Raw genomic sequence first — 57,671 nt, forward strand, 5'->3', positions numbered from 1 at the left:
GCCGACCACGTCGTGGACCTCGGTCCGGGCGCCGGGACGGACGGCGGGCGGATCTGCTACTCCGGGGACGTGCCGGGGCTGCGCGCCTCCGGAACGCTGACCGGACGCTACCTGGGGCACCGGGCCCGGCTGCGCGAGACGGTGCGCACACCGCGCGGCACCCTGGCCGTCGAGGGTGCGAACCGGCACAACCTGCGGGACGTCAGCGTGGAGATACCGCTGGGGGTGCTGACCGTCGTCACCGGCGTCGCGGGCTCCGGCAAGAGTTCGCTGGTCCACGGGTACGTCGCCGGGCGCGACGGCGTGGCCGTCGCCGACCAGACGCCGATCCGCGGCTCACGCCGCTCCAACCCGGCCACCTACACCGGGCTGCTGGGCCCGATCCGTACCGCCTTCGCCAAGGCCAACGGCGTCAAGGCGGCACTGTTCAGCGCCAACTCCGAGGGCGCCTGCCCGCACTGCAACGGCATCGGGCTGGTCTACACCGACCTCGCGATGATGGCGGGGGTGGCGTCGGTGTGCGAGGCGTGCGAGGGCAAACGCTTCACGCCGAAGGTGCTCACGTACAAACTGCGCGGCAAGGACATCAGCGAGGTGCTGGCGATGTCCGTCGCCCAGGCACGGGACTTCTTCCCCTCCGGGCCGACGCAGGCCCTCCTCGGGCGGCTGGCCGGTGTGGGGCTGGGCTACCTGCGCCTGGGCCAGCCGCTCAACACCCTCTCCGGCGGCGAACGGCAGCGCCTCAAGCTGGCCATCCACATGAATGAGAAGGCGACCACGTACGTTCTGGACGAGCCCACCACCGGCCTGCACATGGCCGATGTCGACCAGTTGCTCGCCCTGCTCGACCGGCTGGTGGACGACGGCAACTCGGTGATCGTCATCGAGCACCACCAGGCGGTGATGGCGCACGCGGACTGGATCGTGGACCTCGGCCCGGGGGCCGGACACGACGGCGGACAGGTCGTCTTCACCGGCACGCCCGCCGAGCTGGTCGCAGACAGTGACACGCTGACGGCGCGGCACCTGCGGGAGTACGTCGGCCAGGCTCGGCCTGACGAGCAGAGGCGCGCCGGGCGCTGAGGGCCGGTGAGTGGGGCCGGGGCCGCGGCGGCCCGCCGGCCGAGGACCCGAGGGCACGCCTCGGGTCCCCGGACCGGCCTGGTCCACCATCCGGCGCCGTATGCCCGGCACGCCCGCCGTTCGTGGCGGGCGCGCCGGGCACGCGGCAGGCGACCGGTGCCGCTTCACCAGGCGACGGGCAGGTCCTCCAGGCTGAACTGCCGTGTCTGCGAGGCCCGGAAGCGGATCTCCTCCGGCGGCACCGCGAGCCGCAGCCCGGGAAACCTCTGCAACAGCGCCGTGTAGACGGCGGCCATCTCCCTCTTGACCAGCGGGGCGGCGACGCAGTGGTGGATGCCGTACCCGAAGGCCATGTGCGGTGCGGCCTGCCGGGTGATGTCGAAGCGGTCGGCCTCGTCCCCGCCCTGTGCGCGGTTGACGGCGAACAGGGAGCAGGCCACCCGCTCACCGGCCTTGATCACCTGGTCCCCGACGGTCACGTCCTCCAGGGCGGTCCGGGGCGCCACGGTGTGGATGACGGTGACGTAGCGCAGCAGCTCCTCCACGGCCCGGTCGATCAGCTCCGGCCGCTCCCGGAGCAGCGCGAGCTGGTCGGGGTGGTCGAGCAGCACCAGCGTGCCCAGCCCCAGCATGCTGGAGACCTGGAGGAACCCGTCCGAGACGAAGGTCGCGCCGATGCCCGCCAGCTCCTCGTCGCTGATGTCCGCGCCGTGCGCGCGCACCACCGAGCCGAACAGGCCGTCGCCGGGGTCGCGGCGGTGCCGGTTCGCGAGCGTGACCATGTACGCCCAGTACGCCTTCCCGGTGGCCGTCTGCTGCTCCGGCGACCCGGCGTCGTTCTGCGAGATGTCCAGGTAGCGCGCCAGTTCCGCCCGGTCGTCCCGGGGAATGCCCAGCAGTTCGCAGGTGATCAGGCCCGCCATGGGCCAGGCGAAGTGCCGCATGAAGTCGGCGGGCTGCCCGACCCGTTCCATGGTGGTCAGGCACTCCGCCACGATCTGGTGCAGGCGCGGCTCCAGCCTGCGGGTCCGGCGGGCCGTGAACTCCGGCGCCACCATCTTGCGCAGCCGGGTGTGGTCGGGTGGGTCGCACGTCAGCAGGTTCCCCGGCAGGACCGGGGTGCCCGTCCCGTCCTCGCCTTCGGGCAGCGCGGAGCTGAACCGCGTCAGGTCGCCCAGCACCTCCCGTACCTCGGCCTCCCCGGTGGCGAGCCACTTCACCCGGCCGTTGGGCCCGAAGTCGATGTCCGCGTCCCTCAGCGGCGCCTCCCGTGTCTGCCGCCGGAGTTCGGGGACCGGGTCGAACCGGTCCCGGCGCAGGTGTACAGGCATTTCCTGGGGCTGGGTCATCCTGACATCCCTTCTCGGTCGTCGGCTGCGGTGGCGGAAGGCGTCCGTGCGGGCGCCGTGGCCGGGCAGGCGTGTGCCCTGGAATGTGCCGGACGGGAGCCGGGCCGCTGCCGCGCGGAACTCCGGCGGCAACGGGGCGGCAGCGGCCGCTCACCGCGAAAACGGCGCCGGCCCCCGAAGAGGGGTGGCCGGGGACCGGCGCCGGGTCCTTTCCTCGTACCCGTCCTTTCCACGCCCGCGTTTCCCGCCTTGCGCCGGGGGGAGGACGGATTCCGATACGCCGGACTGCGCACACCTTCCTCTCCGAAAGACCGCGGCGACCATGACGAGCCGATATCTCCACGGCCCACCGGCCGGCCGCCGAAGCGGAAACAACGGAGCTTCACGTAAAGGGTCGGAATAAGGCTCCCGGGAATTCACGAAGCGGTTCCAGATATTGATGAACCGATTCACCTCACTGTGCTGGCCGCCGAAGTACCGGTCAAACGCGTTCAGTTGGACGGGTGGGCGGGCGTCGGGCCTGTCCAACCGGAGGGTTGCCCGGGTTGGACACCGCCGGTAGAAGCTGCCGCCCGCGTCGGTCGCGCCACAGTGTCGACCCGCGGACGTCCTTCCCGTACGGCATGTGCAAGCGGACTGGCCAGCGGGCATATCTCCTCCGCAAGGTGCAGGAAAGGTCAAGGCCGGTCGGCAAAGTCCCTTACGTGATCTGCGTCCGTCGATTCCGCTCGGTTGCCGGCCTCCGGTCCAGGGGAGCCGGATGGTGGCGCGGCTGCCCATGACGACCTTCCGCACCGCGAGGCAGGAGGAGGGTGCATGCGCCTGGACCGCGACCGCAGGTGGCTGCTGTTCGCGCTGCTCCCGGGCGTCCCCATAGCCGCCGGTGATCTCGTAATGGGTACGCCGCACAGCCTGGCCGGGCTGCTGATGATCTCTACGCTGCTGGCCGCCACCCGGCTCGACGGCCCCTGTACCGGATCCGTCGCCCTGTACGTGGTGCTGCTGGCCGCCGGTGTCGCGGTGTGGGAGGGCGAGCTCGGCGAACGGGACGTGCTGATACGCCTGACCGTGCTCGCGCTGGGCGGCGCGTACGGCACCTGGAGCGCCGCCCGGCGGGTGGCCCACGAAGGTGAGCTGACCGAGACCTCGTCCGTCGCCCAGCGCGCCATCCTCCAGCCCACCACCTTCCGGCTCGGCGGTGTGACCGTGTGCGCCCGCTACCGCTCCGCCTCGCCGCAGGCCCTGCTCGGCGGAGATCTGTACGCCTTCGCGCACACCGCCGCCGGCCTGCGCCTGCTGATCGGCGACGTGCGGGGCAACGGCCTGCGGGCCGTACGCCTGTCGGCCGCCGTGATCAGCTTCTTCCGCGACAGTGCCTACACCCGCACCGACCTGCCCGCCGTGCTGGACGCCACCGACCGGCGCCTGGCCGCGCTGCTCGGCGCGGAGGACTTCGTCACCGCCCTGGCCGCCGAGTTCCGCACCACCGGCCGGCCCGCCGTCACCCGGGTCGGCCTGGCCAACTGCGGCCACCACCCGCCCCTGCTCCTGCCCGCCGGCGCCCCGCCCCGCCTGCTCGCTCCGGCCGAACCGACCACCCCGCTGGGGCTGCACCCCGCGCCGGTCGTCGAGGACGTCATCCTCGGCCCCGGCGACCGCCTGCTGTTCTACACCGACGGCCTGGCCGAGGCCCGCAGCGCCGAGGGTGACATGGTCGATCTCGCCGGCCTGCGGTCCGCCTGCTCGCGGGCGGCGCTGGACGACGCCGCCGACGCGGTGCAGGAGGCCCTGCTCCGTCACACGGACGGCGCCCTCGCCGACGACGTGGCGTTCATCCTGGTCGAGTCCTGCCCGCCGGCGCGCTCACCGGACGTCCGGGCCGGGTGACCCGCGTCTCACCTGCGCGGCGCCGCTTGTCTATGCAACTCGTTGCATAGCAGGATCGGGGCATGGCGCTCGAACACGCGATCCTCGTCTCCCTGCTGGAGAAGCCGGGCTCCGGCTATGAGCTGGCCCGGCGGTTCGAGCGGTCCATCGGCTACTTCTGGACCGCCACCCACCAGCAGATCTACCGCGTCCTCAAGCGCATGGAGACCGACGGCTGGGTCGACGTCCGCGAGGTGCCGCAGCAGGGGCGGCCGGACAAGAAGGAGTACTCCGTCGCCGTCCTCGGGCGGAGCGCCCTCTCCTCCTGGCTGCACGAGCCGATCGAGCCGGAGAGCGTACGGCACGACCTCGCCGTCAAGATCCGCGGCGCGGCCTTCGACGACCCGGCCGCGCTGATCCACGAGGTCGAACGGCACCACCAGGTGCACACCGACCGGCTCGCGCACTACCTGGCGGGGGAGCGGCGCGACTTCACCGGCCCCGAGGCGCCCGCCGCCCTCGACGCCGGGCAGCAGCTCCAGCACGCCGTGCTGCGCGGCGGCATCGCGTACGAGCGCATGACGATCACCTGGCTGGAGGACGTGCTCGACACGCTCCATGCCTTGAAGCCCGAGCGGACCTGAGCCCGAGCGGCTCTGATCCCCGGCACCGCACCACCACGCCGAGCCGGCCGTCCGCCCGACGCGGCCGGTCCGGGCCCGCGACCCCGCCCTCTCTTCCCACCCACCCTCGAACCGAAAGGCGGACCCCATGGCCGACCCGCTGCTCTTCAACCCGCGCACCTACGACCCGGCGCACTTCGACCCGGAGACCCGCAGGCTGCTGCGTGCCACCGTCGACTGGTTCGAGGACCGCGGCAAGCGTCGGCTGATCGAGGACTACCGCTCCCGCGCCTGGCTGGCCGACTTCCTCGCGTTCGCGGGCAAGGAGGGGCTGTTCGCCACCTTCCTCACCCCGGCCTCCGCCGCCGGGGCTCCCGAGGAGCAGGCGTCCGGGCCGTCGGACAAGCGCTGGGACACCGCCCGGATCGCCGCCCTCAACGAGATCTTCGGCTTCTACGGGCTCGACTACTGGTACGCCTGGCAGGTCACCATCCTCGGCCTCGGCCCGGTCTGGCAGAGCGACAACGCCGCCGCCCGCGCCCGCGCCGCCGAACTCCTGGCGGAGGGCGAGGTGTTCGCCTTCGGCCTGTCCGAGAAGACGCACGGCGCCGACATCTACAACACCGACATGCTGCTGGAGCCCGACGGCGACGGCGGCTTCCTCGCCAGCGGCGCCAAGTACTACATCGGCAACGGCAACGCCGCCGGACTCGTCTCCGTCTTCGGCCGCCGCACCGATGTCGAGGGCCCCGACGGCTACGTCTTCTTCGCCGCCGACAGCCGCCACCCGGCGTACCACCTGGTGAAGAACGTCGTCGACTCCTCGAAGTACGTCAGCGAGTTCCGCCTGGAGAACTACCCGGTCGGGCCGGACGACGTCCTGCACACCGGCCGCGCCGCCTTCGACGCCGCGCTCAACACCGTCAACGTCGGCAAGTTCAACCTCTGCACCGCCTCGATCGGCATCTGCGAGCACGCGATGTACGAGGCCGTCACCCACGCCCGCAACCGCATCCTGTACGGCCGCCCGGTCACCGCCTTCCCGCACGTGCGCCGCGAGCTGACCGACGCCTACGTCCGCCTGGTCGGGATGAAGCTGTTCAGCGACCGCGCCGTCGACTACTTCCGCTCCGCCGGTCCCGACGACCGCCGCTACCTGCTCTTCAACCCCATGACGAAGATGAAGGTGACCACCGAGGGCGAGAAGGTCATCGACCTGATGTGGGACGTCATCGCGGCCAAGGGCTTCGAGAAGGACACCTACTTCGCACAGGCCGCCACCGAGATCCGCGGCCTGCCGAAGCTGGAGGGCACCGTCCACGTCAACCTCGCGCTGATCCTCAAGTTCATGGCCAACCACCTGCTGAACCCGGCCGAGTACGCGCCTGCCCCGACCCGCCTCGACGCGGCCGACGACGCCTTCCTCTTCCGCCAGGGCCCGGCCCGCGGCCTGGGAGCCGTACGGTTCCACGACTGGCGCGCCGCCTACGACGCGTACGCCGAGGTGCCCAACGTCGCCCGCTTCCGGGAGCAGGCGGACGCGCTGTGCGCGTTCGTCACCACCGCCGCCCCCGACGAGGAGCAGAGCCGCGACCTCGACCTGCTGCTCGCCGTCGGCCAGCTGTTCGCCCTGGTCGTCCACGGCCAGCTCATCCTGGAGCAGGCCCGCCTGACGGACCTCGACGCGGACGTCCTGGACGAACTGTTCGCCGTCCTCGTACGCGACTTCTCCGCGCACGCCGTCGAACTGCACGGCAAGGACTCGGCCACCGACGCCCAGCAGACCTGGGCCCTGTCCGCGGTCCGCCGCCCGGTCGTCGACGAAGCCCGCTCCGCGCGGGTCTGGGAGCGCGTCGAGGCGCTGTCGGGGGCGTACGAGATGGCGCCGTAGCGGAAGGTCCGTGCGGACGCGAGGTGATCCACGGTCACCCGTCGCAGGACATCGGGAGGATTCAGGAACTGGTCCCTCCAGTGCGACTTTTGGCCAGATGCCCCTCGCGTCCCGCACATCACGCCCCGGCACGCCATGCTCAGTGCAACCGGGCCGGCCGTACGGGCGCCCGTCGAGCAAGGGGGAACCACCGTGACACTGAAGAAGCGCGCGAGACTCGCCGCGGCCATCGCCGCACCGCTCCTCCTGACAGGCGCCACGCTCACCGTCACCGCGCCGGCCGCCAGCGCCGCGCCCACCGGTGCGGACGCGTGTACCCACCCCGGCTGGTCGAACAAGTCCTCCGGCAAGGGCACCGCGAAGGGCGACAGCGTCAAGGTCCGCACCGGCCCCAACAAGGAGTGCGGCGTGGTCGCCACGGTCGGCACCGCGCGCACGCTGTTCTACCACTGCTGGGTGAAGAACTCCGCCGGCAACAAGTGGACGCACGTACGGATCGACGGCCTCAACGTCGACGGCTGGGTCTACAACAAGAACCTCGACGACGGGGGCTCCGACCACCCGGACAACAAGTGCTGACCTGAGGCACTACTCGTAACACCTGTACCGCCTGTACCACCCGCACGACCTCAGGAGCGGGCCCACCGTCACCACGGGCCCGCTCCCCGGGTTGTGCGCGCCTTCGGGGCTGCGGCCGCCCCGTCGGCATCGCCTCTCGAACCATTGCGCGGATGATTGGATGATCGGGCCGCGTGACCTGATCGAACTGCGCTGACGGGCAGGCAAAATCGATCGCTGGACGATCGATAGAAGTCTTTCGTGAAGGTTTCATTGATGAGTGAACTTTCGGCTTCGCCTGCGCGTGTGGTGTCCGTAAGCTGCCAGCAGTCCGCCGCAGACCCGGTCGTGCGGACCACGCCGCGTAGTCCCCGAGGAGTTGGCCGCCATGAACACCCGGTGTCCCGAACTGAGGGAGGGCTGCCGGGTGATCTGCCCGGTGGGCGAGATCGACCTGGCCACGGCGCCGGCGTTCCGGGACCAGCTCAGAGGGAACGATGCTGCACTCCCGGCCTTCGTCGTCGCCGACCTGCGGCAGGTGTCCTTCATCGACAGCAGCGGACTGCAGGAGCTGATGAAGGCCCAGTCACGCTGCGAGGCGGCCGGCGGCTGGGTGCGGATCGTCTACGACCACGAGGCCGTCGACCTGCTGCTCCGGCTGACCGGCTACGCCGAACAGTTTCCCCGCTACACCAGCGTCGAGGACGCCCGGGACGACCGGGCGCCGGAGGCCGCGAACGGGTGAGCCGGTGACGGAGGTGCCGGTGACGGGTGAGCCGGTGCCGTCGGCACCGCCCGGAGCTCAGGCCCCGGGCCCGGCGCTCACCGGGTGCGGAGGCGGCCAGGCGGGACGGTGGTGCACGGGCAGGCTGGCCAGCGCCTGGGTCACGGTGGGGAAGACGGCCAGCACCTCCTTGCTGCCGGTGTGCTCCAGCATCCACAGCACCCGGCGCCCCACACAGGCGAGCAGGAGGCGGCCGCGGCGGCGGCTGAGCAGCCAGTGCAGCCCGAGCAGACAGTTCAGGCCGCGAGAGTTGCAGTAGACCAGCGCCGAGCAGTCCAGGACCACGTAGCGGTAACCAGCGTCGACGTGGCCGCCCATCGTCGTACGGAAGAACTGCTCCCCGGTGTGGTCCAGAGCTCCGCTGACGCGTACCACCGCACACGCGTCACAGTCGGCGACCATGTTGACCAGCAACCCGTCAGCGTGCGGCATGTCGCACCTCCGAGCGCGTTCGCACCAACACCCATGGGGCCGGGCCGACCACGCTATCCGTACGCAGGCACGGGTACCAGGCGGGTCCGGCCCGGAGGCGGCGAGTTGCGCCACCTCCGAGAGAAAGGCCCGCGGCCCGGATGCCGGACGCGGACCGGACTCCTTCCGTTCCAGTGGTCGTCGCAAACACCCTTCAGCTGCTGTGCGGCCGGGTGGACCCGGACGCGGCCCGCCGGCGGCGCACGGCGAGGCGGCGGGCACCGCTGCCCGCCGAACGGCCGCTTCCCGCCGTCCCCGCCGGGCGGGCGGCGACGGTGCCGGTGGCGGGCAGCAAGACGAACGGCCATGACATCGGCACGAGTTGGAGCACGCGGTACACGCAGCGCGGCGGCTGGCGCAGGTAGGTCTCCCCGCCGTGCGCGGCCACCCGGGACCGCACCTCGCACAGCCACTGCAATCCGCTGCAGTCGAAGAAGGTGACCTGGCTCAGGTCCAGCACCACCGTGCGGACGGACCGCGAGGACACCTGGGACAGGGCCGGGCCCAGGCGTCGGGCGAGCTCCAGATCCAGGTCGCCGCGGACCGACAGCAGCAGCGTCTCCCCGTCCCGCCGCGCACGCCAGCAGGGTCCGTCGCTCTTCGGGTACGAGCCGGTCGGCCGCCTGCGCGGCCCGCCGTCGTAGCGCCACCAGCGGGCGCCGGTACGGGCGAGGCGGCGGGGAACGGCGCGGCCACGGAAGCAGCGTGCGATACCGGACACAGGCGTCTCCTCCGTCGGTGGACGAGTCCCGGCCCGTAGGGAGGTGGCCGGGCAGTCGTGGCCGAGCGGGTGGGCGGTCCGATGCCGTGCGGGGCGTTCGCCGACCCGCCCGTCGGCTTCAACCGGTCTGATGCCCCCGATTCCGCCGGGACAAGCACGCGCCGGGGGAGCGTCCCACCGGAGGCACGCGGCCCCCGGACACCTGAACGGCCACCCCGTCACTGTACGAGGCCGGCCGCCGGCCGGGGCCGCGGCGCTCGCGGCCCGGACGGACGGCCGGTGTGCACGGCCGGGACGGCCGGCGTGCGCGGTCCGGGCGGGCGGCGGCGTTCGCAGACGGTGGTCACGCCACCGTACGACCCGTACTACGGCGGAACCGTGCGTGGCTGTCACCCGAACGGGGCATGGGTGGTACAGACCAGCCGCCGCGATCCGGCCACCGAGGCGTAACCGCAGGGGGCCGACTGGCCCTTGGGGGGAGTGAGCCGAAGGTTGTGTACCCGCCCTCGCGCCCGCGTCCGGACGACGCGGGCCGAGTACCTCTTGCCCCACGCCCACGAATCCGTCTTCTGGGCCCGTCGGCTGACCGCCGCCTTCCTGGCCCGGGACGGCACCGCCGCACCCTGCCCGGCCGATCCGGCGGACGCCTTCCTGATCGTCACCGAACTGGTCGCCAACGTCACCCGCCACACCCGCAGCAGCTGCCGGCTGCGCCTGTGCGTCCAGGACGGCACCCTGACGGTCGAGGTGAGCGACGACTGCCCCGACCGGCCCCGGCTCCGCCCGGCCGGTGACGGCGACGAGAGCGGCCGCGGCCTGCTGATCGTGCACGCCCTCGCGCACACCCTCGACGTCCTCGACGGCCCGACGGGCGGCAAGACGATCCGGGCCACCCTGGGCGCCGGATGAGCGCCGGCCGGGCGTCGGGGAGTTCGTGTCGCGACGTCTCAGGAGGAGGCGAACGCGGCTTCCAGGCGCGGAACGTAGTCGACGAGGTCCCGCGCCCAGCACCCGTGGGTATGGCCGCCGTTGCAGTCGCTGCCCCAGCCGGACCCGTTGCCGTAATTCACGTAGTGGTACGGCAGACCGAGGGCGTCCAGCCGGTCCTTGGCGTGCCGGGCGGCCGCTTCCACCCAGAACTCCGCGTCGGCGGGGCTGCCGTCGCCGTTGCCGGTGTACATCGCGATGCCCGTGTCGCGCAGCGCCGCCATGTGGGCGGTGGGATCGGCGGCGTTCCACCGCCAGTCGGCGTTGAACACCGGATACGGCGAGCCGAACACCGCGTCACTGGACACCGCGGGCCCGAAGTCCAGACCGCAGGCGGAGCCCGCGCCGGCACCGCACAGCGGAGCACCGATGTTGGTCAGGGTGGCGACCACGGCGGCGCGGATGACCCCCGCGTCCACCGACAGGTCGTTCGCACCGGAGAACGTCGCGACCTGACCGAACAGACCGGGATGCCGCTGGGCGTAGTGCAGCGCGCCGAAGCCGCCCATCGAGATGCCGCCGACGGCACGGCCCTTCCGGTCCGCGACCGTGCGCAGGTTCGCGTCGACGAACGGAAGCACCTGACCGATGTGGAAGTTCTCCCAGTTCTGCGCGCCGGCCGCGGTCTTCTGGTCGAGCCAGTTGGCGTACCAGCCACGCCGGCCGCCGTCCGGAACGACCGTGATCATCGACTGCGCCGCGGTGAGCGCGGGGTAGGCGAGAGCCGGGTTGCCGGGGTCGTCGGAGGCGCCGTGCAGGAAGTAGAACACCGGGTACCGCTTGGCCGGATCGGCCGCGTAGTCGCGGGGCAGCAGGATGCGGACGCGGTGCTCGCCGGCGACCTCGGCCGTCTTGACGGTGATGACGAAGTTGGTGGCGGTGCCGGTCGCGGGCGCGGTCTGGGCCAGACCGAAGGCGTCGTGCAGCTGAGGGGGCGCGGAGGCGTCGGCCGGAGCGGCGCCCTGCGCGGGCGGTACGGCCCGCGCGGCGGGCGCGCCCAGAAACAGCAGGGCCGACGCCAGGGCGACGGTCGCCCACGAACGCGTGCGAAGCAGGGCGAATGCCATCGGGCCGCTTCCTCTCGGTTGCGTGGGAACGCAAAGGCAAGGCCGCCGGGGCGCGGCCGGACAGGCCGAGTGTGACCCAAGTGGCGAACGGTGAAGGGGGTTTCCAGAAAATCCTTCCGATTTCGGGTGCGTCCCTGTGCTGTCCGCACGGCGGCCCCGGTACGGCGCGGCCGTCCGACGGCCCGGTACGGCGAACAGGCCACCCGCCGACCAACGAAGATCACCATGAGTGCAGAATGACCGATGTGCCGATAACGAACACCCCGCAGAGGGCGACGGTCGACGACGCCCGACTGGTCAGCAGTACCCTGGCCCGCGCTTTTGACGACGACCCGATGATGCGCTGGTTCTTCCCCGACGACTCGTCCCGCGAGACCGGACTGACCCGTTACTTCACCACGCTGTTCACCCGGCAGTACGCCCACCACGGCGTGTGCGAACGCACCGGCGCGGCGGCCGCCTTCTGGGTACCGCCGGAGGGTCAGGCGAAGGCCGTCCCCGACGCGGAGACCGTCCAGGAACTCCAGGACATCCTCGGCGACCGCGCCCCGCTGTTCCGCGACACCGTGATGGCAGCGGCCGAGCACGCACCCCAGGAACCGCACTGGTACCTCGCGGTGATCGGCGCCGACCCCGCCGCCCAGGGCCAGGGACACGGAGCCGCGCTGCTGCGCTCGGGCCTGGCCCAGGCCGACGCGGCGGGCCTGCCCGTCTACCTGGAGTCCTCCAAACCGTCCAACGTCCCCGTCTACGAACACTTCGGTTTCGTCGTACGCGGAGAAATGGAACTCCCGGGCGGCGGCCCGAAGCTGTGGGCCATGCGGCGCGACCCCCGCACCCCTGAGAGCGTCTGAACACCGAAGGACGCGCTACGGACGGGAGCCGTGACCGCACGGCGGGCGTGACACGGGAAACCCGCAACGCCTGCGGTCGGTTACGGCACCCCCGGACCCGAACCAGAAGAAGCTGGAGCGTTACGGCCGGCGCGCCCATTTCCCCCAGCGTCCTACCGGTTTCCGGCGAGTGAACATGACGGAACCCGAAGTCTGTCAGGGCGGTGGCGGACGGAATGTGTATGCGAAGCGGTCGAAGTCGAGAGTCCAGGCGTACTGGGCGAGGAACGCCTGCGAGAGCAGGCCGTTGATCGTGATGCCGCCGAAACGGGACCAAGGCGCCGTTCTGGCCGGGGTGATGGACAGGAGGCGGCCGGACTGTTCCAGCGGTCCCAGGCGCAAGGGGTGGGCGGCCAGGGTGTCGATGCGACGGTCCCCGGCGCGATCACGTAGATCAGGGCGCCCCGGCAGGGGCAGGAGAGCGGCAGGTCGGGGGATGGGGCGCGTGCTCATATTGGAACCAGGCGAGCATGATGCCCTCGGTGACCTAAATGCGGGCGGCGTCTGCGTTCCAGGAGCGGTGAAGACCTCGATGTCCGCGCGGCCGATCCCTTAGCGTTGCCAGGAGCCGATATCGGCGGCGTCCTCGCCGGTCGACGCAGCTGTCTGCTACGCCTTCCCGTCCGGCCTTGCCGAAATCGGCTCCTCGCAGTGCTGCCTACTGGAAACCCTTATCGGCGCGCCCTCCGAGCCGCTGTGCGACCCGTTCGGCGGCCTGCTGACCCGTGAGCACGGCGCCGTTCATGGTTCCGGCCCACTCGCCCGCGGTTTCCACCCCGGCCCAGTGGACGCGCCCGTGAGGCTCCGTGAGGGCGCTGCCGTAACTGACGGATGCATAGGGGGCTACAGCAGGGTTCGGCCCTCCCGGGGCGAACGGTTCGGATTCCGCCCCCCAGCAGTGGTCCAGGTAGCCGATGGGGGTGCTCGCCTGGGCGCCGTACAGCTCGACGAGCTGGTCGATCACCCGGCGACGTCGATCGGCCGAGCGGAAACCGTCGAAGACGCGAGGGTCGCAAAAGGCCATCAGGACACCTGGTCCGCTGTCGCCGGGTGAAACGTCGAAGGTGATGAACACGGTCCCGGTGTCGGTCAGTGCCTCCCCCGAAAGCCCGCTGCTCCGCCAGAAGGGCTTCTCATAGGCGACGAACGCCTTGCTCAGCGTGCCCAGACGCCAGGTCTTCGTGAGCCCTTCGGCCTTTTCAGGCAGGGCAGGTTGGAAAACGATGTCGGCGCGGTGTGAGGGGGCGGCAGTGACGATGGCGTACTTGGCGTTGATCACTTTCGAGTCGGTGCTCACCGTGACGCCGCTGTCGTCCTGGCTGATTCGGCGAACAGGGGCACCCACGACCACCCTGTCGCCGAGTTGCTCGGCGAGCCTCATGGCGATCTCTTGAGTGGTTTCGGTGATTCGCTCCTCTTGCTGACCGCCCTCGACGCTGAGCATGTGCTCTACACCCCCTGCAGCGCGAATGTAGCGCAACGCGTGCAGCAGAGAGACGTCCCCCGGGCTGCAGCCCCACTGCACCTTGGTGAGGATGGACATCAGCGCACGAGTGCTCGTTGTCGCTTGCTGCTGGTCGAGCCATTCTCCGAACGAAATCGCGTCAAGCCGGCCGGCGTCCGGGGATTCCCAGGCTCCATCGACGTCGATGGTCGAAGTCAGCTCCCCCACCGCCATCTGGATGCGGGCCAAGTCCTCCAAGGCTTCAGGTGAGACCTCGGGAAAGGTGCCGGTGTAGGTGCTGCGCTGTCCGTCCATCCACAGGACGTTGTGGCCTTCGTCGAACTGACTGGTCGTGGTGCACCCCAATCGGCTCGCGAGGTCTCGGATCGCAGTGTGCCGCCGTGCGACCCACGTTGCCCCGAGGTCGACCTTGACTCCGGCCACTTCGCCTGAGAACGCTCGGCCTCCGACGCGGTCGCGACCTTCTACGACCAAGACCGACACGCCCATGTTCACCAGCTGTTCTGCGGCGGTCAGGCCGGCGAAGCCAGCACCGACGATCACGACGTCGACTGCTGTGTCCTCGGTTCCGCCTTCAAGAGAGTTCGACATGCTTTCCTCCTTCACTCACGCGGTCCGCGCATTGTGAGATGTATTGGGTGAACGGGGCAGTAAGGGATTCGGGAATGGGATGTTCCGTCGTGCCGGTATGGCGACGCGCCACGCCCGAATCCGCGGTTTTCATTCCTGGTTCCGACTCCTCGTTGGTCGCGGTTCCGACGTTTCCACCGTCCCAACTGTGGATCCCGCCTGCAACAAAAACGTGCACCTGTCTCGTGCGGAAGAAGTGCACGATGCACCGAACTCTTGATTTCGGATGGTCACCGATTGACAAGCGCTGTGATACGCACCATGCCCCGCCATGCCCGGAGCGCGTGACTTCATTCGGACAATTCGGCAATCGTGAACGTGCTTGCCGTTCGGTCTCGTAATCGAACACCGGCGTCGGCTGCGGTCTGTTCCCTCGGAAGGAATCAGAACAGAGAAGGATTTCAGTCGAGCAGGTAGTGGTCGCTCTTGAGCGGCTGCCCTGTCAGCGCCGGATGGCCGAACACTCCAGGGTGCCGCTGACCTTTGGGCGGTGGCGGTGGCGGTGGTGGGGGCGGAGGCCGGATCGGCCGAGTTGTGCCTGGTGATCCGGCCTCCGCTCTCCTTTGCTCAGGGGACGAGTACGAGGCGGATCGGGTCTCCGGTCTTCTTCTCCAGCCGGGCCACGGCGTCTGCGGCTTCCGCCAGGGGGATGTGGGCGCTGACGGAGGGGCCGAGGTCGATGCGTCCGGCGGCGGCCAGTCCGACGAGCTGTTCCACGTGCTCCGGTTCGGAGCCGTAGTGTCCGCGGATCTGCCGGACGTTGAAGCAGAAGTCGATGCTGTCGGCGACGGTGACCGGCTCCGGGGTGAGGCCGGCGAGCACCAGGACGCCGTTCGGGCCGAGCACGGTGGTGGCCTGGGTGCGGGCCGCTCCGACGCCGGCGAAGTCGAAGGCGACGTCGATGCCCCGGCCTGCCGTGGCCTCGCGCACCGCCTCGGTGAAGTCTCCGGCCGTGGGATCCAGCGCGTGGTCGGCGCCGAAGAGGAGGGCGCGTTCGCGCGCTGAGGGCAGCGGGTCGACAGCGATGACAGGGGCGGCGCCGACCAGGCGGGCGAGCCGGATGCCGTGGGCGCCGAGGCCTCCCGCTCCCCAGATGCCGACTGCCTGCGCGGGGCGGACCGCGCCGGTGTCCACGATCGCGGCGTACGGGGTGGAGACGGCGTCGGGGATGATCGCGGCTTGGTCGAACGGCAGGTGGTCCGGGATGGGGAGCAGGGTTTCCTCCCGGGCCAGGGCGTACTGCGCCCAGCCCCCGTCGTAGTCCACCCCTCGGGTCAGCGGCCGGCGGCAGGGCATGCGGCGCAGACAGTCGGCGCAATCGCCGCACGCCTGCCCGGCCTGGAGCACGACCCGCAGGCCGGGAGTCCAGTCGCCCTTCACATCGGGGCCGACGGTGTGGACGACGCCGGCCACCTCGTGGCCAGGGGTGATGGCACCGGAGCCCTGGACGGCCTCCACGGGGTAGAAGGGGCTCAGGCTGCCGTCGATCAGATGGAGGTCGGACAGGCAGACGCCGGCGGCCCGCACTTCGACGAGGACCTCGCCCGGGCCGGGAACCGGGACCGGGACCTCTTCGACGGCGAAGGCGCGGGTGTCCAGGCGAAGCCGTCCGGCCAGCATGGTGTTCATGCGGAAACCTCGATGTGCTCGGTGAAAAGTGCGCATGCAATGCATACACGCGACATGGTCGTATGACCATGTCGGGCAACCGTGTCTGCTGACGAGGTTTCCTGTCAAGCGATGCCCGCCGGACGTTCTCAGGGGTCGGCAAGTTCCCTCGGATGACTGTGTCCCTCGGTACAGTCAAGCGACATGTTCACCCGACAAAGTCGCGTGTAGGTTAGCGAGGGACTGCTGGAGTGAAACGAAAGGCACGCTCATGACTCAGGTGTCCGTAGGCGCGGCGCGGGCGATCCCCGAGCGCCCCCCGCTGCCCCTCGTAGGCCACGCGTTCAACGTTCCCGCAGGCGCGGACTTCCTGGCCTACCTGCTGAAGGAGTTCAAGGAATTCGGGCCCGTGTACCGGCTGCGGGTCTTCGGGAGGGACACCGTCATGATCGGCGGCCTGGACCTGGTGACCGAACTGTCGGACGAGACCCGCTTCCGCAAACACCTTCACGCCGACCTGGTCGAGGTCCGGGCCCTGGCCGGAGACGGCCTGTTCACCGCCTACAACCATGAACCGAACTGGCGCAAAGCCCACGACATCCTGATGCCCGCGTTCTCGCTCGGCGCGATGCGCAGCTACCACGCCCCCATGCTCAAGGTCGCCCGCTCACTGATCGGCAAGTGGGACCGGCTGGCCGGGGTGCAGTCGGTGGATGTCCCCGACGAGATGACCAGGCTGACCTTCGACACGATCGGCCTGTGCGGCTTCGGCTACGACTTCCAGTCCTTCCGCCGTGACGACCTGCATCCGTTCGTCGACGCGATGACCCGGGCTCTCGTCTTCGCCCAGGAGAAGGGCGAGTCCATCCCGGGCTCCGAGCTGTTCAAGAGGAAGAAGGTCGAGCAGTTCCGCACGGACGTCGACCTGATGACGGACCTCGTCGACGATGTGATCAAAGAGCGCCGCGCCTCCGGCGACACCAGCACGGACGACCTGATGGGGCTGATGCTGCACACCAAGGACCCTGCCACCGGCGAGCCGCTGGACGACGTCAACATCCGCCACCAGGTGATCACCTTCCTGATCGCCGGCCATGAGACGACCAGCGGCGCGCTCTCCTTCGCCCTGTACTACCTGACCAAGCACCCGGAGGTGCTTGCCCGGGCCCAGGCCGAGGTGGACGCCTTGTGGGGTGACACCGACTCCCCGGACCCCCAGTACGGTGACATCGGCAAGCTCACCTACATCCGCCAGGTGCTCAACGAGAGCCTGCGGCTGTGGCCGACGGCTCCCGCGTTCGCCGTCGAGCCGATCGAGGACACCGTCATCGGCGGCAGGTACCCGGTACACAAGGGCGATTCGCTGATGGTGGTCACCTCGGCCCTGCACCGCGATGCGGCCTGGGGGGAGAACGTCGAGCTGTTCGATCCCGAGCGCTTCACTCCCGAGCGGGAGGCGGCCCGCTCGGTCCACGCCTTCAAGCCGTTCGGCAACGGCGAGCGGGCCTGCATCGGCCGCCAGTTCGCGCTGCACGAGGCCACCCTGCTGCTGGGCCTGCTGGTGCACCGTTACCGCCTGATCGACCACACCGACTACCAGCTGAAGATCAAGTCGACGCTGACCATCAAGCCCGACGGATTCCGCCTCCGGCTCGCCCGCCGCACCAGCGGCGAACGGCGCCTGCCCGCCGTGACGGCGGCGCACCCCCTCGTGGACCCGACCGCGGCCGTGACGCGCCGCGTGAGCGGCACCGCGCTGACCCTGCTGCACGGCTCCAACCTCGGCACCTGCGCCGGCATCGCCCGCGATCTCGGCACGGACGGCGAGGAGCACGGCTTCACCCCCTCCGTCGCCTCCCTCGACGCGTACACGGGACGGCTGGCCGGCACCGAGGGCCCCGTCGTCATCGTCGCCGCGTCCTACAACGGTCGTCCCACCGACGACGCCGCCGAGTTCGTCGCCTCCCTGGAGGACCTCGCACCCGGCTCGCTCGCCGGGCTGCGGTACGCCGTCCTCGGGGTCGGTGACCGCAACTGGGCAGCCACCTACCAGCGGATCCCCACCCTGATCGACGAGCGTCTGACCGCCGCCGGCGCCGCCCCGCTCATGGAGCGCGGCAGCGCCGACGCCTCCGGTGACTTCGCCGGAGCGGTCGACCAGTGGACGGAAGACCTGTGGGCGGCCCTTCTGGACGAGTACGGCGAAGCGGTCGCCGGCGAAGCGGCCGGCCCCGCACCGGAAACGGAAGGGGAAGGGCTGTACGAGCTGGAGGACACCTCGGAGTCGGTCCTCGGCGGCCTCACCGATCGCCACGGCGTCCAGCCGATGGAGGTCCTCGAAGCGTACGAACTCGTCGACACCGACCACGAACTCGGTCGCTCCAAGCGGTTCCTGCGGCTCCGGCTGCCCGAGGGCGTCACCTACCGCACCGCCGACCACCTGGCCGTCCTGCCCAGCAACCCCGAGGCCCTCGTCCAGCGTGTCGCCGACCGCTTCGGCCTCGACCTGGACCGCACCGTCCGGCTGCGCGCCCGCCGCCGGAGCCGCGGCGCCCTGCCCGTCGACCGGCCGCTGCCCCTGCGCCGCCTGCTCACCGACTTCGTCGAGCTCCAGGACCCGGCCACCCAGGAGCAGGTCGCGGTGCTCGCCGAGCACACTGCCTGCCCGCCCGAGAAGCAGCCGCTCACGGCCTTTGCCACCGCCGGCCCCGACACCTTCCGGGAGCAGGTGACCCTCGCAGGGCTCAGCGTCCTGGACCTCCTGGAGCGCTACCGCGCGTGCGAACTGCCCTTCGAACGCTTCCTGGAGCTGCTGCCGGTACTGCGCCCCCGGCACTACTCGATCTCGTCGTCCGCCGCGGCCCGGCCCGGCGAGGCCGACCTGATGGTGTCACTGCTCGCCGCGCCCCACCGGTCGGGGGAGGGCACCTTCCGGGGCATCGCCTCGCACTTCCTGCAGACGGTGAACGCGGGCGATGTGATCCAGGCCCGGGTCCTGCCGTGCAGCGAGTCCTTCCGCCTTCCCGAGGACACCTCGGTACCGGTGATCTTGATCAGCGCGGGCACCGGCCTCGCGCCCTTCCGCGGCGCGGTCCTCGATCGCCACCACACCGGCTCGACCGGCACCCTGCTCTGCTACTTCGGCTGCGACCATCCCGACGTGGACTTCCTGCACCGCAAGGAGTTCGAGGCGGCCGAGGCGGCCGGCGCCGTCAGCATGCGCCCCACCTTCATGCATGCACCCGAGAACGGCGCCCGCTTCGTCCAGGAGCGCATCGCCGGTGAGAGCGAGGAGGTGTGGTCGGTCCTGGAGGCCGGCGGACGCGTCCACATCTGCGGCGACGGCCGCCGTATGGCACCCGCCGTACGGGAAGCGTTCATGACGCTCTACTGCGAGCGGACCGGTGCGAGCGATGAGCAGGCCGTGGCATGGCTCGCGGAGCTCGTCGAGGCCGGACGCTACGTCGAGGACGTCTGGGCCGGCTGATTCTCACGAGTGGACAGAGACGTTTGCGGGCGCACCCGGAAGGTGCGCCCGCAAACGTGTCCACGTCGTGTCAGGCCGTCGGCACGTCCGGCAGGGCGAGGCTGCCCTTGGCCAGCGCCACGGTCGCGGCCACGAGTGCCCTGAGGCCCGTCCGCTCAGTGGCCTCGTCCGGCAGGCACAGGAGGACCTGCATGGTGAGTCCGTCGAAGCCGGAGAGGAAGAACCGGGCCACCGTCTCCGGGGACTCGGCCAGTTCCTGTCCCGTCCTCGCGGCCGTCTCGGTGATCACCTGTGCGGTCACCTCTATGACCCGCCGGTAGTGGCTCTGCCGGGCCTCGTTGAGACCGGGGACGCGCAGGGCGAACATGGTCAGCTCGCTGAGCAGCTGGTGGTGCGTCGTCGGCTCCCGCACAGTGCCCCACAGGGCTCCCGCCAAGGCGCTGAAGGTCTCCTCGAAGCCCGCGTCCTCCGGCGCGGCCCGCTGTACCTGCGCGACCAGCTCGTCGGTGATCTGGTCCATGACCGCGCGATAGAGGTCCTCCTTCGTGCCGAAGGTGTAGTGGACGGTGGCCTGCGCGACACCGAGCTCCGCGGCGATGGCGCGGGTACTCCCCGCGGCGACACCCTCCCGGGTCATCAGGTCGATGGCCGCCTTGATCAACTGAGGGCGGCGCTCCGCCGCGGACACATGAGCCATACGCCCACTATATTCGACTTAGTCGGGCGACACAGTCGGCTCGGCCGAGGGCTCTGCCGCCGGCCGGGCGGACAGCTCGGTCGAACGCACCCTACCGTCGTGGGCCGAGCGGTGATTCAGTCGCCAGGTGTCCGGCCCGCTGCCCGCGGGGAGAGTCTGCCCGGCCCGGGTGACGTTTCGCTCGCGAGCGTCGAATGCGGAGCGGCGGGCCCGGATGAGGCCGCTGGATCGGACGGGAGGCGCATCGCGGCACCCCAGGAGATCCAGAAAGGCGCTGACGTGACCCCGTCACCGTGATGGAGCACTACGGTCGGGAGTCAGGGCGCGTGTCCTGATCGGGCCGGCTCTCAGAGACCGAGGTAGTCGCCCAGATCGGCGTAGTCGACCTGCCACAGGCCAGGAGAGCCCGTCGGATACTGGGAGCGGAACCCGAGCATGCGCTGGACACGCGGCGAGAGCGTCCTGACGAGCTCCATGTCGACCAGGAAGGGGTACGCCTCCTCGCCGGTGAGGAACCCCGGGTTGAGGGCGAAGGCCACCGCCCGCCGGTACTCGTCGCTCGTCCGGTTCGCTCCACCCCCGTGCGCGGTCTTGCCGCTGAACAGCAGGGCGTCTCCGGCCTTCATGACCGCGGGAATCGTCTGCTCAGGAGTCCCGCGGTCCTCGAAGTCGCTCCAGTGGTTGCTCCCGGGGATGACGCGGGTGGCGCCGTTCTCCTCCGTGAAGTCGGTCAGTGCGATCAGGAAGTTGAGGGCGACTTCCGGGCCGCTGGGCCCCATCCCGACGAACGGGAACCAGTTCTCCAGGTCCCGGTGCAGCATCTGCGCCTGGCTCTGAGGACCGATCTCGATCACCTGTGCGGTGGTCATCCAGTACGTGCCCGACTCCGGGAGAAAGGTCCGGTCGCAGATCTCGTGGACCAGGCGGTGCTCGAGGATCTCGTCGCGGAACGTGGCGCTGTGCGTGACCAGGTTCGTGAGGCGCTTGGTGCTGCTGCCGTGGAACGCGGCCACCACGTCGTTCTCGTGGGTCGAGCCCGGGCGAAGCGCCTGCAGCGGGGGCTCGATCTCGGCGTTGAAGCGGTTCATCTGCTCCTGCGTCAGGAAGTTCTTGACGATGAGGCCGCCATCGCGGGTCAGGAGTTCGGCAATCTCGTCCGTCGGGGTGTCCGTCGCCACCGACGACAGGGGCCGGGGCTGCTTCTGCGTCGTCATGTGCATTCCTCTCCCTCACCATGAACTTCGGTTGACCGCACGCCCGATCGGCCGCCGGCATCCTGGCTGTCGTGGTCGACTGCGCGTCGCCCTGACGACGGCCAGGCGGGTTCGATCGTGATGGCGTTTCCTCGCTGTCCCTGTGGCTGGTGGCGCCACTCTCGCCAGCCACGACCGCCGGCGAGAACGACAGCGAGCACCTGCTTTGCCCGGGTCCGGTGCACGTTGCACAGGCCGGTCGCACCGCCGCGGTCATACGGCGGCCATTCAGGCGGGCGTTCGGTGAACCCTGGCTTCGGGTGGGCCACGGCGTCCTGGACCCAGCCGAGGGTGGCGAGGACGTTGACCTCCGGCACTTCGCGGGCGGCATCGAGTCCAGGCCGACGACAGGGCCGTACGCCGGTTGGATGCCCGCGTTGTTCCCGAGGACGTCCAGCCCGCCGAATCGCGTGCGAGGGTGTCGAAGATCTCGCGGCGGTGCTGGGATTCGTCCGCGCGTCGGCGACGGTGATGACGCTGCCCCGGAGGAAGGAAGCCGCGGCATCCTCAAGCGGCCCGGCCTTGCGCGCTGTGATGCACACGCGCGCCCCTGCGGCGACAAGCTGTCCTCGACGGCAAGACCGATGCCCCGGCTCGCTCGGGTCATGACGGCGACACGGTCTGAGCAACGGCCCTGGTCGGTGGGGTTCTCGCTCATGGATCAGTCCTACGAGGGGGAAACCGGCCCGGGGCCGTCGAGGCCGCGGAGCTCGGCGCGCCGGATCTTGCCGCTCTGGGTCTTGGGCAGGCCGGCGAGGAAATGGACCGAGCGGGGACACTTGTAGGCGGCCAGCCGGTCGCGGGAGAAAGCGATCAACTCTTCCGCCGTGGCGCTCAGACCCGCCTTGAGCGAGACGTAGGCGACGACGGTCTCGCCGCGGTAGGCATCCGGCTGTCCGATGACCGCGGCTTCCAGCACCGACGGGTGCTCGTACAGGACGTCCTCGACCTCGCGCGGCCAGACCTTGTACCCGGACACGTTGATCTGGTCCTTGAGCCGGTCCACCAGGTAGACCCAGCCCTGCTCGTCGATGACGGCGACGTCACCGGTACGGAGCCGGCCCTCCGGCATCGTCCGGCGGGTGGCCTCGGGCTTGTCCCAGTAACCGGGCACCACCTGCGGCCCGCTCAATTCGAGTTCGCCCTGCTCCCCGCTCGGCACCGGGTTGCCGTGCGGGTCCACGACGCGCGCGGTGAGGTGCGGCAGGGGCTTGCCGATGGAGAGCGTGCCGCTCGGCAGGTGGACGGGCGCCCTGTCTCCCGGAGGCACGGCGATGACGGCGGACGTCGTCTCGGTCATCCCGTAACCGTTGTGGAGGTAGACGCCGAACCGCTTCAGGAACCGCTCGACGGTGGCCGGCGGGATCGGCGCGCCGCCGGAGTACAGGGCCTTCACCGACGCGAAGTGTTCCGGTCCGGCCTGCGGCAGCTCGTAGACCGCGTTGTACGCCGTGATGGAGCCGATCGTGTAGGTCACCCCGTGCTCGGCGAAGGCCTCCAGGGCGACCTCGGGGTGGAACCGGCCCGCCAGGACGAGCGTGGTGTCGGTGAGCAGGGAGATCGTCGCGTTGACCACCGCTCCGGTGATGTGGAACAGCGGGGCCATGGCGAGCACGACGTCCCCGTCGCTCAGACCCGTCCACGGCGCGCAGGTCGCCACTACGCTCAGGACGTTGCCGTGGGTGTTCATGGCTCCCTTCGGCGGTCCCGTCGTTCCCGAGGTGTACGTCAGGAACGCGACGTCGTCGCGGGTCAGCTCCACGGGTAAGGGGCTGCGGCCCTCGAACTCACCGATCAGGGCCACCAGGTCGCCGTCCGGCGCCGGGGCGTAGCGTTGCGTCGTCGCGAAAACCCGCGGATCGTTCCTTGTCTGGTAATCCAGCGCCGATGTGCTGATCAGCCATCGCACCGTGCTTCCCGCCAGCGTGCCGAGGGTCTCGTGGACGTCCGCGTCCGCACAGACGACCCCGACCGCCCCGGAGTCCTCGATGATCCTGCGCAGCTCCTGGCGCCGGTACATCGGGTTGAGCCCCAGTGCCGTGGCCCCCAGCTTCCACAGGGCCAGCAACACCAGCGCGTACTGCGGAACGTTCTGCAGGTACACCCCGACGCGATCACCCCGGCCGGTGCCGCGGGCCTCGAACGCGGCGGCCAGAGCGTCCGACGCGGCGTCCACCTCCCGCGCGGACAGAGCACCGTCGAAGAAACGGAGCGCCGTTCCCTCCGGATTCTTCGCCACGCGCGCCTTCCAGGCGGCCACGAGCGAGGCGGGAACCGCATCCGCCCCCGTACCTAACCCGTCGAGAAACGTGTCCCGCCGTCGGCCCTCATTCACTGTCATCCGCCGTCCTTCCCACCCATGTCCATGCGCTTGGCCAGGACCTGGACGCCCAGTCGCTCCCTGACCTGCTTGCTGAGCTCCGCGGGGAGCGAGGCACCGCCGGAGACACCGACGCGCAGGTTCTTCGCGATCCTTTCGACGTCGACGTCAGGAAGAAGTGCTCGCAGCCCGGGGCCTCGCTGAATCCGGCGTGTCCCTCCGCACCCATCGGCAGACCCGCGTCACCCTCGAAGCAGAAGTACGCCTTCGCCTCCGAGCCGGCGAGGTGGTAGGCGGCCTCCCGGCCCTTGAGCAGGATGTTGAGCGGTACGACGACGGCGCCGGCCTCGGCCTGGGCGTAGGTGAGACGCGTCGTGCCGAGGACGACGGCGTCCCGGACCGGGTGCGTGCGGGCGGAGTCCTCGAGCAGGACCGAAAGGTTCAGCATGGTGTCTTCCGGGAAGGTGGGCCGGGCCAGACCGCGGGGGAACAGAACACGCGGCCTGACCCGGGGCGGGTGGGGGGTTACACGTGGTTGGGTGCGGACGTCACCACTGCCGCAGCAGCCGGTCGAGGGCCTCGGCCGTCGCCTCGATGTCAACGCTGGTGTGCGCCGTGCTGATGAAGACCTTGCCGGACGGCATGAACAGAAAGCCTTGGCGCAGCATCCCTTCGAGAATCATGGTCCAGAGCCCGCTGGTCCCGTGGAGCCCGGTACTCCCGCCGGCAGGGACGTACTGGAGGAGCGAGCCGACCCGGTTGAAGCGGCCGAAGTGAGCAGATGAACCAAGAGCGGCGCCGACGCGAGCTTCGAACTCGGACGAGGTCCGTTCGAGCAGCTCGTAGACCGCGGGATCGGCCAGGACGCGCATCGTCGCCGCGACGGCCGCCAGTGCGACCGGGTTGGCGTTGAAGGTTCCGGCGTGCACGACGCCGGCCGTCACCTGATCCACCAGTTCGGCCCGGCCGACGACGGCGCTCTGGGTGAAACCGCCGGCCATCGCCTTCCCGAAGACCGACAGGTCGGGCAGCACGCCGTACTTCTCGGCCGCCCCGCCCCGTGCGATCCGGAACCCGACGATCACCTCGTCGAAGACGAGGACGACGCCGTGCCGGTCGCAGAGGGTTCGCAGCGTCGACAGGAACTGTGGCGCGGGTGCTTCGACGCCGGCGTTGCTCATTACCGGGTCGACGAGCACGGCCGCGATGTCGCGCTCGACGGACTCGCTCAGCAGGCGCTCGGCCAGCTGTACGTCGTTGAAGCGCGCCACGACCAGGTCGTCCAGCACGCTGGCCGACTGCCCCGGTCCGCCGGGGGCCGCGGGACGATCGCAGTCGTCCTCGGACATTCCGGCATACACGGTGTCATGCCAACCGTGGTAGCTCTTGGCGAACTTGAGGACACGGCGCCGCCCGGTGGCGGCTCGCGCGAGGCGCAGCGCCACCTGCACGGCTTCGGTCCCCGTGTTGCTCCACAGCAGGCGCTCGCCGTGCGGCACGGCCTCCAGGACCGCTTCCGCCGCGAGGTACTCGAGCGGGTGGCCAGTGCCGACGACCTGCATCTTCGTCGTGACCTCGGACACCGCGGACACCACGCGCGGGTCACCGTGACCGAGGACGAGGGGGCCCCAGGCCATCACGTAGTCGACGTACCGGTCGCCGTCCAGGTCCCAGACGTACGCGCCCCGCGCCTCCCGCACGAAGAGCGGGTGGGGAGGCATCGCGGCGCGCAGGCCCGATCCCACACCCCCGCCGACGCTGCGGCGAGCTCGCTCGAAGGCCGAACGTGATGATTCCAGGGCCATGGGATCGCCCCTGCCTTTCAGTAGGTGATCACCGAGCGGATACCGATGCCGCGCTTCATCTGGTCGAACGCCTCGTTGATGTCCTGAAGACCGATCACGCTCGTCACCAGGGAGTCGAGATCGATGCGGTGGTTCATGTAGTGGTCGATCAGCAGCGGGAAGTCGGAAGCCGGCTTGCTCGATCCGTAGTTCGAGCCGATGAGCGACAGTTCCTGGTCGGACATGACGAGCGGGTCGATGGAGATCCTCATGCCGTCCGCCACCTGCCCGGCGACCACGGCCGTGCCGCCTCGGGCCAGGACTTCGTAGGCCGACTCGATGGTGTGAGGCAGCCCGATGGCCTCGATGGCGATCTCCACACCGCATCCGTCGGTGAGCTGGTACACCCTGTCTGCGACATCCTCGCGGCCGTTGTTGATCAGATCGGTCGCGCCGAAGACACGTGCCTGCTTGAGCTTCTCATCGGAGACGTCCGCGGCGATGATCTTCCGCGCGCCGGCGAGCCGAGCCCCCTGAATCGCGTTCAGGCCGACGCCGCCGCAGCCGAGGACCAGCACGGTGTCGCTCGGACACACCTTGGCGGTGTTGACGGCCGCGCCGACGCCGGTCGTGACGGCGCATCCCACCAGAGCTGACTGTTCGAACGGTGCGTCGTCGCGGATGGCGATCGCGCCCGACTCGGGCACGAGAGTGTACTGGCCGAATGTTCCGAGGCCCGCGAAGCTGTACACGTCGCCCCCGACGGCGGACGTGATCCGAGGCCGGCCGTCGAACGACAGATGGTTCGCCGAGTGCTGGCTGACCATGTCACAGAGGACGGGCCTGCCACTGATGCAATAGCGGCAGCGGCGACACGAAGGCGTCCAGGACAGCACGACGTGATCGCCCTTCTTCAGCGTCGTGACACCTTCGCCGACATTCTCGACGATCCCGGAGCCTTCATGGCCGAGAATCATCGGCGAAGGCACCTCCCATTCGCCCACGAGCACATGGAGGTCGCTGTGGCACACCCCGCTCGCTTTGAGCCGCACGAGCACCTCACCGGGCGGAGGCGTCGAGGGAAGAGTCACTCTTTCGACGGTCAGCGGTTCGTTCGGCGTTCTGAAGACAGCGGCGTCGAATTCGATGGTCATGAGAGCTTTTCCTCTGTGCGCTGTGGCGATCACGTCCGAGCAGTGCGGATGAGCTTCTTGTTGGCGAACTCGTCGATTCCGGCCCGGCCCAGTTCGCGGCCGAAACCGGACCGCTTGACCCCGCCGAAAGGCAGTTCTGCGCCTTCGAGTCCGACACCGTTGATGAAGACCATGCCTGCGTCGATCTTGTCGGCGACACGCAGCGCTTGCTCGGCGTCCGTCGTGAACACGTAGGAGCCCAGCCCGTACGGTGTTCCGTTCGCCAGGTCGACGGCCTCGTCCTCGGATCCGACTCGATGGACGATCGCGACGGGACCGAAGAATTCCTCGGCGGCCGACGGCGACGTCGGCGATACGCCCGTCAGAATGCCAGGCGGGAAGTACGCCCCTGCACGCTGTCCTGCGGAGACGAAGGACGCCCCGTCAGCGATGGCTCGCTCGACTTGTTCTTCCAGGCGTTCAGCGGCGGCAACCGAGGAGAGCGGCGCCAGGCCGTCGGCCATGGCGAGCACATTCTGGGTGAACTTGGCGAGGAAGACGTCATAGATGTCCTCGGCGACGATGATGCGCTTCCCGGCGTTGCACGCCTGTCCGGTGTTCTCGAATCGAGTCTCGGCCGCCGCCTGGGCCGTGGCGTCGAGGTCGTGGGCCGACAGCACGATGAAGGGGTCCGAGCCGCCCAGTTCGAGCACCACCTTCTTGAGGCTGCGCCCGGCCTGTTCGGCGATCTCTGCGCCGGCCCGCTCCGAACCGGTGAAGGAGACGCCTTGCACTCTGGAGTCCGCGATGGCGAGAGAGATCTGCTCGTTGGTGGCATAGACATTGACATAGCAGTCATGGGGGCAGCCCGCGTCCGTGAACAACTGCTGGAGAGCCGCGGAAGACTCCGGACACTGCGGTGCGTGCTTGAGCACGATGGTGTTGCCCAGCGCCAGATTGGGTGCGGCGAATCGGGCCACTTGGTAATAAGGGTAGTTCCAGGGCATGATCCCCAGCAGTACGCCGATCGGCTGGCGACGGATGAATGCGGTGCCCTCTCCCTCGAAAAGCCCGATCGGCTCGTCGGTGAGGAACTCGTACGCGTTCTCGGCGTAGTACCTGTAGATGGAAGCGCTGAACTCGACCTCCGCGATGGCCTCCTCCACCGGCTTGCCCATCTCCCGGTGGATGATCCCGGCAAGGTGCCCGCTGCGCTCGCTGTGCAGGGTGGCGACGGTGTTCAACAACTGGGCGCGCTGAGCCACGGAGGTCCGCCTCGACCATTGCGCGTAAGCCCTCGACGCCGCGTCGAGCGCTCCGTGAACAACCTCGTCCGTCGCGGTGGGGTACTCCTTGACCAACTCGCCGCTGGCCGGGTCCACCACCGCGTACACGTGCCTGTTCGCCATACTGCCTCCCTCTTCGTGTTCGGGGTTCATGCGATGGCCGCTGTGGCGTGAGCCGGGTTCGCATCCACGGCCGCGTCGTGATCGTGCAGCGCGCGATAGGCACGGAAGTAGACGAATCCCTGGGTGCCCCACGTCGCCAGCGCGGCGGTGTAGAAGACCGTGCGGTTCGCGTCGTCGAACGGCAGGGGGAAGAAGTCGTAGGTCAACGCGATGGCGGTCCCGGCGGCGGTGACCAGTCCCGTCCAGATCGCCGGCCACCTCGCGCCCGCGTCCCAGAGCCGCTTGGCGAAGTACCCGACGAAGACCGCCGTGAGGAGATTGACGACGACGTAGAACAAGGCGACCGAGAACGCGGCGCGGTCGGTGTGGAGATCCGCGCCGTGGAAGGGCCGGAGGAACAGGCCGGCCACGATCGCAACTCCGAACACGCCGATGTCGACGCCGAGGCTCGGCTTGTGGCGATGGGTGACCTGCATCAGGCCCAGGATCAGGATGAGCGTGATGCCGACCGACCTGGAGAACGCGTCGAAGAAGTACGCCACGTCGTACAGGAGGCTGCCGCTGTCGGCTCCGAGCAGCGACCAGAGCAGGAAGTTGCTGCCCGACGTCGCGACGACCATCCACTCAAGACCGAGGAGGTAGTTGCCGTACCGGCGGATGAACCTCCAGCCGTAGAAGTAGCCGGCGCAGACCATCCACAGATCGGCCAGCAAGAACAGCGCTTCCTTCATCGCAACGCCCCCTCTCGGACGTCGTGGGGCAGGAGGGTGACGATGTTCTCGGCGGTGCGCCGGCCCGTCAGGACCGCGCCGTTCATGGTGCCGGCCCATTCGCCGGCGGTTTCGCTGCCCGCCCGGTGGACGCGTCCGTGGGGCTCGCTCAGCGCCTTGCCGAAGCTCACGGTCGCGTAGGGGGCGACAGCGGGACTGGGGCCGCCCGGGGCGAAGGGCTCGGCTCCCCAGCAGTGGTCCACGTAGTCGATCGGGGTGCGGGCCTGCGGGCCGTAGAGGTCGGCGAGCTGCCGGCTGACCCGGTCGCGTCGGGTCGCGGGGCTGAAGCCCTCGAAGACGCGCGGATCGCAGAAGGCCATCAGGACGCCCGGTCCGCTGTGGGCGGGTGACACGTCGAAGGTGATGAACAGGGTTCCGGTGTCGGTCACCGCCTCACCGGAGCATCCGTCGGCCCGCCAGAACGGCTTCTCGTAGGCCACGAAAGCCTTGCTCAGCACGCCCATGCGCCAGGTTCGCGTGAGCCCTTCGGCCCGCTCGGGCAGAGCGGGATCGAACTCGATGGCGGCGCGGTGCGCCGGCGAGGCCGTGACGATCGCGTACCTGGCGTGGATCACGCCGGAGTTGGTGCGGACGGTGACGCCGTCCTCGTCCTGCGTGATACGGCGCACCGGTGTCTCCAGACGCACGCGGTCGCCGAGCCGCTCCGCCACCCGCAGGGCGATCTCCTGAGTGGTTTCGACGAACCGGTCCTGCTGCTGACCGCCCTCGACGTCCAGCATGTGATCGAGCCCGCCCGCCGAACGGAGGCAGCGCAGCGCGTGCAGCAGGGAGACGTCTCCCGGAGCGCAGCCCCACTGCACCTTGCTGACGACGGTCATCAGCGCACGGGTGCTGGGCAGCGCGTGCTTCCGGTCGAGCCACTCGCCGAACGAGATGGCGTCCAGCCGGTCGGCCCCGGGCGACTCCCACGCGGCGTCCACGTCGATGGTCGCGACCAGCTTGTTCACCGCCATCTGCATGCGGGCCATGTCCATCAGGACGGTGGGGGAGACCTTGGGGATGGTGCCGCTGTAGGTGCGGCGCCGACCTGCCATCCACAGCACGTTGCGACCCTGGTCGAACTGGTCGGTCGTGGTACACCCCACTCGGCTCGCGAGGTTCCGGACGGCAGTGTGGCGTCGTGCCACCCACGTTGCTCCGAGGTCGACCTTCACGCCTGCCACCTCGCCGGAGAGCGATCGGCCCCCGACCCGGTCGCGGCCTTCCACGACCAGGACGGACCGCCCCGTACTCACCAGTCGCTCGGCAGCGCTCAGGCCGGCGAAGCCGGCGCCGACGACCGCGACGTCGACCGTGGTGTCCTCGGAGCCGGGCTCAGGAGATTCGGACATGGTTTCCTCCTTCACCCACGCGGTTCGCGTGCTGCGAGACGTATGTCGTGACGGGGCCGACGAGGGCCTCGGGAAGGTGATGGCCCATGCCCGGGATGACCACGTGCTGCGCCGAACGGATCGCCCGGACGGTCGCGGCGCCGCCGCTCGGGTCGATCAGCAGGTCCCGGTCGCCGTTGATGACCAGCGTCGGGGCTGTGACCCCGCTCAGCTGGGCCGTCCGGTCCCCGGAGCGCTGGATCGCCTGGATCTGGCGCGCCGTGCCGGCCGCCGGATCACCGGCGTTGCGGTCCCATCCACGAGCTGCGATGGCCGCCTCGGCCGCGTCATCGATGGGATGTCCCACTCCCGCGATGTGCCGGGTGAGCCGCAGGTGAGCACGGACCGCTGCGGTTCTGCTCCTCGCCGGCGGGGCGGCGAGGAGCAGAACCGTCGACAGAGCCGGCTGGCCCACCTTGCGTGCCCCGGTGGTGGAGTAGACGGAGGTCAAGGACAGAACCCGCTCAGGCGCTGTGGCCGCGATCGTCTGCGCGATCATTCCGCCCATCGACCGTCCGACCAGGTGAACCCGCGAGATCCCGAGATGGTCGAGTACGCCGATGCCGTCCTGGGCCATGTCGGCCAGCGCGTACGCATCGCCGCGCGGACGTGCGGCGATCCGACGCCAGAGTCCGGGAGGAGAAGCGGCGACGAACGTCGACTGGCCGGCATCGCGGTTGTCGATCGCGACGACCCGAAAGCCGCGGGTGACGAGTGAGCCGACGAACGAGTCCGTCCAGAAGGTGAGGTCTTCGCCCAGTCCCGCGACGAGCAGCATCGCGGGGTCGGCCTTGTCGCCGTGGTCCCGGAAGCAGATCCTGATCCCGGAGGGCAGGGTCGCGTACTGGTCGACGCCCTCGGCGCCGTTCGTCTCAGGCATGGGTGGCCCGCCTCCCACCGGGCGACTGCGCGGCCGCCTGCCGGGTGCCGAATTCGAGGTGCTCGTCGGCCACCGGGCCGCGGAGGGCCTTGGCGTCCTCGGGGTAGGACATCGCCATCCGCCAGGGCTTTTCGAGGCCCTGCTTGGGCATGTGCTTCTCGGCGCGCTTGGCGTACCCGGCCTGAAGATCCATGACGGGCCTGCGTTCCGCCCCCGCCGGTGCGACCGGAACCACCGTGTCGTATCCGCGGGCGTCCATGTGCCTGACCAGGTCGATGAAGTAGCGGCACATCAGGCTCACCTTGAGCGTCCAGGACGAGGTGGTGTAACCGATCGCCATCGCCCAGTTCGGGATCCCGCTCAGCAGCATCCCGCGGTAACAGAGGGCGTCTGCGATGTCGACCTGACGCCCGTCGACCACGATGGGCATGCCGCCGAAGAGCTGCAGGTTCAGCCCCGTCGCGGTGACGATGACGTCGGCCTCCAGTTCCTCGCCCGACGCCAGGACGATTCCGCGCCTGCTGAACCTCGCCACGGTGTCCGTGACGACGGAGGCCCTGCCCTCCTTGATCGCGTCGAAGAAGTCACCGTCCGGTGCCAGGCACAGCCGCTGGTCCCACGGGTCGTACGGCGGGTTGAAGTGCTTGTCGACGTCGAATCCCTTGGGCAGGCGCTTGATGTTCTCGCGCCGGATCAGCGCCCGCCCGGCCTTGGGGAAGGTCCGCAGCCCCTTGACGACGGCCCGGTCGGCCCAGATGTTCTTGAACCGCGTCACGGCGTACCCGCGCTCTGGTCCGAGCACCTTCGTGAGTGCCAGGGCGACCCTGTCGACACGGGGGAGCGCCATGACGTAGGTGGGGGTGCGCTGCAGCATCGTCACGTGGCGGGCGGCGCCTTCCCCGGTGGCCATGGCCGGCACCAGCGTGATCGCGGTCGCGCCGCTGCCGATGATGACGACCTTCTTCCCGCTGTAGTCGAGACCCTCGGGCCAGCGCTGCGGGTGAACGATCCGGCCCTCGAAGTCGTCCCGCCCGGGGAACTCCGGGGAGAACCCCTCGTCGTACCGGTAGTAGCCGGTGGCGGCGAAGACCCACCCCGCGCGGAACGTCTTGGTCCGGGTCGCGCCCGTGGCGGGGTCCGACGTCTGGACGGTGAGGGTCCACCTCGATTCCGACGAGGACCATTCCGAGCGGATGACCCGGTGGCGGAGCCTGAGGACGCGCCCCAGGCCGTTCTCCCCGACTGCTTCCTGGAGGTACTCCTTGATGAGGGGAGCGTCGGCTATCGCGGCTTCGTGGCGCCACGGTTTGAACGCGTAACCGAACGTGTGGAGGTCGGAGTCCGAGCGGATGCCGGGATAGCGGAACAGATCCCAAGTGCCCCCGATGTCGTCGCGTGCTTCCAGCACGACGAGCGACTTGTCGGGGAGCTCCCGGCTGACATAGGTGGCCGCGCCGATCCCGGAGATCCCTGCTCCGATGATCACCACGTCGAACTCCTCGACGGCGTCCAACACCTCAGCTGTCATGGCGTTTCCGTTCCCTCGCTGTTCCTGTGGCGGTCGCTTCACTGTCGCCAGTCGCGACCGCGGTGAGAACGACAGTGAGCACCTGCTTCGCCCGGACCCGGTGCACGATGCACAGGCCGATTGCGCCGCTGCGCCCATACGGTGGTCGACAGCCGAGCGCGACCTCGGCCGAGGCCGCGCTCGGCTCTTCGAGGAGCAGGGCGTCAGCGCAGCGGCCGGCCTCGCCGCAGCCGTTGCGGTGACAACGTCGGTGTGTCGCAGGCGCTCTGATCGCCAGTCAGTTCGCGTGCGTACTCGTGCGTACTGTCGAGGGCGTTCCGGCCTTTCACAACGTCGTAACGCGCTACCGGTTCGCACTCGCCCGGACCGGTGAGCTTCCGGCGTCGCTGGGCGTGTCGTTCCGGCACCGCGCGCCGTCAGCGTCCTCGGTTGTCGTCTCAGCGGTCGCGTGCGTCACCACGCTTTTCGTCGCCGCGCTCAACCTCGATCCGATCGGGGACCTCTACGCCTGGTTCTCCGGCGCCGCTGCCCTCGGCATTGTTTTGCTGCTGGTGACCACCAGGCTCGCGGTGATCGGCTTCTTCCGGCGTGCCGATGAGCAGCAGTCGGTGTGGCGTACGGTCGTGGCCTTCCTCGGCCTGGCCTGTGGTCTGCTTGCTGGGCGCCAACCCCCCGCTTCTCATCGGTACATTGGGGGCGCCTGGGTGATCGGCGGGTTCGTCGCCCTCTCGGCCGTGGCCGGCGCAGTGCAGGCCCTCCGTCCTGCGGACGCGCGGACCGGCCGTCTACGAGCGGCTCCAGGACGGTCCTCGCGTGACGCGCGGCAGGGGAGGCGACAGGACCCACAGGACCTCGCTCACCGTCGTACCCGGATTGTCGAACCGGTGGAGCGTCTGACCGGAGAACGAGGTGGACACGCCGGCTGACAGCATCCGGGTCTCGCCGCCGACGACCAGACGGGTCGAGCCGCTCAGCCCCATCGCGAAGATCGTGGTGATGTCGAGCCGATAGGAGCCACCGGTGCCTCCGCCGGGTTCGATCACGGAACGGAAGACCTGGAACGCCGTGGTGCCGGCGGGCGTGAGCAGGTACTCGGCCACGCCTTCACCGCCCATGTCGATCCGGCTTCCACCCTCCACGACCTGCTCGTCGGGGTACGCGAACAGCTCGCCGACCCCGATTTGCAGTACATCGCAGACGCGCAGCAACGTCGGGACGGACACGCTGGTGAGCCCACGCTCCAACTGACTCAAAAAGCCCTTGGTGACCTCTGCCTGGTGCGCGACCTCCGTCAACGACAACCCGCGGCGGAGCCTGATCTTCCTCAGCTGCGCGCCGGCGGACGCTTCGAGGGCCGCGGAGCCCTTGGCCGCTCCGCCTGCTCTCTTGCCGTCATCGATGGACATTGTGTGCTCACCGCCCGTCCCGCGGTCGAGGTCGTGTGCCCGTCGGGTGGCAGGCCGACCTGGACGAGCCCCCTCCGTGACACGAGGCTAAGGCACACGCGTCATGGGTAGTTGGTGTGCCCTCCGGAGGGCGCCGGTGCCGAACCCCTTGCGGTGCCACCGACGGCGTGATAAATCTGCCGACGTTTAGTGACACTAAACACCTCCCGAACTCTTGGAGGCCCATGCGCGCGGTTGTTCTCCATGACCCGGCCGCGCCCGTCGAGGTGGTGGATGTCGACCTCGCTGATCCGCAGACAGGCGAAGGCGGCGTTCACATCACCGCGGCGGGCGTGTGTCACTCGGCGCTTCGTCTCGTCCGGGGGCTGGGAGGGGCCGACGCCCTGTGTCCCCGGCCGCGAGGGATCCGGCGTCGTGACCGCCGTGGGGCCAGACGTCCCCGGCCTTACCGGGGGCGATCCTGTCGTGCTGCCCTGGAAGCCGTACTGCGTGACGTGTCCGGCATTCTCCGCCGGCCGCGAGACCTGGTGCCACGCCCTCGCCACCACCGTCAACACCTCCGGCGGACTGCCCGACGGCACCAGCTGGCTGTCGCTGCACGGTGCGCCGCTGCACCACGACGTGGGCGTCTGCGCGTGGGCCGAAGAGGCAGTGATCCCGGCCGGTGGCGCCATCAAGGCGCGCAAGGACACGCCTCTCGGCGTCGGTCTCGGCAAGCCGCAGCGGATCGAACCTCCGCCAAGGCGCCGGCCAGCGGGAGACTCACGATCACCGCAGCGCCTCCGCGAGCGAGCGAACAGGTCGCGGCCTCAGCCGTCGTCGTGTGCCCGATGGCGTCGAAGACGTCATCTCGCCCCACCGGGAATGAGTTCACGAGCGGAACCTCGGTTCGAACTGCGACAGCATCCGTCCGCGGATCGGCATTCCCCCGCTCGTCGGCCAGTTCATGGACGGCGAACTCCTGCTCACGCCGATGATCTCCGTCGCCGCCCGCTCGAAGAGGCCGCACAGGCGTTGGAGGTCCTCGCCGCCGGACGGCAGTCGCGTCAACTGCCGTCTCCCTGAGCGCGCGGCACCCCGCCCACCTCCGACACCCCTCACGCACGAAGAAGGAACCATGACACCCATCGTCCGTCAGCAACGTCATCGACGGTGGATCCCGGCCCGTGTCGGGCGGAGCGACGCTGCCGCCCGTGAATTCCGCGACCACTTCCTTTCATCTGGCTGTGACACGGCATGTCGGGAGCGTCGGCTCCTTGCGATCAGGAGGACACTGTAGAAATGGAAGAGCTGTGGCCCAGGCCCTCCCGCGAGGTTGCTGATGCGATCAGGTCACTGTGCCAGCGCCAACTGACGGAAACGGACGCCCTGGTCGACGCCTTCGTAAGGCCCTCTCTCGTCGCCCAGAACGATCCTGCCCTCCTCGCGGACGCATCGCTGGTCGAAGAGGATCGTGAGCTCAACCGCTCCGACCTCGTCCAATGGTTGACTGCGAACGTCCAGCAACCGGGGCGGCGGGTGGAGCCTTACGTCGGCCCGAGGACCACGGCATACATCAACGATCTCGTCTCCCGAGGCATCGCGCCCGACTTCGCCGTTGCCTGGCGCGTGGCGCTGGGTATCGGCTGGCGGCGATGGCTGGAGGCATGCGTAACGGGCTGCGCCGACCCCGACCTTCTCGTGGAGGTCCTGGACGTGACGGCGAAGTCGCTGGTGCAGTACGCCCTTGACTCGGTCGCGGCTCTGCGTCAAGCCGGCTTGGCCGCGGCGATGGGCAGTACGGATGCCGAGGGGATCGCACTGATCCAGCTGATTGCCAGCGGGGCACCGATGGCGGAGGACCTCGCCGAAGAACGCCTGCGCTACCGGATGACGTGGTGGCACGTGGGACTCGTGTTGTGGATCGACGGTCCTCAGCAGGCCGATGCCCTGGACGAGGCCATCTCCGCCGTGCGCTCCGCCGCCGGCGGCCGGAGCGCCCTGGTGGCGCGTGCCAGCGCCACGTCACGGTGGATCTGGCTCTCGGGGGAGTCCGTCTCGGACCTCCACCATGTGCGGAAGGCCCTCGCGACGACCGACGAGATCCGTGCGGCGGTGGGGAGGCCGGGACGCGGACTCGAAGGGTTCCGCTCCAGCCACCAGGACGCCCTCGCGGCGCAGGCGCTGGTCATCCGGCTCGGATCCGACCGGCGATACACGGCCTACGCCGACGTCGAGCTGATCGACGCGCTCACGAAGGACCGTGCCGGCGCACGCCGGTTCGTCATCAACACCCTCGGGCCGTTGGCCGAAGCCGACACAGCACTACGGCAGGCCCTCCTCACCTACGTGCAGTGCGGCTTCAATACCACCCGAGCGGCCGCCAACCTCTACGCACACCGCAACACCGTCGAACGGCGGGTCTCGCGGGCCAACGAACTCTCGGCCGTCAAGGTGGAGGACAATCCGGCCCATATGGCGGCGGCACTTCTGGTGCTGGACATCGCGCCTGACATCGTGGCGACCGATACGAGCTGAGCTCTGGACCGCAGGACGTGGTGGCGCCAACGCGGGACATTCGCGGAAGCGGCACCCGTCAAGATGGATCATGACCGGGACCTCCTGGGTGTTCGGTGGGGACTGGCGGACCTGATACGTCGGCTCGTCGTGGCGGGTGCCAGTGATGCGGACGGCGACGTTGCCGCGCTTGGGGGTGGTGTCGACGATGCGGTGGGCTGTGTGCGCATCCGATGACCTGACCTGACCTGCCGGTAGGGGCCTTGGAAGGCCCCTACGCGACGTCCCGGTGGTAGTTGGTGTCCCACCGCCAGCAGGCCCTCACCGCGGCACCGAGGCAGATGGCTCCGAACAGGACGGGGACTGAGCTTGGGTTCACGCTTGCTACTGAGCGCGTACGGTTTCACGGTCCGGGCTGGTCGCCGTGGTCGCCGTGGTCGCCGACGGTGCGGGGCCAGGTCCAGGCGTACCGCAGGATGAGGGCGAGAAGGATCACTTCCAGTGCGACGCCAAGGCCGTAGAAGTACGTCCAGGACTCGCCCACCGCGTTGAATGCCGCGAAGGGGACCTGTACCGAGGCCACGATGATATTGGTGATGCGGTTTGCCCGGGCGGGCAGCGTCATCGACAGCACGACCATGAGGATCGGGATCGCCATGAGCGCGAGGAAGACGGTCAACAACGTCTGGCTGATGTCGAACTCCCAGACGACGCCGACCAGGATGCCATCGACGACGCCGGGCTTGAAGAAGGCGAGAATGTCCACGTAGGCGTACAGGAACATGAAGCTTGTCCACGCTGCGGCGAGCTTGGCTCTCACCGGGATTCGCTGGTCATCCAGTGTGGTGGTGGGTTGACGCGTCCTCATCATGGGCTCCGTTGTTGTGGTGAGGATCGGTAGGTCCACGATCGCTGAGCCCGGCGGCGGACACCTCGGCGTCGAGGCCGGACCCGCATCGGCCGTCGGGAGGAGCGGCGTCTCGTTCTTTCGATCGGTCCCCGACGCCTCGGCGGTCCCTAGGCTGGGTGGGTGACCACCAACGCCCTGAGCTCGCTGTGGGCCGAGCCCCGCGCCACGGACGCTCCCGGACGGGTGTCGCGCGACTGGGTACTGGTCGGGGTGTTGATGGTGACGGCGCTGGTCGAGGGAGTCCTCCGGGACGACGTCGCCTGGCGGCCGTTCGCGACGATCGTGGCGGTCGGACTTGCACCGGTGCTGCTGTGGCGGCGTACCCACCCGTTGGCCTGTGTCGTGGTGGCCTTCGGCACCGCGACGGCGTTGGGACTGGCGAGCCTGCTGGGCGGGGCCCAGAGCGTGGGCCTGAACACGATGATCTACATCCTGGTGTTCGTCTACGCGCTGGTCCGCTGGGACTCAGGACGCGAGATCGTGATCGGGCTGGCGGTGGTGGCGGTCGCTGCGGTATTCGGCATTGTGACCGACTACACCGGGCCGACCGAGCTCTTCGGCGGACTCGCCGTGCTGGCGACGGCGACGGCGGGCGGAGCGGCGTTCCGCTACCGCGCCGAGAGCTGGCGCCGGGCGGTGGACCAGATCCGTAGTCAGGAGCGGGTCGGCCTCGCGCGCGAGCTGCACGACATGGTCGCCCACCACGTCTCGGCGATCGCTGTGCAGGCGCAGGCGGGCCGGGCGATCGCCGGGCAGCGACCTGAAGCGGCGCTCGAGACGCTGGCGGTCATCGAAGGGGAAGCGTCGCGGACGCTCGCGGAGATGCGGGCGATGGTCCGGGTGCTGCGCGACAGAGCGCCGGCGGAGTACGCCCCCCAGCCCGGCATTGCCGACCTGGTGTCCCTCGCCCGACGCGCCCCGGCCCCGGCCGTCGACGTGGAGTTGCCAGACGGCCTGGACGAACTTCCGCCCCAGGTCGACGCGGCGGTCTACCGGCTGGCGCAAGAGGCGCTGACCAACGCCCTGCGGCACGCCCGCAACGCCTCGCGTGTGATGATCCGGGTCGTAGAGGGCGCGGGGCGGCTTCGATTACGCGTGACCGACGACGGACAGATCGACCCGGCACGGTCGGTGAACCACGGCTTCGGGCTGCTGGGGATGACCGAGCGTGTGCAGCTGCTCGGCGGCACGCTGCGTGCCGGGCCGGCGCCCGAGGGCGGGTGGACGGTCGACGCCGAACTGCCGACGAAGGTACGCCGATGACGGTGCGCGTGCTGGTGGCCGACGACCAGGATCTGGTGCGCACCGGCCTGTCGATGATCCTTGACGCGCAGCCCGGCATCGAGGTCGTCGGCCAGGCCGCCGACGGCCGCGCCGCCGTCGAGCTGGAGCATCGGCTCCGCCCCGACGTGTGCCTGGTCGACATCCAGATGCCCGGGCTCGACGGCATCGAGGTGACCCAGCGCCTCGCGGGGCGGGGCGTCCCGGACCCGATCGCGGTAGTGGTGATCACGACATTCGACCTCGACGAGTACGTCCACGGCGCGCTCCGGGCCGGCGCCCGAGGCTTTCTGCTCAAGGACGCCGGGCCGGAGCTGCTCGTCCAGGCCGTCCATGCCGCCGCCGTCGGCGATGCACTGATCGCGCCGAACATCACCCGGCGGCTGCTGGCCACCTTCGCCGCCAGGGAACCGTCGAGCCGACGGACCCAACCGATCGAGCCGCTCACCGAACGCGAGGAGGAGGTGCTGACACTGGTCGCCCGCGGCCGCACGAACGCCGAGATCGCCGACGAGCTATTCATCGGCTTGACGACCGCCAAGACCCACGTCGCCAGCCTGCTGACCAAAATCGGCGCCCGAAACAGGGTCGAGATCGCGATGTGGGCGTACGACACCGGCCGGGTGGAGCACTGAACCCAACCTGACGTGCATGCACGACGACTGGTTCCCGGCCGGGTGGCTGAAGCGCGACGGGCTTGCAGTCGTCCCTGGTGCGGGCAGTGAGCTCAGGCGACGAACCTGGAGTCGACCAGCCAACGGCTGGCCGCCGCAGCGCGGCCGCGCACCTGCTGCCGCACAGCAGGCAGTTCGCCCAGGGACTGAACAGCGACGTCGACGCCATCACCGCCGGACTGTCCAGCCCGTGGAGTTCCGGCCAGGGCGAGGGACAGGCCAACCGGGCCGAACTCCTCAAACGTCAGGGCTACGGCCGATCGGGTCTCCCACTCCTCCGCCGGCGAATCCTCCTGGCGCAATCAAGGTGACCCGCTGTCACCCCGTCACGGAAATCTTTCAAGATCCCGATCATTGGTACGTGACTGGGCACGTTCGCGAGTACGCCGACACCTTGGCCAACTCCTGTTCCAGCACCGTGAACAGGGCTTCGCTCGGTCCTGGCCGGGAGGCCGATCCCTTCGAACGCAAACCGTACTGTCCGGTGTCCTGCCAAACCTGACGCCACCGCTGCACCGACCAGATGTTGACCCGAAGCTGTCTGGCGATCACGGCGCTGTCCCGTCCGGCAGCGAACATCTCGGCTGCGTCCAGGCGGATGCACTCGCGCAATCGTGGGCCTCGCAGGCGGTGGAGGTCGCGGAGTCGAAGAGGGGAAGGTGTGAGGGCTGAAGCTGTTCCACACGATGAACGGCATCGTGGCTGCGGGCGTAATCAACCAAGGCCTGTTCCGCCTGCCGTGGCTGATGGACCACTGTGCCGAGTTCGGGCACCTGGTCTGCGCGCGCCTGGGGGAGGGCGCCGTCTCTCGGGTGCGGTGAACGCGCCGCGGTTGATGTTCACTGTCCGGAACCGCCGTACCGCGTCCCGGAGGCCTCCACCCGAGCGGAGCGCGGCACCGTCGTCTCCGGCGGCCCCTCCGGCAGCGCCGCCCGCGCCCCGCAACGCCCCGTCAGTCCTCCGTAGAGCGCCCGACCTCGGCCAGTGTCCCGCCTCCGGTCAGGCGCGCGCTGACCTGCGCCTGCGCGTTCGCGGGGGCCCGTACGGCGAGCACCCGCCCCGCCGCCGAGGCCCGTACCGCCCCCGCCACCTCGATCCCGGTGACCGCCCGGCTGCCCGCGGCCAGCAGGTAGGTGTGGCCGGACTGCGCCCGCCAGCCCGTGCTCGCGACGACGTGCTGGCCGAAGCGGCCGCATGCCGCGGTCGACCGTTCGCGGGCCACCACCCGCGCCGCCGCCCCGGGCGCCGTGAACCGTACGCTCACCTGACAGCCGCGCCTACCAGGGCTCCGGCCTGGGAAAATCAGGCCGTCGTCTGGTCGACTGGGAGAGGAGTGGGAAACGGTGGCGTCCACAGGCCTCCGGCTGCCCGGTAAAAAACCCTCCCACCGCTCTTGCTGGGCCTCCACGATGTTCTGCTCCATCTTGAGGGTGAGGTTGCTGTACAGCCCTTTGACGCCGGCAAGCTCGTGTCCCATGCGGGTCTCGATGGCGGTATCGCTGTGCCCCTCTTCTTCGAGGCACTCTTTCATCCAGTGCCGCAGCCGGTAGATCGGCCACCCGCCCACCGCGAACTCCTCCACGGGCGGGATAGCGGGCCGCGGAAGGCCCCGGAGCCCCTCACGGGCAGGGGCTCCGTCCCGGATCGGCCACCAGTAGTCCCGCCCGAAGGACGCCCCGAGCAGCGTCCCGCCGTTGATCGAGGGGAACGACCACGGGGAGGTGTGCGACGCCGCGAGCGCGGTGTGCATGGCCGTCAGGAAGGGTGCCTGGACGAGGGTGCGGTGGGAGTCGTACTTCGGGGCGGTGAGTGTCTTCTTCCCGTCCACCCACTGGTGCTGGAACTGCACCCGGGTCGCGGGCATCCGCGCGTACCGCTCCTGGAACTCCTTGCGCTGCTCCCGGTCGGGCTCGGAGGTTGGCCAGGCCGGCGCCGCGTAGACCTTCTGCAGCCCGAACATCTCCCCGGGCCGCATCCCCTGGAAGGCCGCGTCCCAGATGTAGGTCCAGCCGGTGAAGCCCCACACCGTGTACGCGTTCACGGCGAGTTGGTAGACCGGGCCCATGGCCAGGGGGCGCTTCTTCTTGCGGACCTTTTTCACATACCGGCCGCGGCGAGGAGTGGGCGGCGGGATGGGGGTGTCGGTCCGGAGCCGGTACCGCTGCACGGCGTCGGTCATCAGCATGCCGAAGACCATGAGGATGTCATCGACGTAGGTCCGGGCCAGTTCCTTGCGCTCCACCTTCTGGTGGAGCGCGTTCTTCCAGGCGATGTACTCCGGGGGTTCGATCTCGTTGACGCGGCGTCTGTCCCACTGCTTGTTGATCTGGGCTTTGAGTATCGAGCGGTACCGCTTGACGGACCCCGGACGCAGATCCTGGTCGGGCAGCCAGACCTCCGAGCCGTACTCGTCCATCAGGAGGTCGCTGCGGCTCGTGGCCATGCGCGTGCCGTGGCGGACCTCGTACTCGCGATCCAGACCGTAGGTGTAGGCGGTCTCCTCGTCGTCGAAGCCGCTCTTGCTCTCGTACTTCTTCCTGCCGTTCGCCAGGTACTCACCGGACCACCATTTGACCCGGCACTTGTTTCCGCGCCATTCGATGTACGGCATGCCGCCCCCGAACCTGCTGGATGGTCTCAGATGCCACCCGCCACGAGTTCCCGCCGCGGTGACGGGCAGCAGCACTGGCTGCCCGAGGTGCTGTCGCTGCGCTGACAGTCCGGCGCCTTCGGGGCGCCGGAAGGGACCGGCGGGGTCTCGTTTTGTGCCGCCCACGGTATACCGCCCGGAGGAAAGGGCCGTGGCGGTGCGCTCGGCGCGAGGAAGTCCGCGGTGGACTGTTGTGACACGTGCGTTGCGCAGGGCGTCCGTGCGGGACGGCTTGATCAGTACGATGCCCGCAGCCGGTGTGGTTGAGGCGGGCCGACGGGCACGGCTCCATGGAGCCGGGTGTACTGAGCAGCTGCCCCGCACCAGACCGCGCGATGTGGATGTTCTCGGCAAATGCCCGTGACGTCGGGGCACCGCTGCGACCTGCGCCATCCGGTGTCGGAAGCACGTCCTCGGCATCGTCACGCAGGGGCGAAGGCGGCCGAATCCGCATTATCCGCCTGGTCACCGACCCGCACCACTAACGCGTCGCTCCGTCGGCGTGGCTTCGTGTTCGGTGTACGAGGAGCTCTTGCAGAGTGATCTTTTCAAGTGACGTGGTGGAGTGGGGACACCCACGTGCGCCGAACTCAATGACCGAGACGACGGAACGCCCTACGCCTGGGAGAACCTGCAGTGGTTGTGCAGCCCCTCCCTCGGCGGCGAAACGCCCCCCTGGAATTCGCCTGCGGGGAGGGCGTAGAGCTGGGCGACGACGCCGGTACAACGCCGGAACTCCGCCGCGCCTGCGGGGAGGACTACGCCCGGAGTCTTGCTCGTTCACGGCGTCTCGAAGCACCCCCGCCCCTGCAGGGAGGACTCCACCCCGTTTGCGCGATCTGCAATCGCGACCGAAGCACCCCCGCGCCTGCGGGGAGGACGACAGCAAGGTCGGCGTCCATGAGGAAGGCATCGAAGCACCCCCGCGCCTGCGGGGAGGACGCGTCGATCACGATGACCGACAGCCACGCGGACGAAGCACCCCCGCGCCTGCGGGGAGGACGGGCGCCGGATCTTCCGCAGCGCGGCGTACGGCGAAGCACCCCCGCGCCTGCGGGGAGGACCCGTCCCCCTTCCTCGGGTCCTGGGACCCGTCCGAAGCACCCCCGCGCCTGCGGGGAGGACTCCGGCCGGGAGCGGGCACGCTGCCTGATGTCCGAAGCACCCCCGCGCCTGCGGGGAGGACGAGCTCGTCGCCGACGAGGAATTCTCCGAGGCCGAAGCACCCCCGCGCCTGCGAGGAGGACCCTTCCTGACCTGCGTCTTAAAGGGGGCTTTGCTCGTTCTTTGCCTTGTGTGTTCCGGTCATGCGGATAAGGGTGAGGCCGTCGAAGTCGATGGGGGTGCGGCGGCGGGTGCCTGCGGTGCGGAGGGCGTAGCCCTGTTCGGTGTCGGCAGGGTGGACGAGGAGGGCGGCGCCGTCTCCGACGGTTTCGGTGACAGCTTGCCAGAGCTGGTCGCGGACGCGGGCGGATACGGCGCCGACGAAGATGCCTGGGACGACCTCGCTGGTCCAGCGGCTGAGGGCGCCTCGGAGATGGTCGGGGACGGCTGTGGTGGCGATGACGAGCAGGGAAGGCATCAGCGGTCGCCGCCGGCGTAGTTGACTCCGGCGGGCAGGACGCCCTTTTTGGGGTCCCAGAGGTGGACCATGTCGACGTCATGGCGTTCGCTGTGGTCGGCGGCGGTGGTGGCTTCTGGGGTGAGGAGGCGCTGGGTATCGCGGACGATGCGGGGCAGCAGGCGCAGTAGGCGGAGGTTGTCGCGAAAGCGGCGGCGGGCTTCCTGCTCCGGGTGGGGCGATTGGTGCAGGGCGAAGGCCAGGGGAAGGGTGGTTTCGGCTTTGTAAAGGTCGGCGACGTCGTAGACGAAGGCGTGCTGGGTGCCGGCGTGGACGAAGCCGAGGGCGGGGGAAAGGCCCAGGGCGAGCAGGGCGGCGTGCACGATGCCGTAGAGGCAGCTGTTGGCGGCGGACAGGGCGAGGTTGACGGGATCTTGTGTATCCCATTGGTCGGGGTGGTAGTTGCGGCGGAAGCGCCCGATGCCGTGCTGCTGGGCGAGGATTTTGTAGAGGGCTTTCATGCGCTGTCCCTCCATGCCGCGCAGTTGGTCGAGGTCGACGGTGGTGGGCAGGTCGGCGTCGGCAAAGCGCATCTCGTACATGCGGCGGGCGGTGTGCAGGCGGCGGTCGGGGTCGGCCCAGGCTGTGGTCTGGAGTTCGAGCCAGTGAGTGGTCAGGTAGTCGGGCAGGATGCCGGCGTACGTGCGGACGCCTGCTGCGCCGACGCACACGACGGTGGTGCCGTGGCGGGCGAGGGTGGTCAGGGCGGGTGTGGTGATGGAGACGCCGGGGCCGAGGAGGAGGCAGGAGAGGGCGGCGGTGGGGAGGTAGACGAGGTCGGTGCGGTCACCGGCCTGGATCTGCGCGCAGACGCCGGTGTCGTCCTGGACGACGCGGACCATGTCCAGGTACAGGAAGGACAGGGAGTCGGCGATGCGCGGCAGCATGGCGAGGGTGGGGGCGGCGAGCCGTCTGCGGGCGTCGCCGCCTTTGCGGGGTGTGCTCATCGGGTGGTGGCGGGGGCGAGGCTGAGGAGGCCGGCGCCGTAGGGTTTGGCTCGGCCGATGCCGGTGGTCAGGGCGTGGGTGAGGGCGGTGGGGTCGGTGATGGTGGCGGTGCCGTCGTAGCGCAGGAGGCTGTGGCGCATGGAGGATGCGTCCTTGCCGTGCGGGCGCACGGGCTGCAGCGGGGTGGGGATGAGGGTGTTCAGGTGGAGGCCGGCGTTGGCGGCGCGGCGGGTCCACCACTGGTCGGCGTCGGCTCCGGCGAGGGGGATGATGCGGCCGCGTTGGCTGCCGGCGGACTTCGGCAGGAGTTCGCGTTTGGAGGGGTTGACGACGATGCGGTAGCGGACGGTGAGCCCTTCGCGCAGCGCCTGGAACATGGGGGCGAGGCTTTTGACCTCGCCGTGTCCGTAGCCGTTGTGGAGGCGGGTGAGGTCGAGGTGGCGGGCCTGGACGAGCAAGGTGCTGGCGGTGTCGCTCTCGTCGATGCGGTAGAGGAGGCCGGCCTGTTGGCGGGCGCTGTGGCCGAGGTGGTCCGGGACCAGGCGCATGGCGGTGCGGTGCATTTCGGTGGCGTCGCGCAGGTCGCGCTGGACGTCGCGGCTGTGGGAGTTGAGCCGGATGCGCGCGAGCAAGGGGTGGTCGGTCATGCGTGGTCCCGGGCGTAGTCGATCAGTCGGGGAAGCAGGGTGTGCTGGGGGCCGGCGAGGGCGGCGGGGAGCTGTTCGGTGGTGCGGTGCAGGGTGCGCGAGCCGTAGGCGCGGGCCTGGGGGGAGAAGCTGAGCGGGATGTCGTTGACGCTGACGGTGTCGGCCTCGGCGCCGGGCTGCCCGTCGGTGGGCGGGTGTTCGTAGAGGAACGGGACGGCGAGGGTGGTGGTGCCGGAGCTTGTCGGCTGGCGGGTGCGGCTGAGCGGGACGCGGGTGCGCAGTTCGGTCTCGGGGTCGGCGGCGCGGGCGTGCAGCAGGAGCGGCTCGTCGGGTACGCAGGAGCGGCGGCCGAGGTAGGGGGCCCAGCAGGGGCGGCGCAGGGCGCGGGCCAGGCGGTCGATGGTGGGCTCGGGCCCGGAGACCGCGACGACGAACACCGCGTCGGCCAGGTAGTGGCGGCGGGTGATGACGGCGGCGCCCTTGTTGCTGCCGCCGCTGGTGGCCGCCGTACGGGAGGTGGGACGGCCGCCGCCGGCGGTGTGGTAGTCGATCAGCGGGACGCCGGGCCGGTCGATGCGGACGGTGAATTGCAGCGGCCGGTAGCGGTGCAGGGCACCGGTGTCGTCGCGGCTGATGCCTTCGGCGGCGGCGAACATCCCGGTCAGGGCGGAGCGGGTGGGAAACGGCGCCGTGTCGCGGACGGGGGCGAACGCGGAGCGTTCGCCCCAGGACTGCAGCGGTCCGGCCAGGCGCAGGATCAGTGCGCTCATGCCGGCTGTCCGGTGGCGGGAAGGGCGCTGTCGACCGCGGCTTGGGTGAGCTGGTCGAAGGAGTCGTGGGCGTCGCCGATCCCGGCCAGCTGCTCGTCGGGGGCGATGGTGGTGTGGCCGTGGAAGCGCCGGCGGCGCTGGCCGGTCAGCCGGTTGATCTGCGTCGCGTAGGAGGCCAGCGCGGTGCGCGAGGCGGGGGAGAAGCCGCCGCGGCCATCGGCGGTCACGGGGGTTTCAAAGGCGGCGGCCAGCGAGATGGGACGGTGCTCGCGCACGGCGAGGTAGGCCAGGTCGGGCAGGGTGTGCGGGGCGGTGCTGGTGCGCTTGGCCTGGGGCAGGGAGAACAGGAAATGCTCGGCGAAGGACTGCAGCACGGTGCGGGCCGTTTTAGCGTCGCCTTCCAGGTTCTTGACCAGGTCGGTGACGTTGACGGTGGCGTAGCGGTAGAAGACCCCGGCGCTGAACTCCGCGGTGTCCAGGTGGCCGCTGCCGGTCTCCGTCTCGCCGGTCCAGTCGTCGACGGCGGTGAAGTAGTCGCGCTGGGGCTCGGCGGCGTGCGTGGTGAAGGCATGGGCGACCTGCGCCGCCCCGTCGACGTTGGCACCGGGCACCTCCGCCAGCATGCGGCCGAGCAGGCTGATGGACGAGGTGCGCTGCTTGAGGATGTCCTCGATCCGCTCCGCGGGCAGCAGCCGTCCCGGCTTCTTGGCCGTCTGGCCCTTCTCCAGGGCCGCACGGTGATCTGAGCACACCGCGGCCAGGTCCTCGATCGCCGCCGCAGGCACGAACAGCAGCACGGAGGTGTGTCCCTCCTTTTCCGTGCCGATGCCCTTCTTCCCGACGCTGGCGACGACCTGCTCTCCCGCGAACTCCGCGAGCGGCTTCGGCCAGCTCGCGTCCTCCAGCTTTTGACGGACCTTGACGGGCACCATCCGGGTCCGCACGGCCTTCTCGCCGAGGTCGGTCTCCACGCCGTCGCGGATCACCCGCTTCCAGGACTGGCTGGAGACCCGGATGCGGGGTGCGTTGCCGTACCTGACCTGCTTGGGCGAGCCCAGGTCGTCCCGGTTGAGGTTGGCGACCGGGACCGACTGCAGGGCGCTGAGGTCCAGGTAGAGGCTCATGACTCGTTCTCCTCGGTGCTGTCGTTGAGTGCGTTCGGTACGGTCAGGTCGGCCGGGTTCTCGGCGTGCAGGACCCGGAAGTAGCTCTCCAGCCAGCGCGTGGCGATGCGGTCCCGGTCGCGGTCCCAGCGGGCGAGATCCTCCAGCAGCACGGCCCAGTCCACCGCCACGCCCCCGTTGGCCAGCTGCCGGGTGAGGGCCGGCAGCCCGGGGTGGATGCTCTCGGCGCTCTGCTGGCACATCAGGTGCAGGACGCCCTCGGCCGACCGGGCCTTGAGGACGCCGTCGGCCGCGGCCCGTCCCAGGCAGGCGCCCAGGTTCGCGCGCGCGAACCAGTTCTCCGGCGGCCGTCCCTCGTGCCAGCCCGCCGGTTCGGTGTCGCGTACGGCACGGGGGCGGGCTGCGATGAGGGCGGCCACCGCGTAGTACGCGCGCCGCTGCTCGCGGGGGACCTGCTTGCCGTGGGTCGGGGCGAGGAAGGGCACCAGGTAGCGGTGGAGGTAGTTGCAGCGGTCGACGGGCAGACCGAGCCCGCGGCGCAGTTCGGCGCGCGTGCGGTTGGAGGCGCACAGCTGTTGGACGTAGGCGATGAACCGGTCGGAGGCGCGCTGTTGGCTTGGCCGCGCCGCGGGCGCGGAGGGTGTACTGCTCATGGCACTTCCCTAACGGGGGTGACGGTGGGCCGGGGCATCACCGCATGCGGTGACGGGTGGTGGTGCGGTGGAGCGGGAACAGTGCGGGTGCGGTCGGGTCAGTCGGCCGTGGCCGGACGCAGCAGCGCCAGCAGCAGGCCGCGGGCCCGGCTGCGGGCCCGGGCCACGCGGATGTCGGCCCGGCTGACCCCGCCGACGGCCGCGTCCAGCGCGGTCAACGCCGTCTCCACGAAGGGCCGCAGGACCTCCGTCCCGGCCTGCTCGGGGACGGCCAGGCGCCAGAACGTGTCCTCGGCGGCCGGCCAGAACCGGTGCAGCGCCGCGGACGCCCACGGGCCGGGCTTGCGGCGATCGAGACGGACCTTGGCCGTCGGCGAGGCGTCCGCGGCCGGGGCGGCGGACAGCTTCCAGCCGACCATGGCGGCGAGCTCCAGCCGTTGCCCGGTGCGCTCGGCGGCCTCGTGGCAGCGGGCGATGTGGTGGGCCATGGACCGGTCGTTCTCCTCCTGCCACTGCAGCACCGGGGGAGTCGTCGCCTGGAACCAGACGCTGTCCTTTTGCTGACCGTCCTGGTCGAAGCCGTACGCCCGCACCCGTAGCGTCGGCCGCAGGGCCTTGGGCAGCTCTTCCAGGCAGGGCGGGCGCTGCGCGTCGATGCGGCTGGTCTTCAGCAGCAGCGCGTCCACATCGCGCCACAGCGCCCGGGCGCCGTCCGCCTCCCGCGGCTGGAAGCCGCCGTCCGTGCGCCGGTCCAGGATCTGGTACGGGTCGCGCACCCGATGGGGCCGTTCGTGGGTGGCCCAGGTGAGGTAGGCGTCGGTGACCGCGCGGTGATCCTCGGACGGCACCAGGAGGGCGGCGTGCCGAAAGCGGCCGGTCAGCAGCCGCCCCGGCCAGGTCAGGGGCTCAAGCGGCGCCAGCGGGGAGCGGAGGTCCTCCTCCCACGGACAGGCATCCTGTCCTCCTTCGTCCGGGGCCGTATCGGGGCGGGGCACGGCCAGCACCAGCGTGGTGAACAGCTCTCGCCCCCAGGGGAAGTACGACACGGATTTGCGCAATGGGGCCGCGTCGGTGCTGCCGGTGCGCTGGTCGGTGATGCGCCGGGGGGTGCACTGGCCCGACGGGCCGAAGAACAGCTGCGCGATCAGATGCCAGGCGGCCTCGGCCGCGGGGACCGGCGCCGGCGCGGCGTCGGTGAAGTGCCCGAACAAAATGGCGCCGTTGACGCCGGTCGGCCGCCCGAAGACGAGCTTGTTGACCCCCGACGGATTCGGCTCGCCGCTCGCCGTGACGCACTCCGTCGCCAGCCGCGGATCCTGCAGGAACGGCCGCGCGGCATCGAAGAGATCGAACCGGCCCGCCGGCACCGCCCCATCGAAGTACGCGTCCACCGCGCCGGGTTCGAACCTGCCGTGACGCAGGACCTTGTGTCGCAGCCGCAGCCAGTCCTGGAGGTTCTCCGCCGGCCCCGGATCGCCGAGCGTGACCCCGTGTGCGCCGGCGACCCGGGCCGTCACCGCGGCCAGGATGCGCAGCAGGCCCGCCGCGGCCGGTGCCACCGGCAGCTCCAGGTCGGTGATCTCGTGCGCCCGCTTGAAGACCCCGCGCAGCCCCAGCCGCAGCGGCGCACCGTCTGCTAAGCGCACCGGAATCCACGGCTCGTCCCGCAGATCGAACCCCCCACCCACCGCCGTCCCCTCTCACCGACGTATCGCAGCACAGCACACCCCGGACCAGGGCACACCGTCGTCAACGGCGGGACCGCCGCGACGTGTTGCACATCCAAGCACCCGCCACTGACAACGGGCGTCCGGGGCCGGGCCCCACGGCCGAGTGAACCAGAGCCGGCGATCGTCCGCAGCCCAATCAAGCTGAAAGACCGGGGAGTTAAAGAGGGGGGTCCGTACGTGAGGGCGGTGCCCGCGATGGACCGGATGGGGGGAACGAGCCGACGGCCGCCCGCACGCGCAGGTGCCGACGCTGCGTGCCGCGTCGGCTGCGGCGTATCGTGCAGCCGGGCGATGCCCAGTCCGCGCCTTCGTGTCACTGTTCCTCACCACCGTGGGGGTGTTCCGCTGAACGAGCGCGGACCGGTCCTCTCCGGAGCTCTCTCCCCGCCACCGTGGGGGTGCGCACTACAAGCCGACGCTGCCTACTGCCGTACCAGCCCCAGATCCTCGTCCAGGTAAAGCCTTTTGCCGCTCACCGCCACCGGCTGCGGCACCCCTGCCACCACCGGCTGGCACAGGACCAAGACCTCGCTGAGCAGCGGATGCTGCCCCCACGCGGCGGGCGGCGCCAACCGTTCCCGGTCCTCTCCCGAAAACCAGGTCCCGCGCACCGGCACCGTGCGGCGCATCACGGCACGGACCGCAGCCGCCGTGACCGCATCACCGGGGCCGGCCGCAGGCAGCGGCTCCTGGCCATCGAGGTCGAGTGTCGTGCGGCCGTCCGGATGCAGGTAGACGCACAGCAGCCGCACCGATTCCGCTCCCAGCCGGGTGGCGGTCTCCCACTCGTCCTCCTCGCCGGGCAGGCTGTGCAGCGCATGCAGACCACCCACCTGCTGCGCCCGGGGAATGACCACCAGGCCCGCCTGCCCGCGCTCGGCCAGCTCCTTGCCGCGATGCGCGCTCCAGGCCATACGACCCCGGGCGTCGAGGGCCTCCCAGTCGACGGGCTCCGCTGCCGTGCCGTGCACGGACTCCACCAGCGCCTGCACCTCGCCGGGAACCGCGACGGTGCGCCCGTCCAGGGCAGCGACGGCCGCGGACGTGGCGGCCAGGAGGTGTTCGGTATACACCTCGCCCCAGTGCCGCGGCACGCTGCCGCCCCCGGCCAGCGGATCCAGGACCACCAGCACCGGCTCCCTGGCCCAGGCCGGGCGACTGGGCCCGTCGGCCCGCGCACGGCGGGCCCACCAGTTCTCGTGCCGCCAGCACCGGCCGGCCCGCTGCAACAACAGTGCCAGTGGCGCCAGATCGCTGATCACCAGGTCGGCATCCAGGTCCAGCGACTGCTCGACCACCTGCGTGGCCACGACGATGCGGCGCACCGGCCGCGGCCCGGTGCGCCCCAGCCCGCCGGTAACCGACGCGGTGCGCCGCTCCCGCACCTCCCCGGGGAACCGGGCGTGCAGGAGCTGCACGTCACCACCGTCCTGGTGGGAGCGGTCATCGACGCGCGCCCGCAACGCCTGATAGGTCTCCTGTGCGTCGGCCACCGTGTTGCACACCACCAGGGCGACGCCGCCCTGGCCTTCGACGACCGGGGCCAGCAGGCACTCGATCACCGCCAGCCGGCGGCGCGCCGCGCGCCGCGTCGGCCCGTGGGTGACCGGCTCGACCTGCACCCGCAGCGCCATGTTCCGCACAACAGCCTGCGCCGTCTTGGCCTCTTGGGAAATCGCGGTGGCCCGCGGGCCACCGGCACCTGGTGCCGCGGCGGCATCCACATACAGCCAGCCCGGGTACGGCGCCGGGAAGGACAGCTGCGCGAGGCGATCCGTGCGGTGGCCGGCGCCCCGGAGATACTCCTTGATCAGCCGGTCGCTCACGGAGGCCGGCAAGGTCGCCGACAGCAGCACCACCGGAACCCCGTAGGCCCCCAGCCAGTTCAGCAGCCGCGCCAACAGCACCTGCATGTACGGGTCGTAGGCGTGCGCCTCGTCCACGATGAACGTCTTGTTCGACAGCGCCAGCAGCCGCAGGGCGTTGTGCCGCACCGGCAGCACCGCCATCAGCGCCTGGTCCACCGTGCCCACCGTGAACTGTGCCAGCAGCGGGCGCTTCGCCCCCCGCAGCCACTGCTGGGGCCGCATGTCCGCCTCCGCACGCTCCCGGCCCACGGCACGCTCGTCGCCGTCGCAGGTCACCACCGGCGTCCCCGCGGCCAGGTCGTCGTCGCTGTAGGCGTCGTTGAGCCAGGCCATACTGTGGACGAGCGTCAGCCCGGCACCATCACCCGCCTGCCGGCGCAGCGCACCTGCCACCCGCCCGTACATCTGATCACTCGTCGCCATTGTCGGCAGCAGGAAAGCCAGCCCCCGGGTCCCGAACGCGGCCGACACCACGCGCTCGGCTTCCAAAGCGGCCTCGCTCTTGCCGTCCCCCGGCGCCGCAGTGACCAGCAGGATCCCGCCCCGCCCGCCACGTCCCACACCAGAGGGCAGCTCTTTCATGACGGATCGCTGCAACGGGTTGGGCTCCCCGGCGATCCCGTACGCCTCCGAGAAGCCTCGCCGGGACAACTCCACCGGCGTCAGCCCGGCCTCGGCCAGCAGCCCCGCCGCATCCGCACAGGACCGCACGAAGTGTTCTTCCAGTGATGCCTCCAGGCTCTGCTGCCGGCGCCGCAGGTAGTCCGCCTGGCTGACCAGCCAGTCCGCCAGGATCACCACACCCGTCACGAGCACGGCCGCAGGCGCAGCGAAAGACTCCGGCTCCGCAGGCGCTCCCAGCAGACAGTGCACCGCCCGCACATGGGCCACCCGCTGCCGCTCCCACACGCCGGTACCCAGGAAGGGATCGTCGCCCCCGGTGTCATCCGGGCGGTGGAACCGGCCGTGATGCCCCCCGATGATCTCCGCGATCCGTGCCGCAGCCCCGTACTCGTCCTCCGTATCGAACCCCAGGGCGGCCAGGGCGGCCTCGGCCGCCTTCAGACCGGCCACGTCATGCCCCATCCGGTCGGCCGTCATCGTCCCGGCATCCGCACGGAACACCGGATCAAGGTGTGCGCGGCCGTGCCGGGAACAGAACTGGAAGCCGGACAGCTTGCCCACATCGTGCAACCCGGCACACAGGCCGACCGCCGCCCGCGCCGCTGCCTCATCATCGCCGACCCCCAGACCAGCCGCGATGCTGCACCGCTGGTTCGCCGACAGGTACTCGTCCCACAGATGCAAGGCCTTGGCCGCCGCATCCAGCAGATGCCGCACCAGCGGATACGGCGGCAACTGCGGATCCAGCCCCCGCGACTTCCCCCACAACGACTCGTTCGGCACGTCCTCCGCCCCCATGGACACCCCAACCCCTTCACTGCCTGGCGTCGCCGCCCCAGCGCAACCGAGTGTGCGAAAAAGCCAAGCACACCCCACTGACAGGGCCCCGCCCGACGTGTCGCGTGCGTGGCCCGCTCGGAACAAGGGACGGCAGACGTCAGCAGGCCACCATCCGCCCGGTCGCCGACGGTTGGGTCGTCCTGGCCTGGAGGGACCTTCGCACTGGGTAGGGCAGTGACACTGGGGAGCCGGCCCGGCCGGTGTTGATCGAGGACCTGCTGGACACGGATTACGAACGGAGCCCCTGTCGCCCGCGCGAGCCCGGGGACGAGAGCTCGACCCGGCCAAGACGCTGCTTGACCACCGGCGGATCCACTCGTTACGCATCCCGAGTCACCACGTGATTGCGACGTGCGGTGAGCTGCGTGACATCGCTGCGCAGTTGATGCACAAGGGAGAGAGCCCGGTGCATCCCCGCAGCGTGGCGTGGCACCCGGTTGGCCAGACGCCCCCCAATCCCTGCCGATACATCCATGCCGGCACACGATTGTGTGGGGTCAACGAAACGAGTCGAGAGCGCCGAATGGGCAGTCAAGAAGCAAGCTTCGCTTGTCGAATAACTAGTGCGTACGCAATAGCCATGTGAGAGGCTCACGCCAGTAGTAAGTTAACTGTGTCCGTGCACGATCGAAGCGCGTAGGCCACCGCAAAGGTGTGAGGAAAGCTATGCGGGGCTGTAACGGTCCGTGCCCGACAGCCGAGCCGCTGGCCCCGGGGACGCGTAGGACGTGCCCCCGGGGCTGGTGGGCACCCGGCCGCTGAGCGGCTGGCGAACCTGGTGGCGTCAACACCAGGTTCGCCAGCTACAGCAGGGCGTCCACGAACTTGGCTGCCACAGCGGAGACGAAGGCTCCGATGACGATGAGTGCCAGTTCGCGTCGGCCCAGCCGGTCGGCCAGGTTCCCTAAGCGGCGTCGCATCTTGCGCACCTCCGGTGATCGGCCCCGGACCCGGTGTCCGGGCGCGTGGTGGATCGGAGGCAGAGCAGGATGCCGCGCGAATGGAGCCTACGGTCAGCGGCGCCTGCCGTAGGCGGAAATCGTGAAATCTGCGGTCGGTATGCGCGGCAGAGGGCGCCGACGACGCTCATCGAAGTGTCCGGCGGCCGAGGACGGGCAGGTGGTCTTGTCGTCGTTGGTGCTTGCCTCGCAGTGGGACACGACAGCACCGCACCCGGCGTCTCACCCAGCGGCGACGCCGGGTGGACCGAACAACGGGGGCGTCTCGGCGAACTGGTCCCCACGGGGGCAGCCCGCCCCGTCGGGATCACTGCAGCGCAGCCGTAGCTGCTCCAAGTCGGCCGAGCTCGGACGGCTGGGTGTCTGTGCGAGCCTGTGCCCAGGGCCGCGTAGCGGGGGCTCCCGGCCGGGGAAGCTTGGAGTATGCGTCGGTGCGCGAGTCCGCTCCGTGCCCCGCCCGTAACAATCGCCGAGCCACCCTGTCGGTGCGGAAGGCCGAGCGGGACGGGTATCAGGAGGCTTGCCGATGCTGTGTGACGGTGCTGGGGTACGTCCGCAGGGCCCGGTCAGGTGCATCTGGGGCACCGGGAGGGACGCCTGCCACCACCCGGGGAGACGCGGCTCGCCGATCGGGCGCTCCTGTCGTTGACCAGATGGCCGTCAGGCCGCGACGTTCAGTTCGGTGCGGACGCGGTGGACGAAACCGCGGACAGCCGGCTCGTGGCGCCAGGGGGCCAGGGCGGTGGTGAACTCGCGGACGTAGTCGGTGGCCCGGGTGGACTGCACGCGGGCGAGGATGTCGACGGATTGGTGCCCGAGTGCGAGGCCGCGGTCCAGGTCGCGGGCCTGGAGGTGGGCGGTGCCGACGATGGCGAGCCGCATGCCGACCGAGCGGGTGAAGACACCCGGTGGCATGGCGGCGGCCTGCCGATTCCAGGCGAGGGCAGCCTCGGGGTTGTGCAGGTCCCGGAAGATCTCGGCCGCGTCGGCGGACAGCCGGGCGTGATGATAGAAGTCGATGTAGGCCGGATCATCCCCTTGCCGGGCGTCGGCCTGCCCGAGGAGGCATTCTGAGGCGGCCAGGGCCCGGGAGGCTGCTGGGGCATTGTTGTCTCGGGCGTGGGCGCGGGCCTCGATGAGTTTGGTGAAGGCCAGCACCCGTGGGACGGCTTGGGCCTTGGCGCGTTCGTGGGCGCCCTGGGCCATGTCGATGGCTTCGGAGACGAAACCGCGCAGGAGCGCCTGCATGGCCATGGTGGTCAGGATGTAGCAGCCGAGTTGTACATTGCCGCCGGCGCGGGCCAGACGCAGTGCCTGGATGAAGTGGCGCTGTGCGGCGTCATGGCGACCGACATCGAAAGCGGTCCACCCGGCGAGGCGGGACAGTTCCGCGGTGACGGAAAACAGCTCGCGGCCGACGGCGTCGGAGAAGGAGCCGCGCAGCAGGGGAGCGGAGCGCTGGGTCAGGCAGGCGGTGACGGAACTGGCCTTCCAGTTGCCGCCGCCGTACTTGGAGTCCCAGCGGCGGGCCTCGTCAGCGGACTCGCGCAGCTCGGCGAGGTCGGCCCGGCCGACCCGCCGGCCTCCGCTGTGATCGGCAGTCTGGTCGGCGGGGATGGCCAGCCAGCGGGTCACCGGAGTGGTGAAGGCGGACGCGGCGAAGCCGGATCCGGTCAGAAAATCGCGACGGTTCACGCTGCTCCAGAACGAGGTGGCGACACGGACCGCATCCGCACGGTCCCGGGCGAAATCCAATCCCACCTGAGCATCCAGTGTCTCGCCCTGCTCCATGCCGATGTCGGCGAGGGTCACGGGCCGGCCGAGGCGTTCGCCGACCGCCTGGGCGAGCAGGACGGGCACGGGCCACTTCGGGGTCACACCCCGCTGGGCCCAGTTGGCGAGACTGGTGTGGGAGTAGGAGGCCTGTATTCCGGCGTGGTGCGCCAACTGGTTCACGCGCAGAGCCAAGGACTTCTTGCTCGCGCCGCAGGCTTCGATGAGCCGGGCCAGTTCCGTGTTGGGCGGGCGGGCCCGGCGGTCAGTCATGGTCACCTGTTCCCCTTCCGGGGCAGCGCTGGAAAAGGCTTATGCGAAGAGACGGGGACAGTGGTCGGGCGCCGTAGGGCCTGATGATCAGGCCCGGGTGCCGAGAGTTGACCGAAGCGCGCAGGGTGCGCTGCCGAGGTTATTGCCCTGCAGGGTAGCGGTGAACCGCCGCTGCGAGCTGTGAGCCCTCGTGTGAGCCCTCCCCGGCGCGGCGGGCGGACGGTGAGATGTGGGCACAGGCCACCGGCGCGGTCCGGCGGCATCACGTGGGAAGGGGGCGCCGGTGGAACGGTTGCGCATTGTGGTCGGCTCCGATCAGGCCGGTCACGCGTACAAGGAAGCCTTGGCCGCGGATCTGCGGTCCAGTGTGCTGGTCTCGTCGGTGACGGATGTCGGCGTGGACACCCGAGGGGGCGCCGTCTATCCGGAGGTGGCGTTCGCGGCCGCGCAGATGGTCGCGGCAGGCGCGGCCGACCGGGGGGTGCTGGTGTGTCACACCGGCTTGGGCGTCGCCATCGCGGCCAACAAGGTCCGGGGAGTGCGCGCGGTGACCGCCCACGACCCGCTGTCAATCCGGCATGCGGTGCTCCACAACAACGCCCAGATGCTGGCGCTCGGGCAGGGCGTGGTCGGTCTCGGCCTGGCACGGGAGCTGGTCCGGCAGTGGATGACCTACCGGTTCGACGTGACCTCGTCGGCCGCGGCGAAGCTCGCGCTCATCACCGACTTCGAGAACCGCCCAGAGGGTCGCCAAGAGGACCGCCATGCCCACTGACCGTGCGACCGTGCCCCGCTCCCGGTCCCGCCTGCGGTGGCCGGTCGAACCGGCTCAGGGCGGCTGGTACACGGCCGCCGAGCACGCCGCAGTGGACGCGCTGCTGGCCGAGTCGGACGACTGGCGGGTCGGCTGGAAGGCCACCGTGGGCGTGGCCGCCTTCGAGGAGGCGTTCGCCGTCTACACCGGCAGCCGGTGCGCCGTCGCCTTCAACTCCGGCGGCACCGCCCTGGAGATGCTGCTGCGCTGCCTGCACCTGGGCCCCGGGGACGAGGTGGTCTCCTGTGCCGTGAACTTCGTCGGTCCGCACCTGGCCGTCATCGGTCAGGGCGCCCGCCTCGTTCTGGCCGAACCCGCGCTGCCCACGCTGAATCTTGACCCGGTGGATACCGAGCGGGTTCTCAGCGCCCGTACAAGGGCCATCGTGGTGACGCACTGGAACGGCGCGGTCTGCGACCTGCGCCCGTTCGTGGAGCTGGCCGCGCGGCACCCGCATCCGGTGCACGGCCCGCCCCGGGTGATCGTGGACGCCGCGCGGGCCTGCGGCGGCCGGTCCCCGTCCGGAGCCCGTGTGGGCGCCGAGGGCTGGGCCACGATGTTCTCCTTCGAGTCGAAGAAACTCATGACGACCCTCGGCCAGGGCGGCATGGTCACCACCAACGACGCCTTCCTGGCCGAGCGCCTGCGCCGGTTGCGCACCTACGGCGGCACCCAGGAATGGGGCACCAACCAGATGATGACCAAGGCGCAGGCGGCCGTCGGACTGGTCCAGCTCGCCCGCCTGGACGAGATGAACGACGCGCGCATCGCCCGTGCGCACCAGCGCACCACGCTCCTCTCCGACGTCGAAGAGCTGACACCGCCGCCGACCTTGCATGATCATCAGCACTTGTACTACCGGCACAACCTGCTCGTGCCCGAGACCTGGGCCGGCCGGGGGCGCGATGCGCTGATGGAAACCCTGGCCCGGGAGTACGGGGTCGGCAGCATCATCAGCGACCG

General features: G+C 70.1%; 46 protein-coding genes, 2 pseudogenes and 1 CRISPR repeat array (2 of these 49 running past the window's edge). Of the genes and pseudogenes, 16 read left to right on the top strand and 32 right to left on the bottom strand.

Features of this window, described 5'->3' with window-relative positions; all coding sequences use genetic code 11:
* Positions 1–1,083, top strand: partial view of an ATP-binding cassette domain-containing protein gene (locus JXZ78_RS11800; RefSeq protein WP_238782936.1) — the end only. It extends 1,236 nt beyond the left edge of the window; the window shows 1,083 of its 2,319 coding nt (coding positions 1,237–2,319); its start codon lies off the left edge, out of view; the stop codon is at positions 1,081–1,083.
* Positions 1,084–1,247: 164 nt separating this feature from the next.
* Here JXZ78_RS11800 and JXZ78_RS11805 read toward each other — a convergent pair whose 3' ends face one another.
* Positions 1,248–2,432: a cytochrome P450 gene (locus JXZ78_RS11805; protein ID WP_238782937.1), complete on the bottom strand. Its 1,185-nt coding sequence runs from the start codon at positions 2,430–2,432 to the stop codon at positions 1,248–1,250.
* A gap of 816 nt (positions 2,433–3,248) precedes the next feature.
* Between JXZ78_RS11805 and JXZ78_RS11810 the strand changes: the two genes are divergently transcribed.
* From JXZ78_RS11810 to JXZ78_RS11830, 5 genes are all read left to right on the top strand, one after another.
* Positions 3,249–4,319 carry a PP2C family protein-serine/threonine phosphatase gene (locus tag JXZ78_RS11810; RefSeq protein WP_238782938.1) on the top strand — a complete coding sequence of 357 codons (1,071 nt, stop codon included), beginning with the start codon at positions 3,249–3,251 and terminating at the stop codon, positions 4,317–4,319.
* Between the two features lie 62 nt (positions 4,320–4,381).
* Positions 4,382–4,942, top strand: coding sequence for a PadR family transcriptional regulator (locus JXZ78_RS11815; RefSeq protein ID WP_238782939.1), 561 nt, complete (start codon positions 4,382–4,384; stop codon positions 4,940–4,942).
* Positions 4,943–5,069: 127 nt separating this feature from the next.
* Positions 5,070–6,812, top strand: a complete 1,743-nt coding sequence (locus tag JXZ78_RS11820; protein ID WP_238782940.1) for an acyl-CoA dehydrogenase family protein — start codon at positions 5,070–5,072, stop codon at positions 6,810–6,812.
* Between the two features lie 192 nt (positions 6,813–7,004).
* Positions 7,005–7,391, top strand: coding sequence for an SH3 domain-containing protein (locus JXZ78_RS11825; protein WP_238782941.1), 387 nt, complete (start codon positions 7,005–7,007; stop codon positions 7,389–7,391).
* A 367-nt stretch (positions 7,392–7,758) separates the two neighbouring features.
* Positions 7,759–8,115: an STAS domain-containing protein gene (locus tag JXZ78_RS11830; protein ID WP_238782942.1), complete on the top strand. Its 357-nt coding sequence runs from the start codon at positions 7,759–7,761 to the stop codon at positions 8,113–8,115.
* Between the two features lie 57 nt (positions 8,116–8,172).
* Here JXZ78_RS11830 and JXZ78_RS11835 read toward each other — a convergent pair whose 3' ends face one another.
* Entirely contained in the window at positions 8,173–8,586 is a 414-nt protein-coding gene (locus JXZ78_RS11835) for an STAS domain-containing protein (RefSeq protein WP_238782943.1), read from the bottom strand.
* 193 nt (positions 8,587–8,779) lie between these two features.
* Positions 8,780–9,346, bottom strand: coding sequence for an STAS domain-containing protein (locus tag JXZ78_RS11840; RefSeq protein WP_238782944.1), 567 nt, complete (start codon positions 9,344–9,346; stop codon positions 8,780–8,782).
* Between the two features lie 543 nt (positions 9,347–9,889).
* On the opposite strand from JXZ78_RS11840, the gene JXZ78_RS11845 reads away from it, so the two are divergent.
* Positions 9,890–10,255, top strand: a complete 366-nt coding sequence (locus tag JXZ78_RS11845) for an ATP-binding protein (protein WP_238782945.1) — start codon at positions 9,890–9,892, stop codon at positions 10,253–10,255.
* 38 nt (positions 10,256–10,293) lie between these two features.
* On the opposite strand, the gene JXZ78_RS11850 is transcribed toward JXZ78_RS11845, so the two are convergent.
* On the bottom strand, positions 10,294–11,400 hold the full coding sequence (locus JXZ78_RS11850; RefSeq protein WP_238782946.1) for an alpha/beta hydrolase: 1,107 nt from the start codon (positions 11,398–11,400) through the stop codon (positions 10,294–10,296).
* 236 nt (positions 11,401–11,636) lie between these two features.
* Here JXZ78_RS11850 and JXZ78_RS11855 point away from each other — a divergent pair, with 236 nt between their 5' ends.
* Positions 11,637–12,254 carry a GNAT family N-acetyltransferase gene (locus tag JXZ78_RS11855; protein ID WP_238782947.1) on the top strand — a complete coding sequence of 206 codons (618 nt, stop codon included), beginning with the start codon at positions 11,637–11,639 and terminating at the stop codon, positions 12,252–12,254.
* 195 nt (positions 12,255–12,449) lie between these two features.
* On the opposite strand, the gene JXZ78_RS11860 is transcribed toward JXZ78_RS11855, so the two are convergent.
* The 3 genes from JXZ78_RS11860 to JXZ78_RS11870 form a co-directional block, all read right to left on the bottom strand.
* On the bottom strand, positions 12,450–12,746 hold the full coding sequence (locus tag JXZ78_RS11860; protein ID WP_238782948.1) for a hypothetical protein: 297 nt from the start codon (positions 12,744–12,746) through the stop codon (positions 12,450–12,452).
* 205 nt (positions 12,747–12,951) lie between these two features.
* Positions 12,952–14,349: a flavin monoamine oxidase family protein gene (locus tag JXZ78_RS11865; protein WP_238782949.1), complete on the bottom strand. Its 1,398-nt coding sequence runs from the start codon at positions 14,347–14,349 to the stop codon at positions 12,952–12,954.
* A 606-nt stretch (positions 14,350–14,955) separates the two neighbouring features.
* Positions 14,956–16,017 carry a zinc-binding dehydrogenase gene (locus JXZ78_RS11870; RefSeq protein WP_238782950.1) on the bottom strand — a complete coding sequence of 354 codons (1,062 nt, stop codon included), beginning with the start codon at positions 16,015–16,017 and terminating at the stop codon, positions 14,956–14,958.
* Between the two features lie 250 nt (positions 16,018–16,267).
* Between JXZ78_RS11870 and JXZ78_RS11875 the strand changes: the two genes are divergently transcribed.
* Positions 16,268–19,483 (top strand): bifunctional cytochrome P450/NADPH--P450 reductase, encoded by a 3,216-nt coding sequence (locus tag JXZ78_RS11875; protein ID WP_238782951.1) that lies wholly within the window; start codon positions 16,268–16,270, stop codon positions 19,481–19,483.
* A 70-nt stretch (positions 19,484–19,553) separates the two neighbouring features.
* Here the strand turns inward: JXZ78_RS11875 and JXZ78_RS11880 are convergent, their stop codons facing one another.
* The 13 genes from JXZ78_RS11880 to JXZ78_RS11940 all read right to left on the bottom strand — a co-directional run bounded on the left by JXZ78_RS11880 (position 19,554) and on the right by JXZ78_RS11940 (position 34,054).
* Positions 19,554–20,180 (bottom strand): TetR/AcrR family transcriptional regulator, encoded by a 627-nt coding sequence (locus JXZ78_RS11880; RefSeq protein ID WP_238782952.1) that lies wholly within the window; start codon positions 20,178–20,180, stop codon positions 19,554–19,556.
* A gap of 347 nt (positions 20,181–20,527) precedes the next feature.
* Positions 20,528–21,394, bottom strand: a complete 867-nt coding sequence (locus JXZ78_RS11885; protein ID WP_238782953.1) for a phytanoyl-CoA dioxygenase family protein — start codon at positions 21,392–21,394, stop codon at positions 20,528–20,530.
* 706 nt (positions 21,395–22,100) lie between these two features.
* The gene (locus JXZ78_RS11890; RefSeq protein ID WP_238782954.1) at positions 22,101–23,774 is read right to left on the bottom strand and encodes a class I adenylate-forming enzyme family protein; all 1,674 of its coding nucleotides are present in this window, start codon (positions 23,772–23,774) and stop codon (positions 22,101–22,103) included.
* Positions 23,761–24,201, bottom strand: coding sequence for a hypothetical protein (locus JXZ78_RS11895; protein ID WP_238782955.1), 441 nt, complete (start codon positions 24,199–24,201; stop codon positions 23,761–23,763). Before JXZ78_RS11895 ends, JXZ78_RS11890 begins: the two co-directional genes overlap by 14 nt.
* A gap of 100 nt (positions 24,202–24,301) precedes the next feature.
* Positions 24,302–25,558, bottom strand: coding sequence for an aspartate aminotransferase family protein (locus JXZ78_RS11900; protein ID WP_238782956.1), 1,257 nt, complete (start codon positions 25,556–25,558; stop codon positions 24,302–24,304).
* 17 nt (positions 25,559–25,575) lie between these two features.
* Positions 25,576–26,691, bottom strand: coding sequence for a Zn-dependent alcohol dehydrogenase (locus JXZ78_RS11905; RefSeq protein WP_238782957.1), 1,116 nt, complete (start codon positions 26,689–26,691; stop codon positions 25,576–25,578).
* A gap of 29 nt (positions 26,692–26,720) precedes the next feature.
* Positions 26,721–28,079 carry an NAD-dependent succinate-semialdehyde dehydrogenase gene (locus tag JXZ78_RS11910; RefSeq protein WP_238782958.1) on the bottom strand — a complete coding sequence of 453 codons (1,359 nt, stop codon included), beginning with the start codon at positions 28,077–28,079 and terminating at the stop codon, positions 26,721–26,723.
* Between the two features lie 26 nt (positions 28,080–28,105).
* A complete protein-coding gene (locus JXZ78_RS11915; RefSeq protein ID WP_238782959.1) occupies positions 28,106–28,810 on the bottom strand; it encodes a transporter in 705 nt (234 codons plus the stop codon).
* On the bottom strand, positions 28,807–30,201 hold the full coding sequence (locus tag JXZ78_RS11920) for a flavin monoamine oxidase family protein (protein WP_238782960.1): 1,395 nt from the start codon (positions 30,199–30,201) through the stop codon (positions 28,807–28,809). Before JXZ78_RS11920 ends, JXZ78_RS11915 begins: the two co-directional genes overlap by 4 nt.
* Positions 30,185–31,120, bottom strand: a complete 936-nt coding sequence (locus JXZ78_RS11925; protein WP_238782961.1) for an alpha/beta fold hydrolase — start codon at positions 31,118–31,120, stop codon at positions 30,185–30,187. The genes JXZ78_RS11920 and JXZ78_RS11925 overlap by 17 nt, the downstream gene beginning before the upstream one ends.
* Positions 31,113–32,648 carry a flavin-containing monooxygenase gene (locus JXZ78_RS11930; RefSeq protein ID WP_238782962.1) on the bottom strand — a complete coding sequence of 512 codons (1,536 nt, stop codon included), beginning with the start codon at positions 32,646–32,648 and terminating at the stop codon, positions 31,113–31,115. The genes JXZ78_RS11925 and JXZ78_RS11930 overlap by 8 nt, the downstream gene beginning before the upstream one ends.
* 437 nt (positions 32,649–33,085) lie before the next feature.
* Positions 33,086–33,316, bottom strand: a complete 231-nt coding sequence (locus tag JXZ78_RS11935; protein WP_238782963.1) for a hypothetical protein — start codon at positions 33,314–33,316, stop codon at positions 33,086–33,088.
* Positions 33,317–33,433: 117 nt separating this feature from the next.
* Positions 33,434–34,054, bottom strand: a complete 621-nt coding sequence (locus JXZ78_RS11940; RefSeq protein WP_238782964.1) for a helix-turn-helix domain-containing protein — start codon at positions 34,052–34,054, stop codon at positions 33,434–33,436.
* A gap of 273 nt (positions 34,055–34,327) precedes the next feature.
* On the opposite strand from JXZ78_RS11940, the pseudogene JXZ78_RS41040 reads away from it, so the two are divergent.
* A pseudogene (locus JXZ78_RS41040) lies at positions 34,328–34,720 on the top strand (alcohol dehydrogenase catalytic domain-containing protein); the annotation flags it as partial.
* A 204-nt stretch (positions 34,721–34,924) separates the two neighbouring features.
* Here JXZ78_RS41040 and JXZ78_RS11945 read toward each other — a convergent pair.
* Entirely contained in the window at positions 34,925–35,104 is a 180-nt protein-coding gene (locus JXZ78_RS11945; RefSeq protein ID WP_238782965.1) for a hypothetical protein, read from the bottom strand.
* Positions 35,105–35,335: 231 nt separating this feature from the next.
* Between JXZ78_RS11945 and JXZ78_RS11950 the strand changes: the two genes are divergently transcribed.
* A complete protein-coding gene (locus JXZ78_RS11950) occupies positions 35,336–36,571 on the top strand; it encodes a PucR family transcriptional regulator (protein WP_238782966.1) in 1,236 nt (411 codons plus the stop codon).
* 382 nt (positions 36,572–36,953) lie between these two features.
* Here the strand turns inward: JXZ78_RS11950 and JXZ78_RS11955 are convergent, their stop codons facing one another.
* Positions 36,954–37,370 (bottom strand): DUF6326 family protein, encoded by a 417-nt coding sequence (locus JXZ78_RS11955; RefSeq protein ID WP_238782967.1) that lies wholly within the window; start codon positions 37,368–37,370, stop codon positions 36,954–36,956.
* A 210-nt stretch (positions 37,371–37,580) separates the two neighbouring features.
* Here JXZ78_RS11955 and JXZ78_RS11960 point away from each other — a divergent pair, with 210 nt between their 5' ends.
* The 3 genes and pseudogenes from JXZ78_RS11960 to JXZ78_RS11970 form a co-directional block, all read left to right on the top strand.
* On the top strand, positions 37,581–38,723 hold the full coding sequence (locus JXZ78_RS11960) for a sensor histidine kinase (RefSeq protein WP_238782968.1): 1,143 nt from the start codon (positions 37,581–37,583) through the stop codon (positions 38,721–38,723).
* Complete coding sequence (locus tag JXZ78_RS11965; RefSeq protein ID WP_238782969.1) at positions 38,720–39,376, top strand: response regulator; 657 nt, start codon at positions 38,720–38,722, stop codon at positions 39,374–39,376. Before JXZ78_RS11960 ends, JXZ78_RS11965 begins: the two co-directional genes overlap by 4 nt.
* Before the next feature lie 743 nt (positions 39,377–40,119).
* Positions 40,120–40,230 (top strand): annotated as a pseudogene (locus tag JXZ78_RS11970) (DUF5655 domain-containing protein); the annotation flags it as partial.
* Between the two features lie 137 nt (positions 40,231–40,367).
* Here JXZ78_RS11970 and JXZ78_RS11975 read toward each other — a convergent pair.
* The 10 genes from JXZ78_RS11975 to JXZ78_RS12020 form a co-directional block, all read right to left on the bottom strand.
* Entirely contained in the window at positions 40,368–42,026 is a 1,659-nt protein-coding gene (locus JXZ78_RS11975) for an N-terminal phage integrase SAM-like domain-containing protein (RefSeq protein ID WP_238782970.1), read from the bottom strand.
* A 769-nt stretch (positions 42,027–42,795) separates the two neighbouring features.
* Positions 42,796–43,312: direct repeats of the CRISPR family, unit length 29 nt; unit sequence CGAAGCACCCCCGCGCCTGCGGGGAGGAC.
* A 17-nt stretch (positions 43,313–43,329) separates the two neighbouring features.
* Entirely contained in the window at positions 43,330–43,647 is a 318-nt protein-coding gene (gene cas2e / locus JXZ78_RS11980) for a type I-E CRISPR-associated endoribonuclease Cas2e (protein WP_238782971.1), read from the bottom strand.
* Complete coding sequence (gene cas1e / locus JXZ78_RS11985; RefSeq protein WP_238783062.1) at positions 43,647–44,573, bottom strand: type I-E CRISPR-associated endonuclease Cas1e; 927 nt, start codon at positions 44,571–44,573, stop codon at positions 43,647–43,649. Before cas1e ends, cas2e begins: the two co-directional genes overlap by 1 nt.
* A gap of 56 nt (positions 44,574–44,629) precedes the next feature.
* The gene (gene cas6e, locus JXZ78_RS11990; RefSeq protein WP_238782972.1) at positions 44,630–45,280 is read right to left on the bottom strand and encodes a type I-E CRISPR-associated protein Cas6/Cse3/CasE; all 651 of its coding nucleotides are present in this window, start codon (positions 45,278–45,280) and stop codon (positions 44,630–44,632) included.
* On the bottom strand, positions 45,277–46,050 hold the full coding sequence (cas5e, locus tag JXZ78_RS11995; RefSeq protein WP_238782973.1) for a type I-E CRISPR-associated protein Cas5/CasD: 774 nt from the start codon (positions 46,048–46,050) through the stop codon (positions 45,277–45,279). Before cas5e ends, cas6e begins: the two co-directional genes overlap by 4 nt.
* A complete protein-coding gene (cas7e, locus tag JXZ78_RS12000; protein ID WP_238782974.1) occupies positions 46,047–47,174 on the bottom strand; it encodes a type I-E CRISPR-associated protein Cas7/Cse4/CasC in 1,128 nt (375 codons plus the stop codon). The genes cas5e and cas7e overlap by 4 nt, the downstream gene beginning before the upstream one ends.
* Entirely contained in the window at positions 47,171–47,827 is a 657-nt protein-coding gene (gene casB, locus JXZ78_RS12005; protein WP_238782975.1) for a type I-E CRISPR-associated protein Cse2/CasB, read from the bottom strand. The genes cas7e and casB overlap by 4 nt, the downstream gene beginning before the upstream one ends.
* 98 nt (positions 47,828–47,925) lie before the next feature.
* A complete protein-coding gene (casA, locus tag JXZ78_RS12010) occupies positions 47,926–49,515 on the bottom strand; it encodes a type I-E CRISPR-associated protein Cse1/CasA (protein WP_308281003.1) in 1,590 nt (529 codons plus the stop codon).
* Positions 49,516–49,979: 464 nt separating this feature from the next.
* Entirely contained in the window at positions 49,980–52,847 is a 2,868-nt protein-coding gene (cas3, locus tag JXZ78_RS12015) for a CRISPR-associated helicase Cas3' (protein WP_238782977.1), read from the bottom strand.
* A 1,661-nt stretch (positions 52,848–54,508) separates the two neighbouring features.
* The gene (locus JXZ78_RS12020; RefSeq protein WP_275127688.1) at positions 54,509–55,894 is read right to left on the bottom strand and encodes an NsdA family TPR-like regulatory protein; all 1,386 of its coding nucleotides are present in this window, start codon (positions 55,892–55,894) and stop codon (positions 54,509–54,511) included.
* Between the two features lie 283 nt (positions 55,895–56,177).
* On the opposite strand from JXZ78_RS12020, the gene JXZ78_RS12025 reads away from it, so the two are divergent.
* On the top strand, positions 56,178–56,669 hold the full coding sequence (locus tag JXZ78_RS12025) for an RpiB/LacA/LacB family sugar-phosphate isomerase (RefSeq protein WP_238782979.1): 492 nt from the start codon (positions 56,178–56,180) through the stop codon (positions 56,667–56,669).
* A protein-coding gene (locus tag JXZ78_RS12030) for a DegT/DnrJ/EryC1/StrS family aminotransferase (protein ID WP_238782980.1) crosses the window boundary here: on the top strand, positions 56,659–57,671 show its 5' portion. It continues 193 nt past the right edge of the window; the window shows 1,013 of its 1,206 coding nt (coding positions 1–1,013); it begins with the start codon at positions 56,659–56,661; its stop codon lies beyond the right edge, outside the window. The genes JXZ78_RS12025 and JXZ78_RS12030 overlap by 11 nt, the downstream gene beginning before the upstream one ends.

Origin of the sequence: Streptomyces monomycini (assembly GCF_022271435.1) — a bacterium.
GTDB lineage: Bacteria > Actinomycetota > Actinomycetes > Streptomycetales > Streptomycetaceae > Streptomyces > Streptomyces monomycini.

Bases quoted from the DNA above. Each gene is read 5' to 3' on its own strand.
- JXZ78_RS11865 (WP_238782949.1), bottom strand. From the start codon at position 14,349: ATGTCGAACTCTCTTGAAGGCGGAACCGAGGACACAGCAGTCGACGTC.
- JXZ78_RS11920 (WP_238782960.1), bottom strand. From the start codon at position 30,201: ATGTCCGAATCTCCTGAGCCCGGCTCCGAGGACACCACGGTCGACGTC.
- JXZ78_RS11895 (WP_238782955.1), bottom strand. From the start codon at position 24,201: ATGCTGAACCTTTCGGTCCTGCTCGAGGACTCCGCCCGCACGCACCCG.
- JXZ78_RS11870 (WP_238782950.1), bottom strand. From the start codon at position 16,017: ATGAACACCATGCTGGCCGGACGGCTTCGCCTGGACACCCGCGCCTTC.
- JXZ78_RS11890 (WP_238782954.1), bottom strand. From the start codon at position 23,774: ATGACAGTGAATGAGGGCCGACGGCGGGACACGTTTCTCGACGGGTTA.
- cas1e (WP_238783062.1), bottom strand. From the start codon at position 44,573: ATGCTGCCGCGCATCGCCGACTCCCTGTCCTTCCTGTACCTGGACATG.
- JXZ78_RS11900 (WP_238782956.1), bottom strand. From the start codon at position 25,558: ATGGCCCTGGAATCATCACGTTCGGCCTTCGAGCGAGCTCGCCGCAGC.
- casB (WP_238782975.1), bottom strand. From the start codon at position 47,827: ATGAGCAGTACACCCTCCGCGCCCGCGGCGCGGCCAAGCCAACAGCGC.
- JXZ78_RS11905 (WP_238782957.1), bottom strand. From the start codon at position 26,691: ATGACCATCGAATTCGACGCCGCTGTCTTCAGAACGCCGAACGAACCG.
- cas3 (WP_238782977.1), bottom strand. From the start codon at position 52,847: ATGGGGGCGGAGGACGTGCCGAACGAGTCGTTGTGGGGGAAGTCGCGG.
- JXZ78_RS11815 (WP_238782939.1), top strand. From the start codon at position 4,382: ATGGCGCTCGAACACGCGATCCTCGTCTCCCTGCTGGAGAAGCCGGGC.
- JXZ78_RS11860 (WP_238782948.1), bottom strand. From the start codon at position 12,746: ATGAGCACGCGCCCCATCCCCCGACCTGCCGCTCTCCTGCCCCTGCCG.
- JXZ78_RS11915 (WP_238782959.1), bottom strand. From the start codon at position 28,810: ATGAAGGAAGCGCTGTTCTTGCTGGCCGATCTGTGGATGGTCTGCGCC.
- cas5e (WP_238782973.1), bottom strand. From the start codon at position 46,050: ATGAGCGCACTGATCCTGCGCCTGGCCGGACCGCTGCAGTCCTGGGGC.
- JXZ78_RS11810 (WP_238782938.1), top strand. From the start codon at position 3,249: ATGCGCCTGGACCGCGACCGCAGGTGGCTGCTGTTCGCGCTGCTCCCG.
- JXZ78_RS11850 (WP_238782946.1), bottom strand. From the start codon at position 11,400: ATGGCATTCGCCCTGCTTCGCACGCGTTCGTGGGCGACCGTCGCCCTG.
- JXZ78_RS11965 (WP_238782969.1), top strand. From the start codon at position 38,720: ATGACGGTGCGCGTGCTGGTGGCCGACGACCAGGATCTGGTGCGCACC.
- JXZ78_RS11930 (WP_238782962.1), bottom strand. From the start codon at position 32,648: ATGACAGCTGAGGTGTTGGACGCCGTCGAGGAGTTCGACGTGGTGATC.
- JXZ78_RS11975 (WP_238782970.1), bottom strand. From the start codon at position 42,026: ATGCCGTACATCGAATGGCGCGGAAACAAGTGCCGGGTCAAATGGTGG.
- JXZ78_RS11940 (WP_238782964.1), bottom strand. From the start codon at position 34,054: ATGTCCATCGATGACGGCAAGAGAGCAGGCGGAGCGGCCAAGGGCTCC.
- JXZ78_RS11880 (WP_238782952.1), bottom strand. From the start codon at position 20,180: ATGGCTCATGTGTCCGCGGCGGAGCGCCGCCCTCAGTTGATCAAGGCG.
- cas6e (WP_238782972.1), bottom strand. From the start codon at position 45,280: ATGACCGACCACCCCTTGCTCGCGCGCATCCGGCTCAACTCCCACAGC.
- JXZ78_RS11925 (WP_238782961.1), bottom strand. From the start codon at position 31,120: ATGCCTGAGACGAACGGCGCCGAGGGCGTCGACCAGTACGCGACCCTG.
- JXZ78_RS11885 (WP_238782953.1), bottom strand. From the start codon at position 21,394: ATGACGACGCAGAAGCAGCCCCGGCCCCTGTCGTCGGTGGCGACGGAC.
- JXZ78_RS11805 (WP_238782937.1), bottom strand. From the start codon at position 2,432: ATGACCCAGCCCCAGGAAATGCCTGTACACCTGCGCCGGGACCGGTTC.
- JXZ78_RS11875 (WP_238782951.1), top strand. From the start codon at position 16,268: ATGACTCAGGTGTCCGTAGGCGCGGCGCGGGCGATCCCCGAGCGCCCC.
- JXZ78_RS11835 (WP_238782943.1), bottom strand. From the start codon at position 8,586: ATGCCGCACGCTGACGGGTTGCTGGTCAACATGGTCGCCGACTGTGAC.
- cas2e (WP_238782971.1), bottom strand. From the start codon at position 43,647: ATGCCTTCCCTGCTCGTCATCGCCACCACAGCCGTCCCCGACCATCTC.
- JXZ78_RS12020 (WP_275127688.1), bottom strand. From the start codon at position 55,894: ATGACTGACCGCCGGGCCCGCCCGCCCAACACGGAACTGGCCCGGCTC.
- JXZ78_RS11910 (WP_238782958.1), bottom strand. From the start codon at position 28,079: ATGGCGAACAGGCACGTGTACGCGGTGGTGGACCCGGCCAGCGGCGAG.
- JXZ78_RS11855 (WP_238782947.1), top strand. From the start codon at position 11,637: ATGACCGATGTGCCGATAACGAACACCCCGCAGAGGGCGACGGTCGAC.
- JXZ78_RS11950 (WP_238782966.1), top strand. From the start codon at position 35,336: ATGGAAGAGCTGTGGCCCAGGCCCTCCCGCGAGGTTGCTGATGCGATC.
- cas7e (WP_238782974.1), bottom strand. From the start codon at position 47,174: ATGAGCCTCTACCTGGACCTCAGCGCCCTGCAGTCGGTCCCGGTCGCC.
- JXZ78_RS11820 (WP_238782940.1), top strand. From the start codon at position 5,070: ATGGCCGACCCGCTGCTCTTCAACCCGCGCACCTACGACCCGGCGCAC.
- JXZ78_RS11830 (WP_238782942.1), top strand. From the start codon at position 7,759: ATGAACACCCGGTGTCCCGAACTGAGGGAGGGCTGCCGGGTGATCTGC.